Origin of the sequence: Streptomyces sp. NPDC102274 (assembly GCF_044766385.1) — a bacterium.
Classification (GTDB): domain Bacteria; phylum Actinomycetota; class Actinomycetes; order Streptomycetales; family Streptomycetaceae; genus Streptomyces.
Window position 1 is genome coordinate 57136 of sequence record NZ_JBIWLW010000023.1, and the last position, 56170, is coordinate 113305.

Consider the following 56170-nt stretch of genomic DNA (forward strand, 5'->3'; position numbering starts at 1 on the left):
GCGACACGTTCGTCGACACGGCCACCTCGATGGAACATCCCCTCGCCGACGCGATCGCCGACCGCCTCGGCGATACCGACCCGTACACCGCCCGCGTGCTCGCGGCGAGCGTGGCCGCCGCGGTTCGTGTCGCGCTCGAACGATGGGTGCGGCCGGCCGCCGCGTCCCCCGGGACCGGGGTGCTCATCGTCCCGGCCGGCTCACTGCCCGACCTGCTCCGCACCGCGCTCGCACCACTCGCACCCGCCCTCGACGGGGCCGAAGCACGATCACAACGCGGTGAGCGGGGGTGACTTCGCTCCATCAGGGCCGGGGCCGCCGTCGCCCCGGCCCCGGCGGGCGACCGGGCGGTGTCGTCCCCGCGCGTGGCCAAGCGCGCCTCGCACAGCAGACCGGAACAGCTGCCGGTGACCGGCGCGTACCGCGCCGGCCGCCGTGGGCTCCCGCCCACTTCACGCCCCCCATCCCGGCGGATAACTTGAGCCCATGGGCGTCTCGATGGACCAGGCGGAGTTCTCAGGCACCACCCTGTACGCCGGGCGGCTGCATCACGCGGCGCACGGGCTGATTCATGTCCTCGGGTACCAGAGCACCACGGCCGCTCCCGCCGCCGGGCCCGGCGCCGTGCTGCTGCATCTGCCCGCGCGGCAGATGTCCCGGGAGAACTTCCTCTCGGCGGCGCGCGGTCCTGACGTGCTCAGCCGGATGGTCGACGCCGTACGGCCGGTACCCGCCGCGGGGCGGGGCGGGAGGGCGTGGCTGGGGTGGGACTCCGGCCAGCGGGTCGAGGTGTTCGACCACGACATCTATACGGTGCTGCTCGCCACCGATCCGACACTCCTCGAATCCGCCCTGATACAGGTGCCGTTACGCAGACGGCCGCGCCTCAATCCGCTCCTGCTGGAGTTCTACGCGGCCCACTACCCCGGCCATTCCATCGTCGTGTGCTGCTTCGACAACGCGGAGGCGGAGCGGGCGAAGCCGCTGCTGATGTGGTACCGGCCGACGGCCCCCGACCGGCTGACGCTGCCCGCGCTGGACTGTCACACCGGCGAGCCGCCCGACCTCAACGCCGATGTTCCCGTGGACCATTGGGTGCTGCTCGGCACCGACGAGGCGCCGGAGGGCTGGGGGGAGGCCGTCGACTATCCGCCCGGGATACGCCACCAGCTGCGGCAGTATCTGCCGGACACCGTCATGGGGTCCTACTTCGGCGGCTGTTCCCTCCCCAACGGCGACTTCGCCATCACGCACGACGATCTGCTCGCGGGCGACCTGGACCGCATACACCGGCTCCGGCCCCGTTCCTGAGCACCCCGCGTTCCGCGGGTAGTGCCGGGTGACAGCCCCGCCGGAATGTGACGCAGGGCACACCGGATGGAAAACCTCACGCCGACCCCGTACGTCTAGCCGGTGTGGGATTCAGCGGGAAGACACCGGCGGAGCTTGACGAGGAAAGACTCGTCAGGCTCGTCGCCAAGGGCGACCGCGCCGCGTTCGAGGAGCTCTACCGGCGTACGGCGCCGTGGCTGGCGGTGCGGTTGCGCCGGCGGTGCGCCGACGAGCAGATCGTCGCCGAGGTCATGCAGGAGACGTATCTGGCGGTATGGCGCGCCGCGAGCGCGTTCGCGGGGGCCGCGGTCGGCGGCAGCGCCGTCGGGTGGCTGTGGACGATCGCGGCGCGCCGGCTCGTCGACGCCTTCCGCAGGCGCGCGCACCAGGCCCGGCTTCCCGCCGCCGTGACCGCCGACGCCACCAGGCCGGCCGTCGCGCCCGCCGCCGAGGACGAGGCGCTGGCGGCGGCGGTCGGCGGGGAGGTCGGCGACGCGCTGCGGCGGCTCGCCCCCGAACTGCGCGACGTGCTGCGGGCCATGGTGCTCGACGGGATGACCGTACGGGAGACCTCCGTACTGCTCGGGGTGCCGGAAGGAACCGTCAAGACCCGTGCCCGGCGGGCGCGGAGAGCGATGCGGGAGGCGCTGTCATGAGCGCGGAGTACCAGGTGGAACACCCGTCGGAGCGGCTCATCGGCCGGTACGCGCGAGGCGATACGGAAGATACGGACGGTACGGAAGCCGCACAGGGGGGCGGGGCGAGCGGCGCCGGCATCGCGCACGACGAGGTCTGGGCGCTCGAAGCCCATCTGGAGTCCTGTGCGCGCTGCCGCGCACGCCTCGCCGCGGCCACCCGCGACGCCACCCCGGCCGTGACCGCGCTGGTCGACGGAGTCTGGGCCGGGCTGACACCACAGCTCCCGGCGATCGCGCCGATGCCACGACTCCGCCGGTGGGCCCCGCCGCTCTCCATCTGGGCCTCACCGGTGATGGTGCCGTGGATGTGCATGACCGTCCTCGTCACCCTGATCGCCGTGATCCTCGACAGCCTGAACAGCCATGGCGTCTCCTTCGTGCTGCTGCTGGCCCCCGTACTGCCCGTGTTCGGTGTCGCCGCCTCGTGGGCGCGCGGCCTCGATCCGGCGTACGAACTCATCGCGGGCACTCCGCGCGCCGGGCTCCAACTGGTGCTCCGGCGCACGACATCCGTACTCGTCGTGGTGATCTCCGCGCTGCTGGTGGCCGGTTGGGTGACCGGCGCCGGCGTCGCGCAGTGGCTGCTGCCCTGTCTGGCGTTCACCACCGGCGCGCTCGCGCTCGGCGGGCTGATCGGGGTGACACGGGCCGCGATCGGGCTGGTGGCGGTCTGGGCCGCGGTGATCGTGACGCCGACGGTGGCCATGAGCCGTACGCCCGTGGCCCTCCACACGGACTCCCTGCCCGTATGGGGCGCCGTCTTCGCCCTCGGTGTGGTGGTCGTGATCGCCCGCCGAGGCGCGTACACCCTCCTCGGCGTCCACCGCTGAGACGGCCGCACAGAGCACCACAAGCAGCCGCACACAGCCACAAACAGTCGCACACCGCCCCACACACTCCCTCATATCCACGTACGCATACCCGAAAGGGCTTTCCCCATGACCGAAGTGGTGACGACATGACGCGCGGTGTGACCGCCGCCGAAGTGGCGCCGAAGACCTACGCCTGGGAGATCCGGGCCGAAGGACTGCGGGTACGGACCGGCGGCCGCAAGATGGCCGTCAACGGTCTCGATCTGGACCTCGGCACCGGAGTCCACGGTCTGCTCGGGCCCAACGGCGCCGGCAAGACCACCCTCATCCGCGCGCTCGCCACCGTCCTCCGGCCCGCCGAGGGCGCCCTCGAACTGCTGGGCACGCCCGCCGACGCGCAGACCGGCCGGCGCGAGCTGCGCCGCCGTATCGGTTATCTGCCGCAGGAGTTCGGGTACTACCGGCGCTTCACCGTCCGCGAGTTCGTCGAGTACATGGCGTGGCTGAAGGAGATGCCCCGCGAGGAGATCCCCGGGGCGGTCCAGCGTGCCATCGAGCGCGTGGGCCTCGCGGATCGCGCCGACGACCGTATGAAGACCCTCTCCGGCGGCATGGTGCGGCGCGCCGGGATCGCGCAGGCGATCGTCAACGATCCACGGATCCTGCTGCTCGACGAGCCGACGGCCGGGCTCGACCCGGCGCAGCGGCTGCGCTTCCGCGAGCTGCTGCACCAACTCGGCTCGGACAGCTGCGTGGTCGTCTCCACGCATCTGGTCGAGGACGTCGCGGCTGCCTGCACGGACGTGGTGCTCATCGCGGACGGCGCGCTGGTGTTCCGGGGCACCCCGGAACAGCTCGCCGACGCGGGCGGCGCCGAGCACCCGGGCGACAGCCCCATCGAGCGTGGTTACGCGGCGCTGCTCATGCGCTCCGAGCCGGGAAGAGGTACGTGGTGAACCCGGAGGCTTCCGTGAGTCCCAAGCCGCCCGCGCGGCCCGAGCCCCCTTCGCGGCCCGAGGCTCCCGCACGATCCGTGCGCGTACCTCGGAAGGGCCGGATCCTGCGCATCGAACTCCGGCGCTCCGCCGCCCCGTTGGCTGGCGTCCTGCTCCTGGTCGTCGCGCTCGCCCTCCTCCAACTGGTCGGCGGACCGTGGTGGAAGGGCGCCGAGAGCTGGACACAGCAGTGGACCTCCACCGCCTGGTGGGCACGGTTCGCGATCGTGCTCCTGTGGCCCCTGGCGGTCACCGCCGGGGCGGTGCACGGGATACGGGACCGCCGCTCCGGTACGTCCGAACTCATCGCGACCACACCGCGCCCCGCGTGGCACCGCGCCACCACCACCGCGGGCGCGTTCGCGCTCACGCTGACCGCCGCCTACGCGCTGGTGTTCCTCTACGGCGGGGTACGGGTGCTCGGCAACGACGGTTACGTCCATCTCGGCTGGCTGCCGATCCTGGCGGTCGGGGCGCTGGCGCTGGTCGCGGGTGCTCTGCTGGGCATGGGGGTCGCCAGGACCGTACCGTCCGCGCTGACTCCGCCGGTGCTCGCGCTGGGATCCCTGACGGCGGTGCTGGCCGTGCACGAGACGGTCACCGGCGGCATCATGCCGAACCGGATCGTGCTCCTCTCCCCCGCGCTCTCCCAGGTGTACAGCACGTTCCTGACCGTCACGTGGCGCGTCCACGCGGGACAGACGATCTGGCTGCTCGGACTGGCGGCCACCGGGTTCCTCCTGCTCGTGGCCGGGAAGCGGCGCGCCCGGCTGCTCGCGCTGCTGCCCGTGGTGGTGGGCGCGGCCGTCGCGGTGCCGCTCCTGCCCGCCGACTCCGCGCGCGACTACACCATCGACAAGGCGGCGACGGCGCTGGTGTGCGAGGGCCGTGTCTGCGTGACGAAGCTGCACGAACCCCGGCTGGCCGCGCTCAAGGGACCCGGCGAGGAGGCCCTGCGGCTGCTGGGGCGGCTGCCCGACCCGCCGTCGGCGGTGCGCGAGAGCGTCGATCCGTGGCCCAGGGACAAGGAGCCGTCCCGGCCTGCCGACGCCCTACCCGTCGACTTCGACGTCCAGGCTCTCGACGGCGCGACGAAGGACGAGTACACCCGCGCCCTGCTGGCGGGCGCCGGCACGGCGCCCTGTCTCGACGCGGACATGAGCGACGCGACCAAGGAGCAACTGCGGGCCTACGACGAGACCAAGGTCGTACGCGAACTGGCCGCGCGGACGGTGGCCGCCGCCTGGTTCACCGGTGATCTGAAGCCCCTGCGCGGCACCGCCGGGCTGCGCGCGGACGCCGACGCACTGGCAGGGCCCGCCTGGGACGCGCTGCGCGCCCTGCCGCCCGACGTACAGCGCGAGCGGATCACGGCGCTGCGGACCGCCGCGCTCTCCTGCGACGGTGACCTGCTGGACGTACTGAAGGACGGCGGTCCTCGGTGACACGGCAGCGGACGGAACGACGGGCGGCGGACCCCACCACGGCCCCCACCCGTCGACCGTCCACCCATCGACCGTCCGGCCGATGGCCGTCCACCCATCGACCGTCCACCCGCTGGCTGACGCTGTACGCGCGCTCCCGCCAGGTCCCCGCGTCGCTCGCCGCCGCTCTGATCGCCACCGTCGCCACCTGGTCACTCACCTGGGGCACCGGGTCCGGTGATCCGAGGACCCAGATTCTGCTGCTGACCTCCGTGGTGGCGGCGGCCGCGGTCGGCCTGAGCGGGCAGGACCGCGCGCTCGACCGTACGGCGGCGATCCGCTGGGCACCCCGGCGCGCGGCACACGTACTGCTCGTCGGGGTGCTCGCCGGGGCGTTGCTGCTCGCCCTCCTGACCGCCGCTGACGAGCCGGTGCGGGCCGGGGCTCTCGTACGGAACAGCGCCGGGTCGGCGGGGCTCGCCGCGATCGGGGCGGCGCTGTGGGGCGGCCGGTACGCCTGGACCCTGCCCTTCGGCTGGTGCGCGGTGGCGCTGTTCGTACCGCCCACGGGCGGGGTGGCGTCCCAGGTCGCGACATGGCTGCTCCAGCCGTCCGGTACGACCGCCGCCGGCTGGACGGCGTTCACTCTCGCGGCGGGCGGCGGGCTGCTCTACGCGCTGGCGGGGCCCAGGCGCTGAACCGGCGCGTGGACCGGCGCGTGGACGGCGCCACACCGGAGCGGCGCCATACCGGAGCGGCGCCGCAACACCCCACCCCGGCACCACCGTTCACCCGCCCGACACCTGCCCGTCGGCCGAAAGTCGCCGGACAGTACTGGGAGAAGTGAGTGGATATGCGCGACCCCCCACGCCTCCGCAGGAAGCGCGGTCCCGCGAGCACACCGACTGGAGACCGTATGACCGGCTCAGCCCGTAGGCAGCACCAGCCAGACAGCCACCGCCCCGCACGGGCCGGCGGGCGCCCCGGCGGCGCGGCGCGCGGCCTGGCCGCCGGACTGGCCGCGGGTGCGTTCGCGTTGGGCGGTGTCGTCGCGAGCGGCTCCCCCGTCAGCGCCACCCCGACGGCCACGACCGGCACTGCCGGAGCGGGAGCGGCGACAGGTGCGGGCGCGGGAGCCAAGAGCGCCGCCCTCAAGGCCGAGGCCGGTGACCTCCTCGACGTCACCCTGGACCAACTGCGCCCCACCCAGCCCTCCCTGGGCTTCGACCAGATCTACTACAAGCTCGGCCGCTACAGCAGCCCCAAGGACGAGCAGAACGGCGACTTCAACAAGCGCTTCGACGACTGGTGCGAGACCAACGGCCAGGAGGAGGCGGCGACGGTGTCGCCGGGCGCCACGCTCTCCGACCCCACCAGCTTCACCTGCACCGTCCCGGTCGGCCAGGAGACGGACGAGACGCGCGCCGCGATGAAGACGGTCGTCATCGGCCCCGGCGGCGAGCTGTATCTCACCGACGGACACCACAGCCTGACGTCCTTCCTCGAAACGCCCGACGGCGGTCCGGAGACGCACATCCGGCTGCGCGTCGCCGGCAACCTCAGCGACCTGTCGCCCGCCGCCTTCTGGCAGACCATGCGGGAGAAGAAGTGGGTCTGGCTGCGCGACGAGAACAACAATCCCATCACCACGGACCAGCTCCCGCGGCGCCTCGGCCTGGCCAACTTCCATGACGACCGCTACCGCAGCCTCGTCTACCTCACGCGCGACATCGGTTACGAGGCTCCCGAGTCCGCGGCGGAGTACCTGGAGTTCCAGTGGGGCACCTGGCTGCGGGACCGCGTGAACCTCGACTCGTACGACCTCGACTCCCCCGCCTCCTATCTGACCGCGGTCCGCACCGCCTCCGAGGCCATCTCGGGCACGGCCGGTGACACCGTCATCGCCGACGGCCGCACCGCCGACGAGCTGGGCCGGATGGCGGAGTGGAACGACGGGAAGAAGCCGACCGGCGGTGAGTTCGGCAAGCTGAGCGCCCCGATCTCGGACGCGAAGCCCGGCAAGCTCGCGTACGCGCTGGACTTCCGTAGCCGGATTTCGGCCGCGCCCGCCTGCACGAAGACACTGACCGACAAGCACACGGGCCCGCTGGTCGTCTCCTCGGGCGTCCTCTGTCTGAACGGCACGCGGCAGACCGGCCCCGTCGTGGTCGGCGCGGGCGCGAGCCTGGTGGCGACGGGCGCGGACATCACCGGGCCCGTCCAAGCGGTCGGTGCCCACACCGTCCAGCTGTGCGGGACCTCGCTGACCGGTCCGCTCTCCGTGGTCGACACCAAGCGGGCGCTGACCCTGTCGGGACCGGGCTGCACCCCGAACACCCTGAACGGACCGGTCCAGCTGGTGGGCAACCCGTGACGGTCGGCAGCCCGTGACCGTCCGCAACCGCTGACCGTCCGCAACCGCTCCGCAACCGCTGACCGGCCGCAACCGCTGACCGTCGGCAACCGCTGACGGTCGGCAGCCCGTGACGGCACAGGCGCCCCGTCGGTACGCGTAAATCCCCTGGGCCGCGCCGAAAGGCGCGGCTACAGTGGACGGCATGTTCACGCACTACTTCTTCCTCTGATTCCGGACCCGCTCCCCAGGTCCGACACTGCTCAGCCCTGCACCAGGGCGTGACAATCCAGGAAGAAGCATGCGCGCACGCGCCCAATTGGCGATGAAAGACGTGTCCAAGGCGTACGGCGACCGGTCGGTTCTCGACCAGGTGTCGCTGACCGTACGTCCCGGCGAGAAGGCCGGAGTCATCGGGGAGAACGGCTCCGGCAAGTCGACGCTGCTGCGGCTGCTCGCCGGGGCCGAACGGCCCGACGACGGTGAGATCACCGTCCGCTTCCCCGGCGGCGTCGGCCATCTCGCCCAGACCCTCGCTCTCGATCCCGGCCACACCGTCCAGGACGCCGTGGACGCGGCTCTGGCCGAGCTGCGCGAGCTGGAGCGCCGGATCGCGGCGGCCGAAGCTGCCCTCGGCGAGGCCGGTCCCGACGAACTGGCCGCGTACGGTCAGCTGTTGGCGGCGTACGAGGAGCGCGACGGCTACCGCGCGGAGGCCCGCGTCGACGCCGCGCTCGATGGCCTCGGGCTCGCCCGGGTGGCCCGGGACCGAACCCTCGGCTCGCTCTCCGGCGGCGAGCAGTCCCGGCTGGCGCTGGCCTGCGTCCTGGCATCGGCGCCGGAACTGCTGCTGCTCGACGAGCCCACCAACCATCTCGACCTCCGCGCGAGCACCTGGCTGGAGGACCAGCTCAGGGCGCATCGCGGGACGGTGCTCGCCGTCACCCATGACCGGGCGTTCCTGGAGCGGATCGCGACGACGATCCTGGAGGTCGACCGGGACACCCGTACGGTGACCCGGTACGGCGACGGCTGGGGCGGCTACCGGACGGCGAAGGCCGCGGCCCGGCGCCGCTGGGAGCAGGACCATCTGGAGTATCTGGCCGAGCTGGCCGATACGGACGAGCTGGTAGCGGCGGCCGGCCGGCGGCTCGCGACCACCGGCAAGGACCCGCGCCAGGGCTTCGGCAAGCACCGCCGCTCGCACGAGGCGAAGCTGTCCGGGCAGGTCAGGGCCGCGCGGCAGCGGTTGTGGCGACTCCAGGAGAGCCCGGTGCCCGCGCCTCCCGAGCCGCTGCGGTTCACGGCCACCCTCGCGTCCGTCGGCGCGGATGTGGCGGAACGGGCGGACGGCGCGGACGGCGCGGAAGCGGTGGTTCCCGGGGAAGTGGTGGTCGCCGGGGAAATGGTCGCCGAGCTGGAGGACGTGGTGGTCGGCGACCGGCTGGCGGTGCCCGGTCTCCGGGTGAAGGCGGGCGAACGGGTGCTGGTGACCGGCCCCAACGGCGCGGGCAAGACCACGCTGCTCCGGGTCCTGGCCGGTGAACTGCGCCCGGACAGCGGCGCGGTGCGCCACACCGGCCGGATCGGCTATCTCGCCCAGGAGTTGCCCGCCGTACCGTCCCGGCTCCCGCTGCTGCGGGCCTTCGCGGCGGGCCGTCCCGGGCTCCCGGAGGAGTACGCGGACGAGTTGCTGGGCCTCGGGCTGTTCCGGCCGGACGACCTCGGCGTCCCGGTCGCGGCGCTCTCGGTCGGCCAGCGGCGCAGGCTGGAACTGGCCAGGCTGGTGACCCGTCCCGCCGATCTGCTCATCCTCGACGAACCGACGAACCATGTGGCGCTCAGCCTGGTGGAGGAGCTGGAGGAGGCGCTGACGGCGTACGAGGGAGCGGTGGTGGTGGTCTCGCACGACCGCGGCTTCCGCGCCCGGTTCACGGGCGGGCGGCTGGAACTGCGGGCGGGCCGCATCCTGGGCTGACCGGTCGGCGAGAGCACGGGCGGGCAGCGCGCCGCGCGGGCCCCGGGCGTCAGAGCTTCGTCTGGAAGATTCCCGCGGGCCGCTCCCGCCGGTAGCCGAGCGCCTCGTTCATCGCCAGCATCGACGTGTTGTCGTCGGCGACGGTGGTACGGATCTCCCGTACATCCGGGTGCAGTTCGGTCAGCCGCCCCAGCAGATGCCGTTTGACGGCGCGCCCCAGACCCCGGCCCCGGTGCGTGGGGACGACCACCGTGTCGTACTGGAGCGCGCGGGTGTCCGAGGGGGCGGTCAGTACGACCTCGGTGTACGCGACGACGGCGTCGTCCCGCTCGGTGTCGAGGACGGCCGAGGTGAGGACGACCCCGCCGCGCTGCTCGATCAGCCGGGCCGCGGTCCGTACCCGCTCCACGTCCCAGCTCGGCGTCCGTTCGTCCAGCTGTCTGCTCGGCCCCGATACGTCGCGTCTCGCGTCATGGGCGCGGGCGAACGCCTCCGCCGTCCCGTCGGGCACGACGCCCGACCAGCCCGCGAAGCGCAGCCCCGCCGGCAGAGCGGGCTGCGGCACCTCCTCCAGCGCCTGCCCGACGCGCTGCACGTACCAGCCGAGCCGCAGTACGTTCATGAAGCCGAGGCTGTCGACGAACGCCTCGCCCGCGCCGCCGAGTTCGAGGACGGTCGAGACCGAGGTGCGTCCCTGGGCGGCGAGTTCGGCGCGTATCGCCGTCCAGAGCGTCGCCCCGATGCCGCGCCGCCGGGCGTCGGGGCGTACCACCAGGGCGTCCAGGAAGGCGGAGTGCCGGTGGGGCTCGTCGGTGAACAGCAGCAGCGAGGCGACGCCCTCGTACGAGCCGTCCTGCCCCACCACCGCGAGATGAACGTTTCGCCCGCTCACCGGCGGAACCCGCAGCTTTCCGGCGGTCTCCGTCCGGCTCGGCTCCGGCGCGGAGGCCGGCAGATCGCGGACATGGGCCGCGCTGATCACCGCGTGCCAGGCGTCGATCTCGGCATCCGAGGGCGGGCTTCCCAGAGTGATCAGCATGGGTCGAACCTACGCGTGCGAGGAGGGTGACGCCCCCGACTTACGGAGACATCCGGGCGGAACCGGGCCGTACGTCAAAGCCCGTACGACCCGGCGCGTGCGCCACTGGCGGCATCAGGCCGCGGCGTTCTCGGTGATCGTGACCCGTCCCTTGCGGATCGTTGCGAGCCGTGGAGCGCGGCGGGCTATCGAGCTGTCGTGAGTGACCATGATGAAGGTCAGACCGTGCTCTTTCCAGAGGCCCTCCAGCAGTTCCATGATCTCGTCACGCATCGACTCGTCGAGATTTCCCGTGGGTTCATCGGCGAGCAGCACCTTCGGCCGCTTGACGAGCGCGCGTGCGATCGCGACACGCTGCTGCTGGCCGCCGGAGAGTTCGCCGGGCACATGGCCGAGCCGTTCACCGAGGCCGACGGAGCCCAGCGCCTCCGCCGCGCGTTCGCGCCGGGCCGCGCCCTTGAGGCCGAGCGGCACCAGCGCCGTCTCGACGTTCTCCTGCGCGGTCAGCGTGGGGATGAGGTTGAAGCTCTGGAAGACGAAACCGATGCTCTCCGCCCGTACCTTGGTCAGTCTGGCCTCGGGCAGCTTGGCCAGATCCACCCCGTCGAATTCGACGCTGCCCTGCGTCGGGCGGTCGAGGCCGCCGAGCATCTGGAGGAGCGTGGACTTTCCCCCTCCGGTCGGGCCCTGGATGACGAGCCGGCCGCCGTCCTCGATGGTCAGATCGACGCCGGCGAGCGCGTCGACGGTCTTCTTGCCGCGCGAGTAGCGCTTGGTGACGCCTCTGAGCTGGTACACGGTTCAACTCCTGCTGTGCGAAATCCTGTGGAAAGGGGGAACGGGGCTACTCGACACGGCGCAGGGCGTCCGCGGGCCGCAGCCGGGAGGCCCGCCAGCCACCGAAGCCGCCGGCGATCAGGCCGCCGGCGACCGCCAGCCCCACGGCGATGCCGATCGTGGAGACGGAGACGGGCGCGGTCAGGGCGATGTCGAGCGCCTTGGACGCGGTCTGCCGTGCGGGGCCGCCCCCGCCCATGGCACCGCCGCCGAGGCCGCCGCCCCCGCCGCCGCCCGTGGAGCCGAGCTGCGCGGTGAGGGTCGGGCTGATGGCGGTGACGAGATAGGCGCCGCCGAGACCGAGGGCGATGCCGAGTACACCACCGAGCAGTCCGTTGACGAGCGCCTCGCCGACCACCTGGCGGGTGACCCGGCCGCTCTTCCAGCCGAGCGCCTTGAGCGTGCCGAACTCGCGTACCCGCCGGCTGACGGCCGAGGAGGTGAGCAGCCCCGCCACCAGGAAGGCCGCGATCAGCACGGCGACGGAGAGCCATGTGCCGACCGTCGTGGCCAGGTCGGAGGCGGTGGACAGGGAGCCGGACACGGTGCCGGCGAGATCGGCGGAGGTGGTGACCGTCGTGTCCGGGACGTTCTTCTGGATGGCGGACTTGACGCTGTCGATCTGCTGCGAGTCGGCGGCCTTGACGTAGACCGTGGTGACCTTGTCCTTGGAGTCGGCCAGGGTCTGGGCCTTCTTCAGCGGGATGTAGAGGTTGGCGGCGGAGTCTCCGCTGTCGGCGGTGGCGACGCCGACGATGGAGAACTTCGTGCCGGAGATGGTGACGGTCTTGCCGACCGCGAGGCTCTTCTCCTTGGCGTACGCGCTGTCGACGACCGCGACCGCCGCGTCCGTCTCGGTGTCCTTGAACGTACGGCCCGTGGTGATCTTGGACGAGGTCAGCGGGCCGAGCGCGGGCGCCGCGACATCCGTGCCGAACACGGTGTACGAGTCGACGTCGAACGCGGCGCCGCCGCCCCGGACCTCGCCGTCGCCGGAGCCGCCCGCACCACCCTGGCCGGCCCGGCCACCGCCCTGCGGCGGGGTGATCTCGCCGGGCTTGAACTCCCCGTTGACCTTGAGCACGGTCAGGCTGAGCCCGCCGACAGCCTCGTCCACCCCCTCCTGGCCGCCGACCTCGGTGACGGTCGAGGAGGCCAGGGTCTGGAGCCCCTGCACCATCACCCGGTCACTGCTCTGTTCGGCGTCACTGTCGCCCTTGGCGTCGAACTCGAAGCGCCGGCGGTTGGTGTCGCCCTCGCCGGGCGGGGCCGCGGCCTTGGTGACGGTCATGTCGGTGCCGAGGCCGTAGAGCGACTGCAGGACCTTGTCCTGGGCCTGGCTCATGCCCGAGGAGACGGAACTGACGACGATCACCAGCGCGATACCCAGGGCGAGCCCCGAGGCGACGACGAGCGCCGCCTTTCTGCGACGGCGCAGCTCGCGCCTGAGGTAGGTGAAGAACATGTGCGCGAAGCTAGGCACCCGGTGTGATGAAGAGTTAAGGACCAAGTGAGAGCGGGATGAGAACGCGAACGGCGGCGACACCTCAAGGAGGTGCCGCCGCCGTTCATGTACGGACTCGGCCGGGCGAGTCGGGTAAGGACCTGACGACCCGTGTGGATCAGGCGGCCGAACCGGCCTGCCAGTCGGACCAGTTCATGTTCCAGCCGTTGAGGCCGTTGTCCGGGGCGATGGTCTTGTCGGCGGAGTTCTTGACGACGACCACGTCACCGATGAGCGAGTTGTTGTAGAACCAGGCGGCCGGCTGGTTGGGGTCACCGGCACCCTTCACGTCCTTCAGGCCCACACAGCCGTGGCTCGTGTTGACGTTGCCGAACGCGTCGCCGCCCCAGTAGCTGCCGTGGATGAAGGTCCCGGACGTGGACAGCCGCATGGCGTGCGGGACGTCCTTGATGTCGTACTCACCCTTGCCGTCGTCGTCCGTGAAGCCGACCGTGGCACCGTTCATCCGGGTCTCCTTGAACTTCTCGGAGATCACCATCTGGCCGTTGTAGGTCGTGTTATCGGGCGAGCCGGCCGAGATCGGGATGGTCTTGAGGGTCTGGCCGTCGCGTACGACGGTCATCGTCTTGCTGTTGACGTCGACCGTGCTGACCTGGCTGCGGCCGATCTGGAAGGTGACCGTCTTCTGCTGGACGCCGAAGACGCCGTCGGCGCCCTCGACCCCGTCCAGGTTCAGCTTGAGGGTGACCGTGGAGCCGCCCGTCCAGTACTGCTCGGGGCGGAAGTCGAGGCGCTGCTGGTTGAACCAGTGGCCCACGACCTGCTGGCCGCTGCTCGACGTGACGGTGATGCCGTCCTGGACGGCCTTCTTGTCGGTGATCGCCTTGTCGAAGTTGATCGAGACCGGCATACCGACGCCGACCGTGGAGCCGTCCTCGGGGGTGAAGTTCCCGATGAAGCTGTTGCTCGGCGAGACGGTGGTGAAGGAGGAGTTCTCGTGGGCCTCGCGGCCGTTGGCGTCCTTCGCCGTAGCGGTGATCTTGTACGTGGTGGAGCGGTCCAGCTGCCCGTCCGGCTTCCAGCTCTTGGCATCGGCGGCCAGGGTGCCCTTGACGTCGGTGCCGTCCGCGGTGGCCATGGCCACGCTGGTGAGGGTGCCCTTGGTGACGGTGACCTTGGCGTCGTTGTTGATACCCACATTCGTCGCGCCGTTCTTGGGCGCGATGGTTATCTGGGCCTGCGAGGTCTCCTTGGCGGCCACCTCGTCCGCCTTGGCCTGGGCCGACGCGTTGGCCGAGCCCTCCGAAGAGCCCTTGTCCGCCCCCTGGCTACAGGCCGAAAGCACCAGTAGGCCGCCGAGCACTGCGGACGCGGCCACGAGGCCCTTGCGCCGCTTGCTGTCCCTCATCACACGCTTCTCCATCATCGCCGCTTACCCTGTCGATAATCCTTAAGAACACCTGTACCGGTTCGTCCGGTTCCACATCAGCCGGAGATGTGGTGAACACCACTCGCCCTGGGGAATGCGCGAGCCCCGGCCCGTCGGCTGCGGCGGACCGGGGCTCAGAGGCCGCGGCCTCTGAACAGAGTGACACGCCTACGGTCTACACCCGACCAGCCCCGACCTCGCCCTCGACCCCGGCCTCTTCGTCGTCGTCGTCCTCGTCGTCCTCGTCGAGGCCCCACTCCGCCGCGTCGGGGTCGTAGTCGATCAGCTCGCTGGTCCACGACGCCTGGGCCAGCTCGATCCCCGGGACCTCCTTGACGAGGTCGAAGGGTTCCACCAGATACGCGAGGGCCTCTGCCTCATCTTCCCGGACAGCGGACCGGGCATGCGCCCGCTCGTCGTCCGGCATGGATTCGTCCGCGCCGATGCGGTCGAGGGCCGCGGCGCTCAGTTGCTCGAGGTCATCGACCTCCAGCACCAATTCCACCTGTACACGAACATACCGTGATGTCTCAGAATCGCTCATACGACGGAGGGTAAGCTCCCGACCCCACGACTTTCCCGCGACCCGCTGCTGTCATTACCATCACGGCACCCAGCCAATTCGGCGTTGCCACAAGGGGGATCGATCACGTGTCCATCGCGCGCCGACCGCTCCTGACAGCTACCGCCGCCGGCACCCTGCTCTGCGCCCTGTGGTTCGTACCCTCGGCGAAGGCCACCGAGGAGCAGAACGGTCCGCGCGAGCAGTCAGCCGCGTCCGCTCACAGCCTCACCGCCGGCGAATCCGGCCAACCGACCCTCGCCGATACGGGCGGCGTGGACACCACGCCGTATCTGGTCGGCGGGAGCCTCTGTCTCGGGATCGGCGCGGGGTTCGTCGCGTACTCCGCACGCAGAGGTGCCCGCGCGTCGCTCTGAGACGCCTACACGTGAAGGGGCCGCCCGGCAGAACCCGGCGGCCCCTCAGTACCTCAGGCCAGCGGCCCGGTCACCGGTTCGACCGCGGCGACGAGCCCGCCCCCGCGCACGAACGCGTCGGCCCCGGCGAGATCGGGCGCGAGGAAGCGGTCGGGTCCCGGCCCCTGGACACCCGCGGCGCGCAGACCGTCGATGGCCGCCTGGGAGGCGGGCGCGGGCGTAAGCCCCGTACGCAGTTCGATCGCGCGCGTCGCGGCGTACAGCTCGACGGCGATCACACGGGTCAGGTTGTCGACGGCGGTACGGAGCTTGCGCGCGGCCGACCAGCCCATGGAGACATGGTCCTCCTGCATCGCGGAGGACGGGATCGAGTCGACCGAGGCCGGCACCGCGAGCCGCTTCATCTCGCTGACCAGGGCGGCCTGGGTGTACTGGGCGATCATCAGCCCCGAGTCGACGCCCGCGTCATCGGCGAGGAAGGGCGGCAGGCCGTGCGAGCGGTTCTTGTCCAGCAGCCGGTCCGTACGGCGCTCCGCGATGGAGCCGAGGTCGGCGGCGGCGATCGCCAGGAAGTCCAGCACATACGCCACCGGGGCGCCGTGGAAGTTGCCGTTCGACTCCACCCGGCCGTCCGGGAGGACCACGGGGTTGTCCACCGCCGAGGCCAGCTCCCGGTCGGCCACGACGCTCGCGTACGCCAGCGTGTCCCGGCCCGCGCCGGCGACCTGCGGGGCACACCGCACGGAGTAGGCGTCCTGGACCCGGGGGGCGTCGTCCTGCTGGAAGTGCCCGGTCAGCCCGGACCCCGCGAGCACCCGCAGCATATTGGCGGCGCTGGCGCCCTGGCCCGGGTGCGGGCGGATGGCGTGCAGCTCGGGGGCGAGGACCTTGGCGGTACCGAGCAGAGCCTCCAGGCTCAGCGCGGCGGTGATGTCGGCGGAGGTGTAGAGCCGCCGCAGATCGGCGATCGCCATGACCAGCATGCCGAGCATGCCGTCGGTCCCGTTGAGCAGCGCGAGCCCTTCCTTCTCCCGCAGCTCCACCGGCTCGATCCCGTGCGCCGCGAGCAGCTCACCCGCGGGCCGTACGACGCCGTCGGAGCCTTCCGCGTCGCCCTCGCCCATCAAGGTCAACGCGCAGTGGGAGAGCGGCGCGAGGTCCCCGGAGCAGCCGAGCGAGCCGAACTCGTGCACCACGGGCGTGATCCCCGCGTTCAGCACCGCGGCCATGGTCAGGGCCACGCTCGGGCGCACGCCGGTACGCCCGGAGGCCACGGTCTTGAGCCGCAGGAACATCAGCGCCCGCACGACCTCCCGCTCGACTAGGGGCCCCATCCCGGCGGCGTGCGATCGCACGATATTGCGCTGGAGCTGAGCCCGGAGATCCTGACCGATCCACCGGGTGGCAAGCGCCCCGAACCCGGTGGACACCCCGTACACCGGCTCGGGCTTGGCGGCCAGCGCGTCCACGACCTCCCGGGCGGCGGCGAGCGCGTCGAGGGCCTCGGCGGAGAGCTCAACCCGGGCGTGGCCCCGGGCTACGGCGACGACATCCTCGGCGGTAGTCCCGGACGTCCCCACCACGACAGTGTGCATATCCATATTCAGGAGCGTACGGACTGAATCGCAGGGTGTCACCTCCCGGGGTGCGGGTGCGGTGCGCCTCCGGCGGGGGGCGGGTGCGAGTGCGGGTGCGCCTCCGGCGGAGGTGCGGGTGCGTGGTCATGTGCCGGGGCCCGGGGCCTCCGGAGGTCCGTGTCCGGACTGCGCTGCGATCGATATGCGACTCCGTCGCGTGGTCACCGCGCTCCGCGCGAGCTGCGACGCTTTACGTCCGGACACGCACCTCCTCCGACCCCGACCCCCTCCCCCCGGCGGTCGCCTGCCCCCACCGCCCGGCTGAGGGATCGGGGGTGGGTGCGGCCCGGTGGCCCCGGCCACTCACCGCCTCAGCACGGGTGCGTGGGCCGGTGCGGGAGGATGCCGCCGCCTCCCCCGCCCGCCCCGCGCACGGACGGCTCGCTTGTGCGGGCGGTGAAGGGGGGCGCGCAGGGGTCGTGTCCGGGACACTGAAGCGTGATGTGTGGCGCGCGACCGCCCGTATCCAAACGCTGGGCAGCTGCGCGCCGTAAATCATGCCGTCCAGGGCGCGAGCCCCGGAGCGGCACCCGGCGACAACCCGCACCCGGAAACCGGCCCCAGCCGAAACGAACCCCGCACCGCGCCCCCGCCGGACGGCGCACCGCGGCACCCGGCGACAACCGGCACGCAACCACCGGCCCCAGCCGAAACGAACCCGAACAACGCCCCCCGCCGGAAAGCGCACCGCGCCCCTAACCACGACCCCCCGCCGGAGGCGTTGGCCGGTCACGGAAGCGCCTCCTGTCTCGTTCCCCCCGCGCCGGCGTCGGCGCGTCCGCCAGCCGCAGTACCGCCCCGTCCCGCCCCGCTACCACCGGCCCTCCCGCCCGCGCCGCCTTCGCCCGGTACTGCGCCGCGTCCGCCAGCCGGAACAGCCGTCGTGCCGACCGCACCTCCCCGATCGGATCCCCCGTCGACGCGATCCCGCACGCCACGCCCTCCCCCAGATCCAGCCCGGCCGCCCGCTCGCACAGCTCGGCCGCCACCGCCAGTACCTCGTCCGACGTCGGCCCCACCGTCAGCAGACAGAACTCGTCCCCGCCCAGCCGCGCCGCCAGCGCGCCGGGAAGCCGCGCGCCGCATACGGACAGCAGCGTGGCGAACCGTTCCAGCAGGCGGTCACCGACCGCATGGCCCTGGGTGTCGTTCACCTTCTTGAGGCCGTTGAGATCGCAGACGACCAGGCTGACGACGGCCCCCTCCTCCCGGTACCGCCCGATCGCCTCGTCGAGCCGTACGTCGACCGCGCGCCGGTTCGCGAGGCCTGTCAGCGGGTCGGTGAAGGCGAGCCTGCGGACCTCTTCGAGCCGTTCCGTCTGGGCGATCCCCGCCGCCACCACCGACGCGATGACGGTCGCGAAATCCGCGTCGGCCGCGTCGAACACCGGCGCCTCCGCGGGCCTCGCCACATACAGCTCGCCCCATGCCCGCCCGTGGAGCACGATCGGCGCGACGACGCAGCAGCCGCGGCCACGCCTGCGCAGCGCGGCCACGCGCTGGTGGTTGTAGCCGGGCCCGCCCGAGACCCCCGGTGCCGGTCCCGCCACGGTCTCGACCCATGCCTGGGGCCCGCCGCCCCCCGCCCACCTCTCGTGCAGGAACTCCGCGATCTCGGGGAACTGATGGACGGGGTACGTCTCGTCCTCGGGGAACTCCTCCTCCCCGTCCGCCCGCGCCCCCGCGTTCACCAGCACCTTGAGCCGGCCGCGTTCCCGCTCCCACACCGACAGCGCCCCGAAGCTTCCCCCGAGCGCCTCCAGCGCGCCCTGCGCCGCGGCCCGCCAGGACTCGATCGCCGTGGGGGCCGCCCCCATCGCCTGAGACAGTTCCACGATGGCGCGCAGTCGCCCATCCACTCCCATCGCCCCACCTTAAAACGGTTTGACGGGATTTGATCATCCGGGCCGGTGGGTGATCCGAACGCGTTCACCCACAGAGCGCGTTCACTCTCCCGGCCACTGCGGCTTCCGCTTCTCGTTGAACGCGGCGACGCCTTCCGCCCGGTCTCCGGAGAACGCGACGGACCGCCACGCGGCGTCCTCGACCTCAAGCCCCGCCCGCAGGTCGAGTCCGTGCCCGAGCCGCAGCGCGCGCTTGGCGGCGCGCAGGCCGACGGGCGAGTTGGCGGCGATACGGCCGGCCAGGGCCAGGGCCTCGTCCCGGTCGGAGCCCTCGTCCACGAGCTGGTCGACCAGCCCCAGCGCCGTCGCCTCGGCCGCGGCCACCCGCCGTGCCGTGAAGACCAGTTCCGCCGCGCGCGCGGCGCCGACGCGGCGCGGGAGCAGCTGCGTACCACCGCCGCCGGGAATCACCCCGACCGACACCTCGGGCAGCCCCACGACCGCGGTGGTGTCGGCGACGATCAGATCGCAGGCGAGCGCCAGCTCGAAGCCGCCGCCCAGCGCGAAGCCGTGCACCGCCGCGATCGTCGGCATCGGCAGTTCCAGTACGCCGGTGTACGCGGCGCGCGCGGTCGGCCGCTGGCGCACGAGTTCGGCGTCGCTGAGGGAGTTGCGCTCCTTGAGGTCCGCGCCGACGCAGAAGGCACGCGCGTGGGTGGAGGTCAGCACCGTGACCCGTACACCCCGGTCGGCGCCGAGCGCGGCGCACGCGGCACCGAGGGACCGGGCCAGCTCGGTGGAGACGGCGTTCATGGCCTTGGGCCGGTCAAGGATCAGTTCGGCGACATGCCCGTGCCGCCGTACGACGACGAACTCCCCGAACCTCTGCTCAGCCTCGGTCATGACCGCACCCTCCCGGTTAACGACAGTTCACTTCGTCGGGGCCGATCCTGACACACGGTGAGGGCGCTACCGGCGCCGGTAGTGCCCTCACACCGCGAGGCCGTGATGGAGCTCACGCCGTGCGGAGGCTCACACGGCCGTGTCGAAGCGCGGCCGTTCCCCGAGCAGCGCGCTCAGATCGTGCCCCGGCCGGATCTCCGCCGGCTCCGCGTCCCTGCGGAAGACGACGGCGCCCGCCTCGATGCCGCCGAGGGTCAACCGGTCGGTCTCACGCCGCAGCCAGGTGCCCTCCCGCAGGCCCACCACCGGCACGTCGTTTTCCTCCAGGAACTGCTCCAGCCGCTGCCCCCGGGTCTCCCCCATGTGTGCCGTGTCCGGCCTGGCGTCCAGGTAGTGCGGGTTGATCTGGAACGGCAGCAGCCCCAGCGCCTCGAACGACGGCGGCTGGACGATGGGCATGTCGTTGGTGGTCCGCAGGGTGGGGCAGGCCATGTTCGTGCCCGCGCTCGACCCCATGTAGAGGGCGCCCGCGCCGACCCGCTCTCGTATCGTCGACACGAGGTCGTGCTCGTACAGGGCCTTCAGCAGCCGGAAGCTGTTGCCGCCCCCGACGAAGACCGCCTGGGCGTCCCGTACCAGCGCGGCCGGGTCCCCGGCCGTGTGCGCGCCGGTCACCTCGACCCCCAGCGGGGCCAGCGCCTCGGCGACCTGAGCCGTGTAGCCGTCCCGGTCGGCCAGCGCGTACGGCACGAAGACCAGCCGGCGGACGCCGCCGAGCGCCTCGTCGATCTCCGCACGGGCGTGTTCGAGGTAGCCGCGGCCGGGCGCGGTGGAGTTGGAGAGCAGCAGCAGACGCATGGTGGCCTTTCGTCAGGAGGAGTGGGCGACCGCCGGGCCGCGGAGGACGGCGCGGTCGGGCTTGTCGAGGGACCCGGCACGGTCGGGCTTTCGGTGCGGTCAGCGTCGGCCCGGCGCACCGGATCCGCGCGGACGCAGCGGGGTCAGCAGCTTGCCCAGATCCGCCGCCGCCTGGAGCAGCGGGGCGACCAGGTCCGCCTTACGGGACCTGAGCGCATCGAGGGGGCCCGCCACGGACAGCGTGCCGACCGCGCGTCTGCCGACCGTCACGGGAGCGGCCAGCGCCGCGGTCTCGGGGTCGTACTCACCCTCGGAGTACGCGTAGCCGTCGCGCCGCACCTCGGCGAAGCGTTCCTCCAGCAGGGCGGGATCGGTCAGCGTACGGTCGCTGAACCGCGCGATGGGCCGACCGTACAGCAGTGCCGCCCGGTCGCCCGGCGGGAGCATACCGAAGTAGGCCCGGGAGGTGGCCCCGGCATGGGCCGGGTACAGCTCGCCCGCGAGGCCGTAGATCCGCAGTGGTCCGGTCGCCCCGTCCACCGCCGCCACACAGCGCATGTGCACCCCGTCCGGCACGGCGAACAGCGCGCCCACCCCCACCGCCTCGGCCATGGCCCGCAGCGTGGGCCGCACCAGGCTCGCCATGCCGCCGTCCCGCTCCCAGACCCGGGCCAGGTGCCAGACGGCGGGTCCGAGCCGGTAGCGCCGGGTGAGCGGGTCGGAGACCAGGAACCCCCGGTACGCGAGGGCGGCCAACAGCCGCTGGGCCACGGACTTGTCCAGGCCGAACTCCGCCGCGACGTCGGAGACCCCCCACTCGGGGTGCTCGCGGTCGAAGGAGAGCAGCAGGCTCAGGACCCGGTCCGCGGTCTGGAGCGGGGGAGGAGCGCCGTGCGCGGGCGTTACGGAAGTGCTGTCGGACATTCCGCCAGCGTAAACAATCTCGTATATAGAGAAAACATTGCGCTCAGTGCGGCGTGAGGAAGATTCTGTGCCCCGTTGGCGTGACACCACCGCGAACGGGCCCCTTCCCGGGCGAGCCGGCGCCTCCACGGGCCTCCCGCGCTCCTCCGGTGTTCCCGTACCGGTCTGCCTGGTCAGCCGGTCCGCCGGTCCCGCCTGGTTCGTCGGTCGCCGTACGGGACACCCCCGTACGGGACCCGGGACCAGGCGCCGGCCCGGGGGCGATCGTGGTGACGCCGGCCGACAGTCGCGCGGAACCACCTCGACGAGGCGAAGACGCCCCGGACCGGCTCCCGCGCGGCCCTACCCGCTGCCCGTCCGGTCGGGCAGCCGCACCGGCCCGACCTCACCGAGAGGCACTCTCTTGCTCAAGTACGTCCTCGACGTCATCGAACTCCTCGACCGCCCCCAGACGAGCGGCGAACTGCTGGCCGAGCACCTGCGCTCCGTACAGGCCGCGGCCAGCGCCGACCCGGCGACGGCACCGTCCGTCGAGGTTCGTACAGTCAGCGGCGACAAAGGCAGCACGGATTTCGTCTCCGTGACCGTGCCCGGTCGGCGGGGACGCACCAACGGCGGGGACGCGCCGACCCTCGGCATCCTCGGCCGGCTTGGCGGGGTGGGCGCCCGCCCCGAGCGCGTCGGGCTGGTCTCGGACGCCGACGGCGCGGTGGCGGCGCTGTCCGCCGCCGCGAAGCTGCTCGACATGCACGCGCGCGGCGATGTGCTGGACGGCGATGTGACGCTCTCCACCCATGTGTGCGGCTGGGCTCCGACGCGTCCGCACGACCCGGTGCCCTTCATGGATTCCCCGGTGGACACGCTGGTGTGCAACCGTGAGGAAGTCTCCGCCGAGATGGACGCGGTGATCTCCATCGACACCACCAAGGGCAACCGGCTGCTCAGCCATCGGGGAATCGCCCTGTCACCGACCATCTGCCAGGGCTGGATCCTGCGGGTCAGCGAGGACCTGCTGTCCGTGCTGGAGACGGTGACGGGCGAGCCCGCGCGTGTCCTGCCCGTCACGACGCAGGACATCACCCCGTACGGCAACGGCGTGCACCACATCAACTCCATCCTGCAGCCCGCCGTAGCCACCGACGCCCCGGTCGTCGGCCTCGCGATCACGGCCGGTACGGCGGTGGCCGGCTGCGCCACCGGCGCCAGCCACGAGACCGACATCGAGGCGGCGGCGCGGTTCGCGATCGAGACGGCGAAGGAGTTCGGGCGCGGGGGCGCCCAGTTCCTGGACCCGGAGGAGTTCGACCGCCTGGTGGAGCTGTACGGGCCGATGACCCGGCTCCAGGCCCTGGAGCCCTGAACCGGCCGACCGCTCCGGCCGTCCGATCGCCGGACTGCCGGAGCCGCTGGGCCGCCGGAGGCGCCGGACCGGGCCCGACGTGCCCTACCGCCTCCTGACTCCCCCCGAGCCCGTCCTGACCGCTTCGTTCCACACCGTGTTCGTTCCACACCGTGTTCGTTCCACACCGTGATCGCACCCTGATCGCGCCCTGATCGCACCGTAAACCCCGTGGCTCCTGGCCACTTCTGCCGCCCCGTGGCCGTCGCACCGCGCCGTCCCCCTGGCCAACTGGAGTCCCTTTGAACCCGAGAGCCTCGACCAGCCCGCCGCCGAACACACCGACCTCGTCCTCCGCGCCGGAGGCGACACCGGCCAGGCATCCCCGGGCCTTCGAACCGATCACTCTGATCATCACAGTCGTGATGTCGGTCCTCGGCGCACTGATCGGCATCGTGCTGATCACCACGCTCGGTGTGTCCCCCAACACGGCGGTGATCGGTGCGCTGATCGCGATGCTGATCGGTCGGATCCCGCTGGGCATGCTGTCGCGGATGCGCTCCCAGCACCGGCAGAACCTGGTGCAGTCCGCTATCTCGGGCTCCACCTTCGCGGCGGCCAACTCGCTGCTGACGCCCATCGCGGTGCCGTTCGCGCTGGGACGTACGGACCTGGTCTGGCCCATGCTGGCCGGCGCCGCCATCGGGCTGGCCGTGGACAGCTGGGTGCTGTTCCGGGTGTTCGACTCCAGCCTGCTGCCCGCCACCAACTCCTGGCCGGCGGGCGTCGCCGCCGCCGAGACCATCAAAGCGGGCGACACCGGTGGGAAGAAGGCGGTGGTGCTCGGCGTCGGTGCGCTCGTCGGCCTGGTTGGTGCGCTGTTCAAGTTGCCCACCAGCGCGGCGGGCGTCGGGTTCCTGGGGAACATCTGGGCGCTGCTGATGTTCGGCATCGGTCTGACCGTCGCCGAGTACGCGCCCGACGTGCTGCACACCGACCTCTCCGCCGCGCATGTACCGCACGGCCTGATGATCGGCGCGGGACTCGTGGCGCTGGTGCAGGCGCTGCTGCTGATGCGGAACCGCGGGGGCGGCGGCAAGGACGCGGGAAGCGAGGCCCCCGGGAGCGTGGCCGGGGACGCGCGGAGCGAGGTGCGGGGGGACGAGCCCGGTCGTACCGTCGGCACCGCGCGACTGCGCCTCGGCCTGCTGGAAGGCATGGCGCTGTTCCTGGGCGGCGCGGTCGTGGTCGCCGTCACGGGCGGTGTGGCCGGCGGACTGTCCGTACCCGGGCTGATCGGCTGGGTGCTGCTGGCCGCCGTCGCCGCGATCGTGCACCAGCTGATCGTGGGGCTGGCGGCGATGCACTCCGGGTGGTTCCCGGCCTTCGCCGTCACCCTGATCGTGCTGATCGTCGGGCTGGTGCTGCACATCCCGACCGTGCCGCTCGCCCTGCTGGTCGGCTACACCGCCTCCACCGGCCCCGCCTTCGCCGACATCGGCTACGACTTCAAGGCGGGCTGGCTGCTGCGCCGCGACGCCACACCGTGGCACGTCTTCGAACTGGACGGGCGGCGCCAGCAGTACCTGGCGCAGCTGGTCGGTTTCGCCGTGGCACTCGTCGTGGTCGCCCTGGCCTGGAAGTCGTTCTTCTCCGACGGACGTGTGCCGCCGGTCGCCGAGGTGTACGTCACGACGATCAAGACGGGGCTGGACCCCGGCACCATGCAGACCATGCTGCTCTGGGCGATCCCCGGAGCGCTGGTCCAGTTCCTGGGCGGCCCCTCCCGCCAGATGGGTGTGCTGCTGGCCACCGGTCTACTCGTCGCCACGCCGAACGCCGGCTGGATGGTGCTCGGCGCGCTGGTGATCCGCCAGGGCTACACGATGTGGCGCCGACGCGGGCTGACCGACCGGACGGCCCGCAAGGAGTCCGACGAGAAGGCCGAGAACGACCTGTCGCTCGTCGGCGCGGGCTTGGTGGCGGGCAGCTCGCTGAACGACGTGGGGCAGCTGACGAAGGCGCTGTGACGAAAGTGCTGTGACCCGGGCGCGCTCATTCGCCCGGCCTCTTACGGTGCCCCGAAGGCGCGAAGACTCGAAGGAGAACGCTGTGCACGCACCCGACACACTCGCGCTCGGTCTGGTCACCATCGGCCAGGCGCCCCGTACCGACCTGCGTTCCGACGCCGAGCCGCTGCTGCCGGGCGTGCGGTTGGTCGAGCACGGGGCGCTGGACGATGAACGGTTCGACGGTGAGGCCGGGAGCGGGACCCGGCGGCGGCTGGCGCCCGAACCGGGAGAGGCCCCGCTGGTCTCCCGGCTGCGCGACGGCGATTCCGTGCTGCTCGGGCACGCGGCGATCGTCCCGCGGATGGCGGAGGCCGTTGCCCGTGCCGAGCGCGACGGCGCCGCCGCGACCCTGCTCCTGTGCACCGGCAACTTCCCCGCCGTCGAAGCCGCCCGGCCGCTGCTGTTCGCCGAACCGCTGGTGCAGCGGGCCGTCGCGGCCATCGTCGGCGACGATCCGGTGGGTGTCCTCTGCCCCCACCCCGACCAGGCCGAGGACGTGGCCCGCCGTTGGTCCAAGGTACTGCCCGGGAAGGTCGGGGCCGTCGGCGCCGACCCGTACGCACCCCGGGAACGCGCCTTGGCGGAGGTGGCCGAGGCGGCCCGTGCGCTGACCGGCGCGGGAAGTTCCTGGCTGGTGCTCGACTGCATCGGCTACACGGAGGAGATGCGGCGCACGGCCGCCCGTACCGCGGGCCGGCCCGTCCTGCTGGCGCGTGCCCTGGCGGTGCGCATGGCGGCCGAGGTAGTGGCGGCCTTCGGCTGATACGCCGTCGATTCATCCTGGCCGGCACCGGGTTGACCGGGACGGCCCGTCGGCGTACCGATGATCGGCGCGGGCTCCGCCGCCGCGAGGGCGGAGCCCGTCCGGCCGATCTTCGTGGGCCGGACGGGACCTAGGTGGTCCGGCGCCCCATGAGCCAGGGCTCCACCACACCCAGCCCGCGCACCGGCCGCTGCCACATCGGCTGGAGCCCGAAGCGGTACGTGGGCAGCGATGTGCCCTCCTTCTCGGCCTTCGCCGCGGCCTCCGCAGCCTGCGCCTCGGAGGCCGGGGCGTCGCCCGTGCGGATCAGCTCCTCCGCGAACGCGCCGTCGACCAGCACCGTGTCCTTCGGCGCTATCGACGTCAGCCGGCTCGCGAGGTTCACGGTCGTCCCGAACACGTCGCCCATCCGCGTCGTGACCGTCCCGAACGCGATCCCCACGCGCAGCGCCGGCATCGATGCGTCATGGGTCATGGTCTCTATCAGCCGCAGCGCTATCTCCGCGGCCGTTCCCGCGTCGTCCGCCGCGAACAGGACCTCGTCACCGAGGGTCTTGATCAGCCGGCCGCCGTGCGCGGCGACGAGGTCGGCGGCGGTCGTCTCGAACGCCTCGACCAGCTCGCCGAGCTCCTCCTCCTCCAGCCGCCGGGTCAGCCGGGTGAAGCCGACGAGGTCGGCGAAGCCGACGGCGAGCCGACGGTCGACCATCTCGTCGTCGTCCGCGGCCTGGACGACGCGGCCCGTGGCGGCGGCGAGCTGGCGCCGCCACACGTATACGAGGAACTCCTCCAGCTCGGGCAGGAGCAGCTCCACCAGGGGGTACGTGACTTCCGTACGGGTCATGCCGGGCTCGGGCGGCTCGGTCAGGCCCTCCAGGAAAGAATCGATCTGCCACTCCGCCAGCCGAGCGGTGGTCTGCCCGGTCGAGCGGGCGACCTGGATCGCCATCGGCTCGCTGAGCAGCCCCGCCTCCACCAGACCGGCGAGCCGCCGCAGGGCCAGTACGTCCGCTTCCGTGAGCGCCTTGGCCTGGCCGATGTCGGCGAAGCCCATGGCGCGCCAGAAGCGGGAGGCGAGGTCCATGGAGACCCCGGCGGTACGGGCCGCCTGGAAGGCCGTGTAGCGGCGGTCCGCGCCGAGGATCAGCTGTTCGAGGCGGATGGCCAGCGGGTCGTCGGACGGCTCGGCCGTGTGGTCGACGACATGGTGGGGAGTGGGGTGTACCGAAGACTCCGACGGCGGCTGCGCGTCCTCGCCGGAAGTCGAATCGTCGACGGTCACCAGCCGCCTCCTGCCCGTTCCCTGCGCACTGCCCTGCCGATCTGTCGTGGACCGCCTCAACGATACGGCAGATGTGCGCTGGCTCACGTATCGCGGGGGCGCCTGAATCCGGGCGCGATCGTCCGGTCACGGGCCGTCGCCGGTGGCCGCCGGTGGCCGGCCCGGCGACGGCTCCATATGCGTCCCGCATATGCCTATGTCAGAGGACGTCTTCGAACGGACAACGCGCACCTCAGGCGACCGGCCGCAGATGCACGATGTCGCCCGCGCCGACCGGATGTCTGGCGCCGTCCTCGGTCGCGACCACCAGCCGTCCGTCGCCGTCCACGGCCACCGCCTCGCCCACCAGCTCGCGGTCGCCCGGCAGGACCGCCCGTACCGTGCGGCCCAGCGTCGCGCACCCCGCCGCGTATGCCTCCTGGAGTTGGGAGAGCCCCGGGTCGCCGCCCGCCTCGCGCCACTCGCCGTACCACCGCTCCAGGGACCGCAGGACCCCGCGCAGCAGAGTGTCGCGGTCGAGGGACACCGCGTTCGCCAGGGCCAGCGAACCGGCCGCCGGTACGGGCAGTTCCGCCGCGTGCAGCGAGACATTCACGCCGATGCCCACCACGACCGCGTCGTCCCCCGCGCGCTCCGCGAGGATCCCGCCGGCCTTCCGCTCCTCGCCGTCCACGGTCACCAGCAGGTCATTGGGCCATTTGAGTGCCGTGTCGACGCCCGCGGCCCGCGCCAGCCCGGTCGCCACGGCCACTCCGGTCAGCAGCGGCAGCCAGCCGTAGCGGTGGACCGGTACGCCGGGGCCCGGTCTGAGCAGCACGGAGAAGAAGAGTCCGGAGCGCGCGGGCGCGGACCACCGCCGGTCCAGCCGGCCGCGGCCCGCCGTCTGCTCCTCGGCGATCAGTACGGTGCCCTCCGCGGCTCCCGGTGTGCCGTCGGCGCCCGCCATGGCCCGCGCGGCCAGATCGGAGTTGGTGGATCCGGTGGCGGCGACCACGTCGAGCGAGCTCCACAGGCTGCCGGGCCGGATCAGCCCGCGGCGCAGCGCGCGCTCGTTCAGCGGGGGTCGTTCGAGGTCGGACCAGCGGCTCTCTGGTGCATGGGGATCCGTCATGCAAGCCACCCTAGGTGTGGCAAACACCGCACTGCCGAACGGTATCCGCGCCGATACCCTACGGATCAGTAGCACCCGGAAGACCCGCATCCGTGACCCCGCAGGGAGCCGCATCCCGATGTCCGAGCCGGAAAACGCCCGAGGAATCCCCCACGGAACCGCCGCCCACACCACCGCGGGCAAGATCGCGGACCTCCAGCGGCGTATCGAGGAAGCCACGCACGCGGGTTCCGCGCGCGCCGTGGAGAAGCAGCACGCCAAGGGCAAGCTGACGGCCCGCGAGCGGGTCGATCTGCTGATGGACGAGGGATCCTTCGTCGAGCTGGACGAGTTCGCCCGGCACCGCTCCACCAATTTCGGCATCGAGAAGAACCGCCCGTACGGGGACGGGGTCGTCACCGGCTACGGCACGGTCGACGGCCGTCCGGTCTGTGTCTACTCGCAGGACTTCACGATCTTCGGCGGCTCGCTCGGCGAGGTCTACGGCGAGAAGATCGTGAAGGTCATGGACTTCGCGCTGAAGACCGGCTGTCCGGTCATCGGCATCAACGACGGTGGCGGCGCCCGGATCCAGGAGGGCGTGGTCGCCCTCGGTCTCTTCGCCGAGATCTTCCGCCGCAATGTGCACGCCTCGGGCGTCGTGCCGCAGATCAGCCTTATCGTCGGCCCGTGCGCGGGTGGCGCGGTCTACTCCCCCGCGATCACCGACTTCACGGTGATGGTCGACCAGACCTCGCACATGTTCATCACGGGCCCCGATGTCATCAAGACGGTGACCGGCGAGGACGTGGGCTTCGAGGAGCTGGGCGGCGCCCGTACGCACAACACCACCTCCGGCGTCGCGCACCATATGGCGGGCGACGAGAAGGACGCCATCGAGTACGTCAAGTCCCTGCTGTCGTACCTCCCCTCGAACAATCTGTCCGAGCCGCCCGCCTTCCCCGAGGAAGCCTCGCTGGAGCCGACGGACGAGGACCGCGAGCTGGACACACTGATCCCGGACTCCGCGAACCAGCCGTACGACATGCACGCGGCCGTCGAGCACGTACTGGACGACGCCGAGTTCCTGGAGACCCAGGCGCTGTTCGCACCGAACATCATCACGGGCTTCGGCCGGGTCGAGGGTTTCCCGGTCGGGATCGTCGCGAACCAGCCGATGCAGTACGCGGGCTGTCTGGACATCAACGCCTCCGAGAAGGCCGCGCGTTTCGTCCGTACGTGCGACGCCTTCAATGTGCCGGTGCTGACGTTCGTGGACGTCCCGGGGTTCCTGCCGGGGGTCGACCAGGAGTACGGCGGCATCATCCGGCGCGGCGCCAAGCTGATCTACGCGTACGCCGAGGCAACGGTCCCGCTGATCACGGTGATCACCCGCAAGGCCTTCGGCGGCGCCTACGACGTCATGGGTTCCAAGCATCTGGGCGCCGACCTCAATGTGGCCTGGCCGACCGCGCAGATCGCCGTGATGGGCGCGCAGGGCGCGGTGAACATCCTGCACCGCCGCACCATCGCCGCGGCCGGTGATGTGACGGCGCAGGAGGAGACACGCGCCGAGCTGATCCAGGAGTACGAGGACGCGCTGCTCAATCCGTACGAGGCGGCCGAGCGCGGCTATGTCGACGCGGTCATCATGCCCTCGGAGACCCGGGCGCACATCGTCAGGGGCCTGCGTCAACTGCGGACGAAGCGGGAAAGCCTGCCTCCGAAGAAGCACGGCAACATCCCCCTCTAGGGCTCCGGGAAGGGCGCTGACAGTGATCAAGGTCGTACGAGGAAATCCGACCCGGGAGGAGCTGGCCGCCGCACTCGCGGTGGTTCGGGCCCGCGCGGCGGCGATGGCGGACTCGCCGTCGGACGCGGCCGAGCCCCCGGCCGAGTGGTCCGCCCCGACGCGGATCGCCCGCCACCGGCTCCCCGAACCGGGGCCGCGGGCGTGGGCGCGTACGTACTGGCCCGGATAGGCACCGGTGTCCTCGGCCCGCACGGGGCCGAGGACAGGGCGCGGGCCGGCGTTCCACGCGCCCGCGAGCCCGCGAGGATAGGCCGCCGGCACCGGAGCGCCTGAGTACACATACTCAGGCGCTCCGGACCCGGCGGCCGGAGTATCGGTCCCATGCTGTGGTCCGACCCGGAGAACGAGCCCCCCAGGGAGATGCGCGACGCGCAGCTCATGCTGCGCCGCGCCGGTGTGGTGCTCGCGCTGGCGGTGGTGCTGGCGATGGTCGTGCTCGGCCTCCGCTGATCACCTCGCGCCGATCACCTCCCGCCGATCACCTCCCGCGGACCTCCCCCGTACCGGCCGGACGCCGCGACCTACGATGGCCCGCATGACCGATCAGCGCCGCCGGCTCGTTCTCGCCTCCGCCTCACCCGCACGTCTCGGACTGCTCAGGCAGGCCGGGCTCGCCCCCGAGGTGATCGTCAGCGGCGTCGACGAGGACGCCCTCTCCGCCCCGACCCCCGCCGAACTGGCGCTCGTTCTGGCCGAGGCCAAGGCCACCGCCGTGGCCGCGCTCCCCGCGACGGCCGGCGCGCTGGTCGTCGGCTGCGACTCCGTCCTCGAACTCGACGGCGAGGCGTTCGGCAAGCCCGCCGACGCCGAGGAGGCCACCGCCCGCTGGAAGTCGATGCGCGGACGGGCCGGAATCCTGCGGACCGGTCACTGCGTGATCGATACGACGACCGGCCGCCGTGCCGCCGAGACCGCCTCGACGACCGTCCGCTTCGGGAATCCGACGGACGCCGAGATCGCCGCGTACGTCGCCTCCGGCGAACCCCTCCATGTCGCGGGCGCCTTCACCCTGGACGGCCGTTCCGCGCCCTTCGTCGACGCGATCGACGGCAACCACGGCAATGTCATCGGTCTGTCGCTGCCCCTGCTGCGCCGGCTGCTCGGCGAGCACGGCGTCACGATCACCGACCTGTGGGCCTGAGCCGACCCGCGAGCGCCTCCCCCCGTCAGTCGATGACCGCGGTGGCTTCGATCTCCACCAGATGGTCGGGTACGTCCAGTGCCGCGACACCCACCAGCGTGCCCGGCGCTACCGGGGTGACCCCCAGCTTCGCGGCCGCCCGAGCCACCCCCTCCATGAACAGGGGCATCTTGTCGGGGGTCCAGTCGACGACGTAGACGGTCAGTTTCGCGACGTCCTCGAAGGAACCACCGACCTCGGCCAGCGCGGTGCCGACGTTGAGGTAGCACCGCTCGACCTGAGCGGCGAGGTCGCCTTCGCCGACCGTGACCCCGTCGGCATCCCAGGCGACCTGCCCGGCGATGAAGACCAGCTTCGATCCGGTCGCGATCGACACCTGCCGGTAGGCACCTATTTCCGGCAGTCCGCTGGGGTTCACCAGAGTGATGGCCATGCTCTCCGTCTCCTTGTGGTCTCTTGTGGTTACTGGAGAACCGTAGGAGAGTGGGCGCTGACGTGGAAGAACGCACTTTTCAGTGACTGGGGAACCTCGTGGTGACCAAGCAGTTCGAGGGCTCGCCCAACGATGCCGACCTGACGCGCGCGGACTCTCTGGCACGGGAGATCTTCTCGGACGTCGCCAATAAGTGGGGGCCCCTGATCATCGGGTTGCTCGGTGAGAGCACCCTGCGCTTCGGCGAGTTGCGCGATGGAATCGAGGGCATCAGCCACAAGATGCTCGCCCAGAACCTGCGCACGCTGGAGCGCAACGGCCTGGTCGACCGGACCGTGTACGCCACCGTGCCGCCGCGGGTCGAGTACACCCTCACCGAGCCGGGCCGAGCGCTGCTGGAGACGGTCCACGGAATGTGCGGCTGGACCCAGCAGTACCTCGGTCACATCGAGGACTCCCGCCGCCGCTTCGGCGCCTGACGGAGGAGCGCTCGGCAGAGGCCGGAATCAGGCGGGGGCCGGCTTGTCGTCCGCCGTCGCCCGCTCCGGTTCGTACCCCACCAGCACCAGCACGATCAGCCCGAGCACGACCATCATGAACGCGAAGGCGCTCCACCCCACCGGCCCCACGGCCACCGCGCCGAGCACCCCGTGCACGACCGCGCAGGTGATGAGCGCGATCCTGCCGAAGCGGCCCGGAACGCGGTCCTTGAGGGCCGTACGTAGCAGAATCGCCGCGACGAGCACGAGATAGCCGCCGAAGACTCCCCCCATCACCCACGTGCCGAGAGACATGGCGGACGGATCGAGTCCGGCCAGGGACATCCGCTGATTGTCGACAATCGTCGCCAGCACGCCATTGACGAATACGATGCCCCCCGCCTCGAGCAGCAGGACGATCGCGGCCACCCAGGCCACCGGTCTGCGCGCCACGGCGCCCACCCTCTTCCCCTGTTACCGGTAGTACGTTCGACATCACGCACGCTACTAACCGGTAAACCTGCGGACAAGGGCCCAGGCAGGTGCAGAGATTCATTCGGCCATTCGTAGGGACTCCACAAAGAATCGCGATCCGCCGAGGGGTAGTCGGACAGAGAGGTGGACCACATCCGAGCGCTACTGTGCGACGGGGGATCCCGGCGTACCGTGGTGCCACAAGGGATTTCGCCCCCTGAGTGAGCCTCGAACCACGCTCCGTGTGGGCAAGCTCTCCATTGGGGACGGATCCATGGGGCGTGTCGGCAGTCCCTAAACTCAGCTTGTTTTCAAGGAGGGAGCCATCGTGCGCAAGGTGTTGATCGCCAACCGTGGCGAGATCGCTGTCCGCGTTGCCCGTGCCTGCCGGGATGCCGGGATCCAGAGCGTGGCCGTGTACGCGGACCCGGACCGGGACGCCCTGCACGTCCGCGCGGCCGACGAGGCGTTCGCCCTGGGCGGTGACACCCCGGCAGCCAGCTATCTGGACATGGCCAAGGTGCTCCAGGCGGCCAAGGACTCCGACGCCGACGCGATCCACCCCGGCTACGGATTCCTGTCCGAGAACGCCGAATTCGCGCAGGCCGTGCTGGACGCCGGGCTGACCTGGATCGGCCCGCCGCCGCAGGCCATCCGTGACCTCGGCGACAAGGTCGCCGCCCGCCACATCGCCCAGCGCGCCGGTGCCCCGCTGGTCGCAGGCACCCCCGACCCGGTCTCCGGCGCGGACGAGGTCGTCGCGTTCGCCGAGGCGCACGGCCTGCCGATCGCCATCAAGGCGGCCTTCGGCGGCGGCGGACGTGGCCTCAAGGTCGCCCGTACGCTCGAAGAGGTCCCGGAACTGTACGAGTCGGCCGTCCGCGAGGCCGTCGCCGCCTTCGGCCGCGGCGAGTGCTTCGTCGAGCGCTACCTCGACAAGCCCCGCCACGTCGAGACCCAGTGCCTGGCCGACTCCCACGGCAACGTCGTCGTCGTCTCGACCCGCGACTGCTCCCTCCAGCGCCGCCACCAGAAACTGGTCGAGGAAGCCCCCGCCCCCTTCCTCTCCGACGCCCAGAACGCCCAGCTGTACACCGCGTCCAAGGCGATCCTCAAGGAGGCCGGCTACGTCGGCGCGGGCACCGTCGAGTTCCTCGTCGGCACCGACGGCACGATCTCCTTCCTGGAGGTCAACACCCGCCTCCAGGTGGAACACCCGGTCACCGAAGAGGTCACCGGCATCGACCTCGTCCGCGAGATGTTCCGCATCGCCGACGGCGAAGCCCTCGGCTACGACGACCCGGCCGTGCGCGGGCACTCCTTCGAGTTCCGCATCAACGGCGAGGACCCGGGCCGCGGCTTCCTGCCCGCCCCCGGCACCGTCACCACCTTCGCCCCGCCCGCCGGCCCGGGAGTCCGCCTGGACGCGGGCGTCGAGTCCGGCAGTGTGATCGGCCCGGCCTGGGACTCCCTGCTCGCCAAGCTGATCGTCACCGGCGCCAGCCGCGAACAGGCCCTCCAGCGCGCCTCCCGCGCCCTGAACGAGTTCACGGTCGAGGGCATGGCCACGGCGATCCCCTTCCACCGCAAGGTCGTCACCGACCCCGCCTTCACCTCCGACCCGTTCACCGTCCACACCCGCTGGATGGAAACGGAGTTCACCAACGACATCCCGCCCTTCGCGGCCCCCGCCGACGCCGAGACCGAGGACGAGCCCGGCCGCGAGACGGTCGTCGTCGAGGTCGGCGGCAAGCGCCTCGAAGTCTCCCTGCCCACCAGCCTGGGCATGACCCTGGCCCGCACCGGCCTCGCCGCCGGCGCCAAGCCCAAGCGCCGCGCCGCCAAGAAGTCCGCCTCCGCCGCCTCCGGCGACACCCTGGCCTCCCCGATGCAGGGCACCATCGTCAAGGTCGCCGTCGAAGAGGGCCAGGAGGTCAAGGAAGGCGACCTTGTCGTCGTCCTTGAGGCCATGAAAATGGAGCAGCCCCTCAACGCGCACCGCTCCGGCACCATCAAGGGCCTCGCCGCCACGGTCGGCGCGGCCCTCACCTCCGGCGCCACCATCTGCGAAATCAAGGACTGACCCACGTCGAGGCCCCGCCCGCATCCGGCGGGGCCTCGGCGTGTGCGGTGGCATCCTTGACGCCACGGGTGGAGACAGAGAGGACCCCCAATGGCGAGCAGTACGGCACCAGCGCTGCCCAGACCCATGCGCGCCGACGCGCGCCGCAACTACGAGCGCCTGCTCACGGAAGCCCGCCGCACCTTCGCGGAACACGGCACGGACTCCTCCCTGGAGGACATCGCGCGCCGCGCGGGCGTCGGCATCGGCACGCTCTACCGGCACTTCCCGAACCGCCACGCGCTGATGAACGCGGTCTTCCAGGAAGCGCTCGCCTCCCTCATCGAGCGCTCCCGCGAACTCGCCGAAGCGGAACAGCCGTGCGGTGCGCTGGTCGAATGGCTGGGTGCGCTCATCACTCATGCGGGTGAGTACCGCGGGCTCTCGCAGGCGCTCATGTCGGCCTCCCACGACAAGAGTTCGGCGCTGTCGCAGTGCAGCGTGCCGATGCGCGAGGCGGGCGGGCGCCTCCTGGTACGGGCGCAACGGGCCGGCCATGTACGGCAGGAGGTCTCGATCGAGGACCTGCTGCAACTCACCAACGCGATCGCCTTGGCGGCGGAACAGACCCCGTCCGACCCGCACTTGGCGGAACGCCTGCTCCGACTGACACTCACGGGCCTGCGCCCCTGAGGGCGGTGCGCCTTCCGGCGGGGGGTCGCGGTACGGGTTGCGTTCGTTTTCGCCTCGGGCCGGTTTCCGTGTGCGGGCTGTCGCCGGGTGGCGCTCCGGTCCTCGCGCCCGGGACGGCATGATTTACGGCGCGTGACGGGCCACAGTCAGGGCACGGGCGGTCGCGCGCCACACATCACGCTTTAGTGTCCCGGACACGACCCCCGCGCGCCCCCCCTTCACCGCCCGCACAAGCCACGGGGTCGTGCGCGGGGCGGGCGGAGGCGGTGGCATCCTCCCGTACCGAGCCCGATCGCTCCGCCAGGACGGGCGAAGTAGCCAGGCTCTGGCCGCACCGGCCCCCTCACCCCCGCCGAGATGGCGAGTGGCCGGGGCCACCGGGCCGCACCCACCCCCAACCCCCCCCCCAGCCGTGCGGCGAGTGGGAGCCGACCGCCGGGGGGAGGGGGTCGGGGTCGCAGGAGGTGCGTGTCCGGACGTAAAGCGTCGCAGCTCGCGCGGAGCGCGGTGACCACGCGACGGAGTCGCATATCGATCGCAGCGCAGTCCGGACACGGACCTCCGGAGGCCCCGGCCCCCGGCACACGACCACGCACCCCGCACCGCACCCGCACCCCGCACCGCACCCGCCCCCCGCCGGAGGCGCACCGCACCCCGCCGGAGGCGCACCGCACCCGCACCCCCCGCCGGGAGGCTATCGGCGGCGCAAGTCCGCCACCCGCGCCCGCTCCCCCGGCTCCTGCGCCGCCAGCGACGCCGCCGCGCTCCGCAGTTGCGACCCCGGCCCACCGTTCCCCGGTCCCTGTCCAGGCCCCGGCCCCGCCGCATGCGTACGGCGCTGCCCCGGAAGCGGTACGTCACGACGTGACTGCCGCCCCGCCGGATGCGCCTCACCGCCCGAACCACCGGCCCCGGCAACGGAACCGGCCCCGGAACCCGCAGCCGTACCGGCCGCGCCCCCCGACATCCCGCCCGCGGAACCGCCCCCAGAACCGCCGGCTCCGCCGGCCACCGCGCTGGCCACCGCGATATGCACCCCCTGATCCGCGAGCGCCTGAAGCTCCGTCGCCGCGCGATCGTCATGCGCCGGCGGCTCGTCGGTCACCAGCCTGCTGATGAGATCCGTCGGCACGGTCTGGAACATCGTGTCGGTGCCCAGCTTCGTATGGTCGGCCAGCACCACGACCTCCGCCGCGGCCTGCACCAGCGCCCGGTCGACGCTCGCCGAGAGCATGTTGGACGTGGACAGTCCGCGCTCGGCGGTCAGCCCGCTCCCGGACAGGAACGCGCGGGTGACCCGGAGACCCTGGAGGGACTGCTCCGCCCCGCTGCCGACCAGCGCGTAGTTCGAGCCGCGTAACGTGCCGCCGGTCATGACGACTTCGACCCGGTTGGCATGGGCGAGCGCCTGCGCGACGAGCAGCGAGTTGGTGACGACGGTCAGGCCGGGGATCCGCGCGAGCCGGCGGGCCAGCTCCTGCGTGGTCGTACCGGCGCCGACGACCACGGCCTCGCCCTCTTCGACGAGACTCGCGGCGAGATCGGCGATGGCCGTCTTCTCGGCCGTTGCGAGATGGGACTTTTGCGGAAAGCCGGATTCTCGCGTGAATCCGCCCGGCAATACCGCACCGCCGTGCCGACGGTCGAGGAGTCCTTCGGCCTCCAGCGCCCGCACGTCCCGCCGTACGGTCACTTCGGAGGTCTGGACGACGCGGGCGAGCTCACGGAGCGACACGGCCCCGTTGGCGCGCACCATTTCGAGGATCAATTGGCGACGTTCTGCAGCGAACACGAAACTGACAGTAACCCCAACGACCGTCTGCTTTCAGCAGTTTGCGCCGAATAACAGAAGTTGTACACAGACGAGCGCGCACAGTGGTATAAAGCGATCCCGCTATTCGAACGCACCACCACGGAACGGGCTTACCCAGCCCTACGAGCGGTGAACGCCCGCCGGGGACGCCCACCGTGACCGGCGGATCCGGTCAGCCCTCCTCGCCGGTCTTCCGGGTGTGCAACTGCCGCGCCACCTCGGCGATCGAGCCCGACAGGGACGGGTAGACCGTGAACGCGTTCGCGATCTGCTCCACGGTCAGGTTGTTGTCGACGGCGAGCGCGATGGGATGGATCAGCTCGCTGGCGCGCGGCGAGACGACGACCCCGCCGACCACGATCCCGGTGCCGGGGCGGGCGAATATCTTGACGAAGCCGTCCCTGATGCCCTGCATCTTGGCGCGCGGGTTGCGCAGCAACGGCAGTTTGACGACGCGCGCGTCGATCTTGCCGGCGTCGACGTCGGCCTGGCTGTAACCGACGGTGGCGATCTCCGGGTCGGTGAAGACATTCGCCGAGACGGTCTTGAGGTTGAGCGGGGCGACCGTGTCGCCCAGGAAGTGGTACATGGCGATCCGGCCCTGCATGGCCGCGACCGAGGCGAGGGCGAAGATCCCGGTGACGTCACCGGCGGCGTAGACACCCGGCGCGGAGGTACGGGAGACCCGGTCGGTCTTGATGTGGCCCGACTCCTTGACCAGGACGCCGGCCTCCTCCAGGCCCATGCCCGCCGTGTTCGGGATGGCGCCCACGGCCATCAGGCAGTGCGTACCGGAGATGACCCGGCCGTCGGAGAGGGCCACCTCGACCCGGTCGCCCACCCGCTTGGCGGCCTCGGCGCGGGAGCGGGACATCACGTTCATGCCGCGGCGCCTGAAGACGTCCTCCAGCACGCCCGCGGCGTCCGAGTCCTCGCCGGGCAGCACGCGGTCACGGGAGGAGACGAGCGTGACCCGCGAGCCGAGCGCCTGGTAGGCACCGGCGAACTCGGCGCCGGTGACGCCGGAGCCGACCACGATCAGTTCCTCGGGCAACTCGTCGAGGTCGTACACCTGCGTCCAGTTGAGAATGCGTTCGCCATCGGGCTGCGCGTCCGGGATCTCGCGGGGGTGCCCGCCGGTCGCGATCAGCACGGCGTCGGCGGTGAGCGACTCCTCGGTGCCGTCCGCCGCGGTCACGATCACCTGGCGCGAGCCGTCCACGGCCTGCCGTCCGTCGAGCCGCCCGCGCCCTCGCATGACACGCGCGCCCGCCCGGGTGACGGAGGCGGTGATGTCGTGCGACTGCGCGAGCGCGAGCCGCTTCACACGCCGGTTGACCTTGCCGAGATCGACCCCGACGACGCGGGCCTTCTGCTTCAGAGCCGGAGTGTCGTCCTCGACGATGATGCCCAGTTCCTCGTACGAGGAGTCGAAGGTAGTCATCACCTCGGCCGTCGCGATGAGGGTCTTCGACGGTACGCAGTCGGTGAGCACCGACGCGCCGCCGAGCCCGTCGCAGTCGACGACGGTCACTTCCGCGCCGAGCTGGGCCCCTACCAGGGCCGCCTCGTAGCCGCCGGGGCCGCCACCGATGATCACGATCCGGGTCACGAAAAAGTCCGCCTCGCGTTGTCAACCCGGCCCGTCTGCCACCCCGGCCGGGGTTCCGGGGGAGCCCCGGGGGATGCAGTACGTACTCCATTGTCCCGCACCCTTCAAGTACCTTCCCCCCGGCCCCCCTCTTGGAGGTCGCGCACATAGGTGGGGCGGCGTCGCGTGCCGATGGGCGGCGCCCGGCGGCGTTGTCGTCGGTCCACGAAGCTCCGCTTCGCCTCCCTCCTCCGCCTTGCCACGCTTGCCCCTCACCCCGCTCCTTCCTCCACCCCACCTATGTGCGAGACCTCTTATTTTCCGGGGCTCGGTTCGCCTCCGTCTTTCCGGAGGCGAACCGAGCCCCGGAAAACAGGGCCACGTCCGTACCTCCCGTACCCTCGACCCCATGTCGCTCTACGCCGCGTACGCCGGCAACCTCGACGCGCGGCTGATGACGCGCCGCGCCCCGCACTCCCCGCTGCGCGGCACCGGCTGGCTCAACGGCTGGCGGCTCACCTTCGGCGGCGAGCAGATGGGCTGGGAGGGCGCGCTGGCCACGGTCGTGGAGGCGCCACGTTCCCAGGTCTTCGTCGCGCTGTACGACATCGCCCCGATGGACGAGGACTCCATGGACCGCTGGGAGGGCGTGGGGCTCGACATCTACCGCCGTATGCGGGTACGGGTGCACACCCTGGACGGCGAGGAGCCGACCTGGATGTATGTCCTGAACGGCTACGAGGGCGGTCTTCCCTCGGCGCGCTATCTGGGCGAGCTGGCCGACGCGGCGGAGTCGGCGGGCGCTCCGCACGACTATGTGATGGAGCTGCGCAAGCGCCCCTGCTGACGGGGACGAGCCGACGGGCGACCGACGGGCGACGGGCCGGCGAGCGAGCGGTCGAACCGGCGGGTCGGCAGCGGGCGAACCAGCGAGCGGGCGAGCAGACGAACCGGGGGGACGAACCTCGCAAAAAGCGGACTCGAACCAGGAAAGCGGTGCACGGCCGCTGACATCGTTGGAAACGACAGTACAACGATGTCATGACCGCACCACCCTCATCTACGCGCGTAGGGCATGACCGGCTACCCTCATCCGCGTGAACGCATCTGTTATCCCGGCCAACGCCGACGGATCCGACCCCCTGGCTGCCGCCGACGCCGCCGCCACCCGCCTGCGCGAGCTGACCGGCGCCGAGACCCATGACGTCGCCCTGGTGATGGGCTCCGGCTGGGCACCGGCCGTCGACGCGCTCGGCACGCCCGAGGCGGAGTTCCCCGTGACCGAGCTCCCCGGCTTCCCCCCGCCGGCCGTGGCCGGACACGGCGGCAGAATCCGCTCGTACCGGATCGCCGAGAAGCGCGCGCTGGTCTTCCTGGGCCGTACGCATTACTACGAGGGCCGCGGAGTCGCCGCCGTCGCGCACGGCGTACGTACCGCGGTCGCCGCGGGCTGCAAGACCATCGTCCTGACCAACGGCTGCGGCGGACTGCGCGAGGGCATGCGTCCCGGTCAGCCCGTGCTGATCAGCGACCACATCAATCTGACGGCCGTCTCCCCCATCGTCGGCGCCAACTTCGTGGACCTCACCGACCTGTACTCGCCCCGGCTGCGCGCGCTGTGCAAGGAGATCGACCCGGCCCTCGAAGAGGGGGTGTACGTGCAGTTCCCCGGCCCGCACTACGAGACGCCGGCCGAGATCAACATGGTCCGTGTCATGGGCGGCGACCTCGTCGGCATGTCCACCGTCCTGGAGGCCATCGCGGCCCGCGAGGCGGGCGCCGAGGTGCTCGGCATCTCGCTGGTCACGAACCTGGCCGCGGGCATCTCCGGCGAACCCCTCAACCACGAGGAGGTCCTCCAGGCGGGCCGCGACTCGGCCACCCAGATGGGCGCCCTGCTCGCCCAGGTGCTTGAGCGCGTCTAGGGTCTTCCGTTTGGATCAGGCCGGATCGGGGAGCGGGGGCTGGTGCCGTGGATCGCGAGGCGGAGGAGGGAGCCGACGCGGAGCGTCGGCGACTGACGACAACGTGGCGAGGCAGGGTGGCAGGGCTCGCGAGCCCGGCCTGATCACGAGAGACCCTAGGTCCTGTCCGGGAATGACATCCCGAACAGGATCCCCCGGCGGGAATGACATCCCCGCCGGGACCACGCCGTCGGCCCCGGCGGCACAGCTACCAGGAGGTGCCCCCCACCGTGCAGGACGCCACGCATCAGGACCTCATCGCACGGGCCAAGGCCTGGCAGGCCGAGGACCCCGACAGCGACACCCGCGAAGAGCTCGGCGAGATCATCGACGCCGGGGACACCGGCACCCTGGCGGAACGGTTCGCCGGCACGCTCCAGTTCGGCACCGCCGGGCTGCGCGGCGAACTGGGAGCCGGGCCCATGCGGATGAACCGCGCGGTGGTCATCCGCGCCGCGGCCGGTCTCGCCACGTACCTCAAGGCCCAAGGCCATGGTGACGGGCTGGTCGTCATCGGATACGACGCCCGCTACAAGTCCGCCGACTTCGCCCGGGACACCGCGGCCGTGATGACCGGCGCCGGGCTGCGCGCCGCCGTACTGCCCCGGCCGCTGCCGACGCCCGTACTGGCCTTCGCCGTACAGCATCTAGGCGCCGTCGCCGGCGTGGAGGTCACCGCCAGCCACAACCCGCCCCGGGACAACGGCTACAAGGTCTATCTCGGCGGCGGCTCCCAGATCGTGCCGCCCGACGACGGCGAGATCGCGGCCCGGATCGCCGCGGTCGGCCCGCTGGCGGGCGTGGCCCGGCCCGACGACGGCTGGGAGATCCTCGGCGACGACGTCCTGGCCGCGTATCTGGAACGTACGGACGCGGTCCTGACCCCCGGCACCCCCCGCACCGCGCGCGTCGTCCACACGGCGCTGCACGGCGTCGGTACGGAAACCCTCCTGGCGGCCTTCGCCCGCGCCGGCTTCCCCGAGCCCACGCTCGTGGCGGAGCAGGCCGAGCCCGATCCGGCCTTCCCCACCGTCGCGTTCCCGAACCCGGAGGAGCCGGGCGCGATGGACCTGGCCTTCGCCACCGCCCGGCGCGTACGGCCCGATCTGATCATCGCGAACGACCCGGACGCGGACCGCTGCGCCGTCGCCGTCCCCGACGACACGGCCGTCAGCGGCTGGCGGATGCTGACCGGCGACGAGGTCGGCGCGCTCCTGGCCGCCCATCTCGTCCACAAGGGCGCGACCGGCACCTTCGCCGAGTCGATCGTCTCGTCCTCGCTGCTCGGCCGGATCGCCGGGGCGGCGGAGCTCGGTTACGAGGAGACGCTGACCGGCTTCAAGTGGATCGCCCGCGTCGAGGGCCTGCGGTACGGATACGAGGAGGCCCTCGGCTACTGCGTCGACCCGGACGGCGTCCGCGACAAGGACGGCATCACGGCCGCGCTGCTGGTGGCCGAACTGGTCTCGGAACTCAAGGCCAAGGACCGTACGCTCACCGACCTTCTGGACGATCTGGCCGTCACCCACGGCCTGCACGCCACGGACCAGTTGTCGGTTCGCGTCCAGGATCTGTCCCTGATCGCCGCCGCGATGCGCCGCCTGCGCGAGAATCCGCCGACGGAGCTGGCCGGCCTGAACATCGCCTCCGCCGAGGACCTCACGCGAGGTACGGACACGCTCCCCCCGACGGACGGCCTCCGCTACCACCTGGAGGGCGCGTACCGTGCCCGCGTCATCGTCAGGCCGAGCGGCACCGAGCCCAAGCTCAAGTGCTACTTGGAGGTCGTGATCCCGGTCGAGGACGCGACGGCCCTGACGACGGCACGGGCCACGGCCACGGCCACGCTGGCCGCGATGAAGCGGGACCTGGCGGCGACGGCCGGTATCTGACACCCCCCGCCATGTGTACGGGCGTACCCCCAGTAGGGTGACGGACTCTCAGGGATCCGACAGACAGGCCGTAGGTTCGGCGGGGGTACGTGGTGGAGGCGTTGAAGGCGTTGCGTGCCGGGGACCCCGAGCAGGTGGGGCCTTACCGCCTCGTGGGCCTGATCGGCTCCGGCGGCATGGGCAGCGTATTCCTGGGGCGTTCGCGGGGCGGGCGCACGGCCGCCGTCAAGGTGGTACGGCCCGACCTGGCCGAGGACCCGCAGTTCCGCCGCCGGTTCGTCCGGGAGGTCACCGCGATCCGGCGCGTGAACAGCGCCTTCACCGCCGGTGTGGTCGACGCCGACCCCGACGCCACACCGCCGTGGCTGGCGACGGTCTACGTACCGGGAATGGCGCTGAGCGAGGCCGTCGCCACACACGGCCCCTGGCCGCCGGGGCCGGTCCTGACACTCGGTTCGGGGCTGGCCGAGGCGCTGGGGGCGATTCACGCGGCGGGGGTGGTCCACCGTGATCTGAAGCCCTCGAACATCCTGCTCGCCCACGACGGCCCGCGCGTGATCGACTTCGGCATCTCGGTCGTCAGCGACGCCAGCGCGCTGACCCAGACCGGAGCGATGGTGGGCACCCCCGGCTTCATGTCCCCCGAGCAGCTGACGGGCGACCGGAGCAGCCCGGCCAGCGATGTGTTCTCCCTCGGAGCGGTCCTCGCGTACGCCGCGACGGGGGCCGGACCGTTCGGCACGGGCTCGGCGCACGGGCTCCACTACCGAACGGTGCACGAGAGCCCCAACCTGGAGCGTCTTCCCTCCGAGCTGCGGCCCTTGGTGGACCACTGTCTGGCCAAGGACCCCGCCCAACGCCCCACCGTGGCCGCCCTGATGCACCAGCTGTCCGGGGCCGGCGCGTACGCCGCGCCGCCTCCGGCCCACGGCTGGCTGCCCGAACCGGTGGCCGTGACCGTACAACTCCACGCCCCCACCATCCAGTCCATGGACGAGCCCCCGCAGGCGGCGCCCCCACCGTCCGGCATCACCCGCCGCCGGGCGCTGTTCGGCCTCGCGGGGGTCTCCGCCGCGGCGGGAATCGGTTACGGCGTCTGGCGGTTCACCGGCACCGACAACGACACGAAGAACGCCGGCCCCGCCCCCCGGCAGAGCCCGACTGTCCCCCGGCGGCCCGGCACCCCGCACTGGAAGTCCACGGTCGCCGTCGGGGACGGCCGCGACGACGCCGACGGTGCGCTGGCCGTGGCCAATGGCACGGTCTACTTCCCCGGCCGGAAGGGCCTGTACGCGGTATCGGCCGACCAGGGCACCGAACGGTGGACCCACACGACCGGCGCCACGGACGGCGCGCTGGTGCCCACCCCGGCCGTGACCGCCGACACCGTCTGCGTCGTCGTCGGCGACATCCTGCGCGCACTGGACGCGGACACCGGCAAGCAGAAGTGGGCGTCCGGCGAACTGGACGTTGCCGACGCGGCCCCGTCGGCGGCCGATGACACCGTCTGCTTCCTCGGCGGCAGCGGCACCTCCACCGTGTTGTACGCGGTGTCCACGTCAACCGGGAAGATCCAGCTGGAGGCGATCTCCACCGACCTCGAAAACGCCGATTCCGCGCGCGTTGCCGACGGCACGGTCTACACCAGCAGCCAGGGCGCCCTGTACGCGTACGACCCGGCCGCCGGAAAGCGGAAATGGAGGCATCTGGCCGCGGCCATCGAGATCTCGGCCGTGGCCGTGGCCGGTGACACCGTCTACTTCACCATTTTCGGGGAGAACGGCACCCACGTGTCGGCACTGTCCACGGGCGGGACGGAACGGTGGTCCGCCGCCGCCGAGGACGGAGGCTCGTTCCAGGGCCCCCCGATCGTGTCCGGCGACACGGTCTACGTCTGCGGCGAGACCACCCTGTACGCCTTCCACGCGAAGACCGGCGCCCCGAAGTGGAGAACCCCCTTCACCACCGCGATCCACCCCACCCCGAGCGCCGCCGACGGCACGGTCTGCGTCGCGGCCGACACCACCCTGCACGCGCTCCACGCGGACACCGGCAAGAAGAAATGGGACTACACCGCGGACGAGGCACTCCGCACGGGCCCACTGTTGTCCGGCCCGGCGGCCTACGTCACCGGCGCCTCGGGCACCCTGTACGCGATAACGGTGTAGGCCCCCCGGGCGCCCGGGGCCCGGGGCCCGGGCGCCCGGGGCCCGCTCAGAGCTCGGTGCCGTCGGGGACGAGATGGTCGTACTGCCCGGCCTTGACGGCCAGGATGTGCGCCAGCATCTCCTTGTCGGTGAAACGCAACGCCCCGTCGAGGTCACGGCGCTTGGAGTCGCCGAAGGCGACGCCGCCGTCGATCGGCATTATCTGTACGCAGTCGTTCCCCGAGCCGGCGCTGAACGACGACTTCTCCCACTCGCCGTCGAGTGGTGCAGCGTAGAGGTCATCCTTCGGGCTGTTCATTGGAGTCCCTTCTCGATCTCTTCAATGCACCGGACAGTTGCTTTCTCATCCAGTGCTTGATCTGCCAAGTCGGCGAACTTCCGGCGGCTGCGCCGCACCTCCGCAGGATCATCCTGAAGAGTTTCACCTCGCACTCGCTCCTGCGAAACGACGCTGCGGTGGTCAGCCCCCGGGAAGTCGAGGATGGTGAACGTTGCACCTGAGGCGCTCGCGGCTCCTGCCGCGAAAGGGATCACCCGCAGAGTGACGTTCTGCTGTTGAGCGCACACCACCAGGTGGCGGAGTTGCGCACGCATCACCTCCGGTCCACCGACAACAGCCCGAAGCGCGGACTCCAGACACAGCGCGTCCACCGTAAGAGGGTTTCTGCGGGTGAGGACTTCCTGCCGTCTCAGCCTCGCCTCGACAAAGGTCTCACGACGCTCGGTGCTCTCGTGCTTCTGACCGAAAGCAACGATCGCTTCGACGTACTCACGAGTTTGGAAGAGCCCCGGCACGTACGTTCCCGAGTGCAGCGAGATGCGTTCCGCGGCGTCTTCAAGGGAGAGGTATCGATACGAGTCACCGCCGAACAGGGCCTGGATCTCCGACCGTTCGTACCACGTGCGGCCGTACGACCTGCCCTGCTCGATCGTCGCGACGATCCCCGCGCGTTCCTCGGGGGTCGCCTTCAAAAGCTTGAGCAGCTTGGGGAGTTGTTCGTCCGTGGGGAATGCTCTCCCGCGCTCGATCTTGCCCACGGTGTACCGCGAGACGCCGAGCGCCTGCCCCACCGCCTCCTGCTGGAGTCCAACCTCCACGCGCAGGCGCTGAAGTTCCTCGCCCACGCGGCGCATGGCGAAGATCGCGTTCGCATTGACGCTTACAGCCACGAGTCCCCTTCCAGTGGCGTGCTCTCCCGACGCCGTCAGAGTATCGGTCAGTTGACCACCATATGACTCTCCGAGTGGAGATCCACACGCTGGGTTGCGCAGGGCAAGTCACGTGACTCAGACTGGGCAAGCACGCTGCGAACGCACGTAATCGCAGCGGGTATCCCTACATCCGCGCGCCTGAAAGGTGTGGGTCATGGATCAGCGTGGTGACGTCCTGGCCGTGGAGCGCCACGCCCCGTTCGACGGCTCGGTCCAGATCGAGTTACGGGACCTCCTCGCGCCCGGGTGGTCCGTCGTCGGAACGATGACCGGGAAGGGCCTCACCTTCACCGTGAAGGCGGCCCCGTACCCCGTGACGCTCAACGAGAGGTGAGGACATGTACTTCGAACTCGGCCGGCCCGAACCGCCCCGCCGCCGAACCGGGGTCGCCGGTTTCTTCACCCGGCGCATCAGCGACGAACTGAACGTCCTCCTCATGCCCACCGGCACCGGGACATCCTGGCAACTGCCCGGCGGTGACGCGGAGACCGACGAGTTCATGCACGAGGCGTACGTACGCGAGATCGCGGAGAAGACCGGCCTCTCCCCCACCCCGCCCGAGGAAATCCTCGTCGTGGACCACGTACCCAGAGGCGTCACCGAGGCCGAAGGGCTCGACGTCGTCTTCAAGGGCGCGGACCTCATCCCGTACAGCGCAGATCCCGAAACGACCGCGTACCGCTGGGCGACGCTCGGAGAGACGGACAGCCTCTGCCTCGGTCCGGAGCGCGACCGCATCCACTCCGCCCACGAGGCCTGGCTCACCGGCCGCACCGCCTACCTGATCTGGGGCGAACGCGTCACCGCCCACCGTCCCTGATCACCCGCCGCCACGGCTCGCGGTGGTGCGCGTCGTTCGTGTTCGTCACTGCGCTGCTGGCCACTCAATCGCCGCCACCCAGGGCTCGTGGAGCCGGTAACAGCCGGCGGCGTTGCCTGGTCGCGGAGGTTCCGCACCCTGAGCACGTTCGAAGGTCCACATGCGAACCGGCGGGTGGGGGCCGCCCCTGAGGTTTCAGTTTCGCGGCTCCGGGACGGGCGGCCCTGGGGAGGGGTCCCCGGAGGGGATCCCTCCATGTCCTGGGGGCCGTTGCCGACCGCCGGTCCGGTGGGTGGGGGCGCGGCAGTGGTGTGGGGCAGCCGGGCTCCGGGTCAGCGAGCAGGCCTGGGTGGGGGGTCGGGACTCATGCCCCGCTGGTGAAGGTCCGCTGTCGGCTGCACCTGCCGGCTGGGGCGGACGAGCCCGCCACCCGACCCCTATGTCCTAGTTTGGAGGGGGCTTTGGAGGGTCCTGCGGCAGGTGATGCGTCCTGGGTTCGGTTAAGTCGTTCCCACAACACATCACCGCCCCTGACCGGCCCACTCGGCGCCTCGCGTGTGGCGACGCCGGATGACCACGCCCCACGCCGGAGGCGCACCACGGCCCCCTACCGGGAGGCGGCCCGCCGTCAGCCGATCAGCAGCAGCACAATCAGCACGATCAGGCCCGCCGCCGCCGGCCCCAGCACCTCGTACGCCCACCGCACCGTCGGCTCCCCCTGCGCCGACGGCCGCGACTCCGACCCCTCCGACAACTCGCGCAGATCCGCGACCGTACGGTCCGCCTGCGCCATCCGGTCCTCGGCCGCACCGGCGCCCGCGCCCGCGGACGCGCGCCCGGACGCCCCGCCGAGGACACCCCGCCCCTGAACCCGGTTCGCGCGCTTGCGCTGGCGCAGCGAGACCGGGACCGCCCACAGCTGGTACTTCTTGCCGTCTTCCGTCAGCGCCTCACAGGAAAACTGGGCCCGTACGGTCGAGACCGCCGCCCACGGCAGCGTGATCGTCCGGAACGGGTTCCTGATCCGCAGCCGGTCGGCGTTCGCGTAGACCGCCGGGCGCAGGCTGAACGCGATGACGAGCGGTACGAGGAACAGCATCCCGGCGAGCGCCAGCCACGGGGTGTCGTCCGTCCCGCGGAAGAGCGCGTCACCGCCGATCCAGAGGATGATCGCGAGCAGCAGGACGCCGCCGACGATCCCGCCGGCCGACCGGAAGACACGGTCGGCGTGGGTCGGCTCGGTGGGCTGCTCGGGGCTCGTCATACGTCCGATTCTGCCGCATGGCCCGAACACACCTCCACGCCCCCGGCGGAGGACGGCGGGGAAAGGCGAACGGCGGGGACGGTCACATCTCGGGAACGGCTCCCCCTCGCACCCCCCACCCCCTGTACAGGCCGCTACGCGCGTAGATATGCTCATCTGGTGACCATGCCCACCATTACCCCCGCATTCGCTGACGTGACCGCGTCCGACAGCACACTGCGCCGCTTCCTCCACGGGCTCCCCGGCGTCGACGCCGTCGGCCTGGAGGCACGCGCCGCGTCGCTCGGTACGCGCTCGATCAAGACCACGGCCAAGGCGTACGCCATCGATCTGGCCATCTCCATGATCGACCTGACGACGCTCGAAGGCGCGGACACCCCGGGCAAGGTCCGGGCGCTCGCCGCCAAGGCCCTCCGGCCCGATCCGACCGACCGTACGACGCCCGCCACCGCCGCGGTCTGCGTCTATTCGGACATGGCGGAGACGGCGGTCGCCGCGCTGGCCGGCTCGGACGTCAAGGTCGCCTCCGTCGCCACCGCCTTCCCGGCCGGCCGCGCCTCGCTGGCCGTCAAGCTCGCGGACACCCGCGACGCCGTGGCCGCGGGCGCCGACGAGATCGACATGGTCATCGACCGCGGCGCGTTCCTCGCGGGCCACTACCTCAAGGTGTACGAGGAGATCCGCGCCGTGAAGGAGGCCGCGGGGGCCGCCCGGCTCAAGGTGATCTTCGAGACCGGCGAGTTGTCCACGTACGACAACATCCGCCGCGCCTCCTGGCTCGGCATGATCGCGGGCGCGGACTTCATCAAGACGTCGACGGGCAAGGTCGGGGTCAACGCCACCCCGGCCAACACCCTGCTGATGCTGGAGGCCGTACGCGACTTCCGCGCGCAGACCGGGGTGCAGATCGGCGTGAAGCCGGCGGGCGGCATCCGTACCAGCAAGGACGCGGTCAAGTTCCTGGTGCTGGTGAATGAGACCGTGGGCGCGGACTGGCTGGACAACCACTGGTTCCGGTTCGGCGCCTCCAGCCTGTTGAACGATCTGCTGATGCAGCGTCAGAAGCTCAGCACCGGCCGCTACTCCGGCCCCGACTACGTGACGGTGGACTGATCACCATGACATCCGCATCCGGTTCCGCATCCGCGTTCGAGTACGCTCCGGCGCCCGAGTCCCGTGCGATCGTCGACATCGCGCCCTCCTACGGGCTCTTCATCGACGGCGAGTTCGGCGAGGCGTCCGGCGGCAAGGTCTTCAAGACCGTCAGCCCCTCCACCGAGGAGGTCCTCTCCGAGGTCGCCCAGGCCGGCGCCGACGACATCGACCGCGCGGTCGGGGCCGCCCGCAAGGCCTTCGAGAAGTGGTCCGCGCTGCCCGGCGCCGAGCGGGCGAAGTATCTGTTCCGTATCGCGCGGATCATCCAGGAGCGCTCACGCGAACTGGCCGTCCTGGAGACGCTCGACAACGGCAAGCCGATCAGGGAGACCCGCGACACGGACCTCCCGCTGGTCGCCGCGCACTTCTTCTACTACGCGGGCTGGGCCGACAAGCTCGACCACGCCGGGTTCGGCCGGAGGACGACAGAAGGAGGAGGCGGGGCCGGCCCGCGCCCGCTCGGTGTCGCCGGCCAGATCATCCCGTGGAACTTCCCGCTGCTCATGCTCGCGTGGAAGATCGCCCCGGCGCTGGCGACCGGCAATACGGTCGTCCTGAAGCCCGCCGAGACGACCCCGCTCTCCGCGCTCTTCTTCGCGGACATCTGCCGTCAGGCCGGGCTGCCCAAGGGCGTGGTGAACATCGTGACCGGTGACGGCGAGACGGGCGCCGCGCTCGTCTCGCACCCGGGCATCGACAAGGTCGCCTTCACCGGCTCGACCGCCGTCGGCAAGGCCATCGCGCGCGAGATCGCCGGTACGGGGAAGCGGGCCACGCTCGAACTGGGCGGCAAGGGCGCCAACATCGTCTTCGACGACGCCCCCATCGACCAGGCCGTCGAGGGCATCGTCACCGGCATCTTCTTCAACCAGGGCCAGGTCTGCTGCGCGGGCTCGCGGCTGCTCGTGCAGGAGTCCGTCCAGGACGAGCTGCTGGACTCGCTCAAGCGCCGGCTGGCCACGCTGCGCGTCGGCGATCCGCTGGACAAGAACACCGACCTCGGCGCGATCAACTCCGCCGAGCAGCTGGCCCGCATCACGGCGCTGGCCGACGCGGGCGAGGCGGAGGGCGCCGAGCGCTGGTCGCCCGCGTGCGAACTGCCCTCCTCCGGCTACTGGTTCGCCCCCACCCTCTTCACGAACGTCACGCAGGCGCACACCATCGCCCGCGACGAGATCTTCGGCCCGGTGCTGTCCGTGCTGACGTTCCGTACGCCCGAGGAGGCCGTGGCGAAGGCCAACAACACCCAGTACGGGCTGTCGGCCGGCATCTGGACGGAGAAGGGCTCCCGCATCCTCGCGGTCGCCGGCAAGCTCCGGGCGGGTGTCGTCTGGGCCAATACCTTCAACAAGTTCGACCCGACCTCGCCGTTCGGCGGCTACAAGGAATCGGGGTACGGCCGCGAGGGCGGCCGCCACGGCCTGGAGGCGTATCTCGATGTCTGAGCACGTATCGACTAGCGGCTCCGCCGCGGGGCGTCTGAGCGTCCTCAAGACCTACAAGCTGTACGTCGGGGGCAAGTTCCCCCGCAGCGAGAGCGGCCGGGTGTACGAAGTGACGAGGGCGACATCAGCCGCCGACGCGGCGGGCGAGGGCAGCTGGCTGGCCAACGCCCCGATGGCCTCCCGCAAGGACGCGCGTGACGCGGTCGTCGCGGCGCGCAAGGCGTTCGGCGGCTGGTCGGGCGCGACCGCCTACAACCGGGGCCAGGTCCTCTACCGCGTCGCCGAGATGCTGGAGGGCCGCAGGGACCAGTTCGTACGGGAAGTAGCGGACGCCGAGGGCCTGTCCACGCCGAAGGCGGCCGCGGCCGTCGACGCGGCGATCGACCGGTGGGTCTGGTACGCGGGCTGGACCGACAAGATCGGCCAGGTGGTGGGCGGGGCGAACCCGGTGGCGGGGCCGTTCTTCAACCTCTCCACCCCCGAGCCGACCGGGGTCGTGACCGTACTGGCGCCGCGGGAGTCGTCGTTCCTCGGCCTGGTCTCGGTCATCGCGCCGGTGATCGCCACGGGCAACACCGCGGTCGTCGTCGCGAGCGACAAGTCCCCGCTCCCGGCACTCTCCCTCGGTGAGGTGCTGGCCACCTCCGACCTCCCGGGCGGCGTGGTCAACATCCTCTCCGGCAGGACCGCCGAGATCGCGGCCCCGCTCGCCGCGCACCAGGACGTCAACGGGATCGATCTGACCGGCGCGGACGAGGTCCTCGCCAAGGAGCTGGAGATCGCGGCGGCGGACAATCTGAAGCGCGTGCTGCGCCCGGAGAGCGCGGAGCGTACGGACTGGTCGGCGGATCCCGGCACCCGCCGGCTGACGGCCTTCCTGGAGACGAAGACGGTCTGGCACCCGACGGGCAGCCTGGGCGCGTCGGGCTCGGCGTACTAACCCTCACACGGAGCCCCGTTTTCCCTGGTTCGGGGGAAAACGGGGCTTTTTCAGTGCACAGTACTTGGAGAACCGTACGCTTCTGTACATGACTGACACCTACGGCATGACTGAGGCCCGAGCCAACTTCGGCACTCTGGTCCGCCGGACAGCCCATTCGCGTGAACGGATCGCCATTACGGACCACGGGCATGTCGCGGCCATCCTGATCAACCCGCAGGAGCTGGCGGATCTGGAGGACGCACTCGCGGTCGCCCAGTACCGGGCCGAAAAGGCCAACGGAACGCTGAGCACCGTCCCCCACGGAGAAGTCAAGCGCATGCTCGGCCTGGAGTCCGGGGCATGACATACGAGATCCACTGGTGGGATTCGGCGCTGAAGGCAGCCGACCGCTTCATGGCGGACGATCCGGTCGGCCTCTTACAGGTCTTCGCCTCCTTGGACCTGCTGGCCCAAGAGCCTCGTCCCGACGGGTCCTTCGCCTACGGTTCTCCGGACATCCGCCGCGTTCAAATCGGCATGTATCGCATGATCTACGAGATCGACGATGCCGTGATCACCATCACGGTCATGCACGTGGGCCGCGCCGCCTGACATGGACACCGATCACCCCGTCAACAGGCCCACCGCCGAGCCCAACGCCGTACCGAGCACCGGCAGATCCTTGAGCGCCGCGCCCTCTGTGAGCGGGGCGGTCAGGGATGCCGTGGACACCGGTTTGAAGTCGGCGACCTGCGTGCCCACCGCGTTGTCCAGGGGATCGACGCCCGTCTTGGCCAGCGGGTTGAGCTTCAGGTCCGTGAGGGGGCCCAGCGCGTACCCGACAGAGCCGACCAGGGCCTGGCCCGCCACGTGACCGGAGCCTACGACCGAACTGTCGGCGCCCGTCGCGGGCGTGGGGGCGGCGGGCCCCGCCGCCTGGGCCGCCGTACCGCCGAGACCGAGGGCCACAGTCGCCGCGGTGACGGTCAGACCGGCGCGGAGCAGAGTGCGCCGGGGAGAGGAGGAAGCTGCGTGACATGCCATGGGTTTTCCTGCCTGGCCGGATGGATGAGTAATCGGACTGACACGCAGAGTAGTTGAGGCAGGAGCGTCGACAGCAACAAACCCGCCAAACCTGCCGAACCGGCCGGCCGAACCCGCCCGATCGGTCCCCGAGGGGTCACTGAGCAGGTACATGCCTCACACTGGTGACCCGTGAACTCCGCAACCCTTCCGACCCGAGTCGTGCTGCTCACGGGGCCCTCCGGCTCCGGAAAGTCATCCCTCGCCGCCCGGACCGGCCTGCCCGTGCTGCGCCTGGACGACTTCTACAAAGAGGGCCACGACCCCACGCTGCCGCTGGTCGACGGCAGTTCGGACATCGACTGGGACTCGGTGCGGTCCTGGGACGCGGACGCCGCCGTCGCGGCGGTCGAGGAGCTGTGCCGTACAGGACGTACGACCGTTCCCGTCTACTCGATCGCGACCAGCTCGCGCGTCGACACCGAGCCCCTCGACGTCCGGCGCACGCCACTGTTCCTCGCGGAGGGCATCTTCGCCGCCGATATCGTCGCGCGCTGTCAGGAGCTGGGCGTGCTGGCGGACGCGCTCTGTCTGCGTGGCCGTCCGTCGACCACGTTCCGGCGCCGGCTGGTGCGGGATCTGCGCGAAGGGCGGAAGTCGGTGGCGTTCCTGCTGCGGCGCGGCTGGCGGCTGATGCGGGCGGAGCGCGCGATCGTGGGGCGGCAGACGGCCCTGGGCGCGTACCCGTGCGCGAAGGCGGAGGCGCTGGGCCGGATCGCGGCAGCGGCGGCCGGGCGATGTGTCAGGCCGCGGACCGGGAAAGCGGCCCGGCCGACCACCCGAACGAAGGGCACCGCGCGCACGACGGGCTCCGCGCGCACCACGAGCGCCACCAGCACCACGAGCGCCGAATCGTCCCCGACGTCGACCAGCCACACGTAAGACGCCGCGCACGCGCGGAAGCGGGACCGCACGAGCCCCCCAGGCTCGTGCGATCCCGCTTCCTGCTCTGTACTCCCCCGTGATCCTTCTGGTCCCCCGAGGACCCCCGGTCCCCGGTTCCCCCGTTTTCACGTGCTCCCGTCGCCTCCCCCGAGACGACGGGTCCTGCTTCCCCCGTGCTTCCCCCCACAGCCTTCAGGCGACGAGTTCGCCGAAGGACTCCTCCTCGTCACGGCCGAAGCTGAGGACCTCGTCCTCGCGCAGCCGGCGCAGCGACCGCCAGATGCTCGACTTCACCGTGCCGACACTGATGTCGAGTATGTCCGCGATCTCCGGGTCGGTGCGGCCCTCGTAGTAGCGCAGTACGAGCATCGTGCGCTGGAGTTCCGGCAGGCGGGAGAGCGCCTGCCAGAGCACCGCGCGCAGTTCCGTACCGCGCATCGCGTCGGAGTCGCCCGCCGTCTCCGGCAGTTCCTCCGTCGGGTACTCATTGAGCTTGCGCCTGCGCCAGGCGCTGATGTGCAGATTGGTCATGGTGCGGCGCAGATAGCCGCCGACCGCGGCCTTGTCGCTGATCCTGTCCCACGCCCGGTAGGTCGAGAAGAGGGCGCTCTGCAGCAGATCCTCGGCCTCGAACCGGTCGCCGGTCAGGTGGTAGGCCGTCGCGTACAGGGAGGCGCGGCGCTCCTGGACGTACGCGGTGAACGCCGCTTCGGCGTCCGCCCGCTCCGTCAGGACCGTCCGTTCCCCCGTGCCCTCCCCGTACGCGGCCGCCTTGTTTCCCCCGTTGCCCGCCCGGTCCGTGCGCTCCGCGTCAACCACCGTCATGTACGACGGCTTGTGCTGACGCCCGGCGCCGCGAACGCACCCCCGCCCGTTCACGCCGCCGGACTTCTCGCTGCTCCGCGTGACGTCATGAAGACGCGTGACCACTGCGCTTGAGGTCGTGCCGTGCAGTGCGTTCATCCCGCGCCCCCCGTCGGTGGAGTCTGCTTCGTTCCGTGTGCCAATGAGCCTGCCGGGGCAGTTTCATGGCGCTGTCCGCCGTCTGTCACAGCCCTGTCACAGGGGACTTCGTGGCTTGTGAAACCTGTGGGGATGAGGTGGGAGCGCTCCAACGGTCGAACTCCGGTCCCCCCATGGGACAGAATGACCTCCGTGCCTTTCCTGTTGCTGATCGAGGACGACGACGCCATCCGCACGGCCCTCGAACTCTCGCTGTCACGCCAGGGCCACCGTGTGGCCACCGCGGCGACAGGCGAGGACGGCCTGAAACTGCTGCGCGAGCAGCGGCCGGATCTGATCGTGCTGGACGTGATGCTGCCCGGGATCGACGGTTTCGAGGTGTGCCGGCGCATCAGGCGCACCGACCAGCTGCCGATCATCCTGCTGACCGCGCGCAGCGATGACATCGATGTGGTGGTCGGTCTGGAGTCCGGGGCCGACGACTATGTGGTGAAGCCTGTCCAGGGACGGGTGCTCGACGCCCGGATCCGTGCGGTGCTGCGGCGCGGCGAGCGTGAGTCCACGGACTCCGCGACGTTCGGCAGCCTGGTGATCGACCGTTCCGCGATGACGGTCACCAAGAACGGGGAGGACCTCCAGCTCACGCCGACCGAGCTGCGGCTGCTGCTCGAGCTGAGCCGCAGGCCCGGCCAGGCGCTGTCCCGGCAGCAGCTGCTGCGGCTGGTGTGGGAGCACGACTACCTCGGTGACTCACGGCTGGTGGACGCGTGTGTGCAGCGGCTGCGCGCGAAGGTGGAGGACGTGCCGTCCTCGCCGACCCTGATCCGTACGGTGCGCGGCGTGGGATACCGGCTGGACGCGCCTTCGTGAGTGACGTACCCAGGGAGAACGGCGCGCACGACGCGTACGGCGCGTACGGCGCGCATCTCGATGAGGGCATCGACCCGTACCGGAACCCGCGCCGCGGCGCGGGCGGCGGGGCGCGGGCGGGCGCGGCGAAGAGGGCGGTTCTCGCGGGGCTCCGCTGGACCAGTCTGCGGCTGCGGCTCGTGGTCGTCTTCGCGGCCGTCGCGCTGACCGCCGCCGTCTCCGCCTCGGGCATCGCGTACTGGCTCAACCGTGAGGCCGTGCTCACCCGGACCCAGGACTCGGCCCTGGAGGACTTCCAGCGGGAGATGCAGAACCGCGCCGCGGAGCTGCCCCTGCGGCCGAGCCAGGCGGAGTTGCAGAGCACGGCCGACCTGATGGCGGGCGAAAGCCCCGGTTACAGCGTGCTGCTGATAGGCACGCGCGACGGGGGAAAGCCGATCGTGGGGGTCTCCGATCCGGACACCTTCACCATGGGCGACGTACCGAAGTCCCTCCAGGACGCGGTGAACGACAAGCAGAAGGTCACGTCCGGGAACAAGTACCCGTACCACGTCTTCTGGCAGCGCGTGGAGCGCGGCGGCACCCCCTATCTGGTCGGCGGTACGCGCATCATCGGAGGCGGGCCGACCGGGTATCTGTTCAAGTCGCTCGACCAGGAACGCACCGATCTCAACTCGCTCGCCTGGTCGCTGGGGATCGCCACGGCGCTCGCGCTCGTCGGCTCGGCCCTGCTGGCGCACGCCGCGGCGACGACCGTGCTCAAGCCCGTGCAGCGGCTGGGCGAGGCGGCGCGGCAGCTCGGCGAGGGCAGGTTCGGCACCCGGCTGCGGGTGTCGGGCGGGGATGAACTGGCCGATCTCTCCCGTACGTTCAACAAGGCGGCGGAGTCGCTCCAGAAGAAGGTCGCGGACATGAGCGCGCGGGAGGAGTCCAGCCGCCGTTTCGTCGCCGACATGTCACATGAGCTGCGCACCCCGCTGACCGCGCTGACCGCGGTGACAGAGGTCCTGGAGG

Annotated in this window: 54 protein-coding genes and 1 pseudogene (2 of these 55 running past the window's edge); 34 read left to right on the forward strand and 21 right to left on the reverse strand. The window is 71.3% G+C overall.

The features are described from left to right. The 9 genes from ACIRQP_RS27385 to ACIRQP_RS27425 form a co-directional block, all read left to right on the forward strand. A protein-coding gene (locus tag ACIRQP_RS27385; protein WP_403893909.1) for a TetR/AcrR family transcriptional regulator crosses the window boundary here: on the forward strand, window positions 1-293 show its final stretch. 361 nt of this gene lie to the left of the window's left edge; only the last 293 of its 654 coding nucleotides appear in the window; the start codon falls outside the window, past its left edge; it ends in the stop codon at window positions 291-293. A 193-nt stretch (window positions 294-486) separates the two neighbouring features. Beyond that, window positions 487-1311, forward strand: coding sequence for a hypothetical protein (locus tag ACIRQP_RS27390; RefSeq protein WP_403893911.1), 825 nt, complete (start codon window positions 487-489; stop codon window positions 1309-1311). Between the two features lie 104 nt (window positions 1312-1415). Continuing rightward, the gene (locus ACIRQP_RS27395) at window positions 1416-1988 is read left to right on the forward strand and encodes an RNA polymerase sigma factor (RefSeq protein ID WP_403893913.1); all 573 of its coding nucleotides are present in this window, start codon (window positions 1416-1418) and stop codon (window positions 1986-1988) included. After that, window positions 1985-2860 carry a zf-HC2 domain-containing protein gene (locus ACIRQP_RS27400; protein WP_403893915.1) on the forward strand — a complete coding sequence of 292 codons (876 nt, stop codon included), beginning with the start codon at window positions 1985-1987 and terminating at the stop codon, window positions 2858-2860. Before ACIRQP_RS27395 ends, ACIRQP_RS27400 begins: the two co-directional genes overlap by 4 nt. A gap of 128 nt (window positions 2861-2988) precedes the next feature. Further along, entirely contained in the window at window positions 2989-3798 is an 810-nt protein-coding gene (locus tag ACIRQP_RS27405) for an ABC transporter ATP-binding protein (RefSeq protein WP_403893917.1), read from the forward strand. Window positions 3799-3875: 77 nt separating this feature from the next. Then, complete coding sequence (locus tag ACIRQP_RS27410) at window positions 3876-5282, forward strand: hypothetical protein (RefSeq protein ID WP_403893919.1); 1407 nt, start codon at window positions 3876-3878, stop codon at window positions 5280-5282. Window positions 5283-5398: 116 nt separating this feature from the next. Beyond that, the gene (locus ACIRQP_RS27415; protein ID WP_403894113.1) at window positions 5399-5959 is read left to right on the forward strand and encodes a hypothetical protein; all 561 of its coding nucleotides are present in this window, start codon (window positions 5399-5401) and stop codon (window positions 5957-5959) included. 218 nt (window positions 5960-6177) lie between these two features. Next, window positions 6178-7635 carry a ParB/Srx family N-terminal domain-containing protein gene (locus ACIRQP_RS27420; protein ID WP_403893921.1) on the forward strand — a complete coding sequence of 486 codons (1458 nt, stop codon included), beginning with the start codon at window positions 6178-6180 and terminating at the stop codon, window positions 7633-7635. A gap of 280 nt (window positions 7636-7915) precedes the next feature. Further along, window positions 7916-9592 (forward strand): ABC-F family ATP-binding cassette domain-containing protein, encoded by a 1677-nt coding sequence (locus tag ACIRQP_RS27425; RefSeq protein ID WP_403893923.1) that lies wholly within the window; start codon window positions 7916-7918, stop codon window positions 9590-9592. A gap of 49 nt (window positions 9593-9641) precedes the next feature. Here ACIRQP_RS27425 and ACIRQP_RS27430 read toward each other — a convergent pair whose 3' ends face one another. From ACIRQP_RS27430 to ACIRQP_RS27450, 5 genes are all read right to left on the reverse strand, one after another. Then, window positions 9642-10631: a GNAT family N-acetyltransferase gene (locus ACIRQP_RS27430; RefSeq protein WP_403893925.1), complete on the reverse strand. Its 990-nt coding sequence runs from the start codon at window positions 10629-10631 to the stop codon at window positions 9642-9644. 114 nt (window positions 10632-10745) lie between these two features. Then, the gene (locus ACIRQP_RS27435) at window positions 10746-11429 is read right to left on the reverse strand and encodes an ABC transporter ATP-binding protein (RefSeq protein ID WP_351394618.1); all 684 of its coding nucleotides are present in this window, start codon (window positions 11427-11429) and stop codon (window positions 10746-10748) included. A gap of 46 nt (window positions 11430-11475) precedes the next feature. Next, a complete protein-coding gene (locus ACIRQP_RS27440; protein ID WP_403893928.1) occupies window positions 11476-12933 on the reverse strand; it encodes an ABC transporter permease in 1458 nt (485 codons plus the stop codon). 157 nt (window positions 12934-13090) lie between these two features. Continuing rightward, on the reverse strand, window positions 13091-14356 hold the full coding sequence (locus ACIRQP_RS27445) for an Ig-like domain-containing protein (protein WP_403894116.1): 1266 nt from the start codon (window positions 14354-14356) through the stop codon (window positions 13091-13093). Window positions 14357-14537: 181 nt separating this feature from the next. Continuing rightward, window positions 14538-14906, reverse strand: coding sequence for a hypothetical protein (locus ACIRQP_RS27450; RefSeq protein WP_403893930.1), 369 nt, complete (start codon window positions 14904-14906; stop codon window positions 14538-14540). Between the two features lie 107 nt (window positions 14907-15013). On the opposite strand from ACIRQP_RS27450, the gene ACIRQP_RS27455 reads away from it, so the two are divergent. Then, window positions 15014-15301, forward strand: coding sequence for a hypothetical protein (locus tag ACIRQP_RS27455; protein WP_403893932.1), 288 nt, complete (start codon window positions 15014-15016; stop codon window positions 15299-15301). Window positions 15302-15354: 53 nt separating this feature from the next. On the opposite strand, the gene hutH is transcribed toward ACIRQP_RS27455, so the two are convergent. The 5 genes from hutH to ACIRQP_RS27480 all read right to left on the reverse strand — a co-directional run bounded on the left by hutH (window position 15355) and on the right by ACIRQP_RS27480 (window position 21467). Then, the gene (gene hutH / locus ACIRQP_RS27460; protein ID WP_403893935.1) at window positions 15355-16902 is read right to left on the reverse strand and encodes a histidine ammonia-lyase; all 1548 of its coding nucleotides are present in this window, start codon (window positions 16900-16902) and stop codon (window positions 15355-15357) included. A 731-nt stretch (window positions 16903-17633) separates the two neighbouring features. Then, on the reverse strand, window positions 17634-18803 hold the full coding sequence (locus tag ACIRQP_RS27465; protein ID WP_403893938.1) for a diguanylate cyclase domain-containing protein: 1170 nt from the start codon (window positions 18801-18803) through the stop codon (window positions 17634-17636). An 81-nt stretch (window positions 18804-18884) separates the two neighbouring features. After that, the gene (locus tag ACIRQP_RS27470; RefSeq protein WP_403893941.1) at window positions 18885-19685 is read right to left on the reverse strand and encodes an enoyl-CoA hydratase/isomerase family protein; all 801 of its coding nucleotides are present in this window, start codon (window positions 19683-19685) and stop codon (window positions 18885-18887) included. A gap of 129 nt (window positions 19686-19814) precedes the next feature. Next, complete coding sequence (gene pepE / locus ACIRQP_RS27475; protein WP_403893944.1) at window positions 19815-20543, reverse strand: dipeptidase PepE; 729 nt, start codon at window positions 20541-20543, stop codon at window positions 19815-19817. A 99-nt stretch (window positions 20544-20642) separates the two neighbouring features. Continuing rightward, a complete protein-coding gene (locus ACIRQP_RS27480) occupies window positions 20643-21467 on the reverse strand; it encodes an IclR family transcriptional regulator (RefSeq protein ID WP_403893946.1) in 825 nt (274 codons plus the stop codon). A 403-nt stretch (window positions 21468-21870) separates the two neighbouring features. On the opposite strand from ACIRQP_RS27480, the gene ACIRQP_RS27485 reads away from it, so the two are divergent. The 3 genes from ACIRQP_RS27485 to ACIRQP_RS27495 all read left to right on the forward strand — a co-directional run bounded on the left by ACIRQP_RS27485 (window position 21871) and on the right by ACIRQP_RS27495 (window position 25641). Next, entirely contained in the window at window positions 21871-22827 is a 957-nt protein-coding gene (locus ACIRQP_RS27485; protein ID WP_403893949.1) for a DUF1177 domain-containing protein, read from the forward strand. A gap of 404 nt (window positions 22828-23231) precedes the next feature. Next, window positions 23232-24836, forward strand: coding sequence for an OPT family oligopeptide transporter (locus ACIRQP_RS27490; protein WP_403894119.1), 1605 nt, complete (start codon window positions 23232-23234; stop codon window positions 24834-24836). An 82-nt stretch (window positions 24837-24918) separates the two neighbouring features. After that, entirely contained in the window at window positions 24919-25641 is a 723-nt protein-coding gene (locus ACIRQP_RS27495; protein ID WP_403893952.1) for an AroM family protein, read from the forward strand. Between the two features lie 130 nt (window positions 25642-25771). Here ACIRQP_RS27495 and ACIRQP_RS27500 read toward each other — a convergent pair whose 3' ends face one another. Then, window positions 25772-26923, reverse strand: coding sequence for an adenylate/guanylate cyclase domain-containing protein (locus ACIRQP_RS27500; protein ID WP_403893955.1), 1152 nt, complete (start codon window positions 26921-26923; stop codon window positions 25772-25774). Between the two features lie 232 nt (window positions 26924-27155). After that, the gene (locus ACIRQP_RS27505) at window positions 27156-28034 is read right to left on the reverse strand and encodes a biotin--[acetyl-CoA-carboxylase] ligase (protein WP_403893957.1); all 879 of its coding nucleotides are present in this window, start codon (window positions 28032-28034) and stop codon (window positions 27156-27158) included. A gap of 118 nt (window positions 28035-28152) precedes the next feature. Between ACIRQP_RS27505 and ACIRQP_RS27510 the strand changes: the two genes are divergently transcribed. From ACIRQP_RS27510 to ACIRQP_RS27525, 4 genes are all read left to right on the forward strand, one after another. Beyond that, entirely contained in the window at window positions 28153-29766 is a 1614-nt protein-coding gene (locus ACIRQP_RS27510; RefSeq protein ID WP_403893961.1) for an acyl-CoA carboxylase subunit beta, read from the forward strand. A gap of 22 nt (window positions 29767-29788) precedes the next feature. Beyond that, window positions 29789-29995, forward strand: a complete 207-nt coding sequence (locus ACIRQP_RS27515) for an acyl-CoA carboxylase epsilon subunit (protein ID WP_403893964.1) — start codon at window positions 29789-29791, stop codon at window positions 29993-29995. A gap of 152 nt (window positions 29996-30147) precedes the next feature. Next, complete coding sequence (gene mmpB, locus ACIRQP_RS27520; RefSeq protein WP_403893967.1) at window positions 30148-30276, forward strand: morphogenic membrane protein MmpB; 129 nt, start codon at window positions 30148-30150, stop codon at window positions 30274-30276. 76 nt (window positions 30277-30352) lie between these two features. Beyond that, window positions 30353-30967 carry a nucleoside triphosphate pyrophosphatase gene (locus tag ACIRQP_RS27525; protein WP_403893970.1) on the forward strand — a complete coding sequence of 205 codons (615 nt, stop codon included), beginning with the start codon at window positions 30353-30355 and terminating at the stop codon, window positions 30965-30967. Window positions 30968-30992: 25 nt separating this feature from the next. Here the strand turns inward: ACIRQP_RS27525 and ACIRQP_RS27530 are convergent, their stop codons facing one another. After that, window positions 30993-31400, reverse strand: a complete 408-nt coding sequence (locus ACIRQP_RS27530) for a RidA family protein (protein WP_403893973.1) — start codon at window positions 31398-31400, stop codon at window positions 30993-30995. Between the two features lie 98 nt (window positions 31401-31498). On the opposite strand from ACIRQP_RS27530, the gene ACIRQP_RS27535 reads away from it, so the two are divergent. After that, entirely contained in the window at window positions 31499-31879 is a 381-nt protein-coding gene (locus ACIRQP_RS27535; protein ID WP_403893975.1) for a winged helix-turn-helix transcriptional regulator, read from the forward strand. A gap of 27 nt (window positions 31880-31906) precedes the next feature. Here ACIRQP_RS27535 and ACIRQP_RS27540 read toward each other — a convergent pair whose 3' ends face one another. Beyond that, window positions 31907-32332 carry a hypothetical protein gene (locus ACIRQP_RS27540; RefSeq protein ID WP_403893977.1) on the reverse strand — a complete coding sequence of 142 codons (426 nt, stop codon included), beginning with the start codon at window positions 32330-32332 and terminating at the stop codon, window positions 31907-31909. A 349-nt stretch (window positions 32333-32681) separates the two neighbouring features. On the opposite strand from ACIRQP_RS27540, the gene ACIRQP_RS27545 reads away from it, so the two are divergent. Both ACIRQP_RS27545 and ACIRQP_RS27550 read left to right on the forward strand, forming a co-directional pair. Further along, entirely contained in the window at window positions 32682-34436 is a 1755-nt protein-coding gene (locus tag ACIRQP_RS27545; protein WP_403893980.1) for an acetyl/propionyl/methylcrotonyl-CoA carboxylase subunit alpha, read from the forward strand. Window positions 34437-34526: 90 nt separating this feature from the next. After that, window positions 34527-35108 carry a TetR/AcrR family transcriptional regulator gene (locus tag ACIRQP_RS27550; protein ID WP_403893983.1) on the forward strand — a complete coding sequence of 194 codons (582 nt, stop codon included), beginning with the start codon at window positions 34527-34529 and terminating at the stop codon, window positions 35106-35108. Between the two features lie 694 nt (window positions 35109-35802). Here ACIRQP_RS27550 and ACIRQP_RS27555 read toward each other — a convergent pair. Both ACIRQP_RS27555 and ACIRQP_RS27560 read right to left on the reverse strand, forming a co-directional pair. Continuing rightward, window positions 35803-36864 (reverse strand): DeoR/GlpR family DNA-binding transcription regulator, encoded by a 1062-nt coding sequence (locus ACIRQP_RS27555; protein WP_403894122.1) that lies wholly within the window; start codon window positions 36862-36864, stop codon window positions 35803-35805. 229 nt (window positions 36865-37093) lie between these two features. Continuing rightward, window positions 37094-38533 carry an NAD(P)H-quinone dehydrogenase gene (locus ACIRQP_RS27560; protein ID WP_403893986.1) on the reverse strand — a complete coding sequence of 480 codons (1440 nt, stop codon included), beginning with the start codon at window positions 38531-38533 and terminating at the stop codon, window positions 37094-37096. 388 nt (window positions 38534-38921) lie between these two features. On the opposite strand from ACIRQP_RS27560, the gene ACIRQP_RS27565 reads away from it, so the two are divergent. The 4 genes from ACIRQP_RS27565 to ACIRQP_RS27580 all read left to right on the forward strand — a co-directional run bounded on the left by ACIRQP_RS27565 (window position 38922) and on the right by ACIRQP_RS27580 (window position 44536). Continuing rightward, window positions 38922-39359: a gamma-glutamylcyclotransferase gene (locus ACIRQP_RS27565; RefSeq protein ID WP_030355792.1), complete on the forward strand. Its 438-nt coding sequence runs from the start codon at window positions 38922-38924 to the stop codon at window positions 39357-39359. Between the two features lie 250 nt (window positions 39360-39609). Further along, complete coding sequence (locus tag ACIRQP_RS27570) at window positions 39610-40437, forward strand: purine-nucleoside phosphorylase (protein ID WP_403893989.1); 828 nt, start codon at window positions 39610-39612, stop codon at window positions 40435-40437. 269 nt (window positions 40438-40706) lie between these two features. Beyond that, window positions 40707-42368, forward strand: a complete 1662-nt coding sequence (locus tag ACIRQP_RS27575; RefSeq protein ID WP_403893991.1) for a phospho-sugar mutase — start codon at window positions 40707-40709, stop codon at window positions 42366-42368. Between the two features lie 101 nt (window positions 42369-42469). Next, on the forward strand, window positions 42470-44536 hold the full coding sequence (locus ACIRQP_RS27580; RefSeq protein ID WP_403893994.1) for a PQQ-binding-like beta-propeller repeat protein: 2067 nt from the start codon (window positions 42470-42472) through the stop codon (window positions 44534-44536). A 46-nt stretch (window positions 44537-44582) separates the two neighbouring features. Here ACIRQP_RS27580 and ACIRQP_RS27585 read toward each other — a convergent pair whose 3' ends face one another. Both ACIRQP_RS27585 and ACIRQP_RS27590 read right to left on the reverse strand, forming a co-directional pair. Continuing rightward, a complete protein-coding gene (locus tag ACIRQP_RS27585; protein WP_403893998.1) occupies window positions 44583-44834 on the reverse strand; it encodes a DUF397 domain-containing protein in 252 nt (83 codons plus the stop codon). After that, on the reverse strand, window positions 44831-45706 hold the full coding sequence (locus ACIRQP_RS27590; protein ID WP_403894001.1) for a Scr1 family TA system antitoxin-like transcriptional regulator: 876 nt from the start codon (window positions 45704-45706) through the stop codon (window positions 44831-44833). The genes ACIRQP_RS27585 and ACIRQP_RS27590 overlap by 4 nt, the downstream gene beginning before the upstream one ends. A gap of 196 nt (window positions 45707-45902) precedes the next feature. Between ACIRQP_RS27590 and ACIRQP_RS27595 the strand changes: the two genes are divergently transcribed. Both ACIRQP_RS27595 and ACIRQP_RS27600 read left to right on the forward strand, forming a co-directional pair. After that, window positions 45903-46082, forward strand: coding sequence for a hypothetical protein (locus ACIRQP_RS27595; RefSeq protein ID WP_403894003.1), 180 nt, complete (start codon window positions 45903-45905; stop codon window positions 46080-46082). A 4-nt stretch (window positions 46083-46086) separates the two neighbouring features. Continuing rightward, entirely contained in the window at window positions 46087-46569 is a 483-nt protein-coding gene (locus tag ACIRQP_RS27600) for an NUDIX domain-containing protein (RefSeq protein WP_403894006.1), read from the forward strand. Window positions 46570-47197: 628 nt separating this feature from the next. On the opposite strand, the gene ACIRQP_RS27605 is transcribed toward ACIRQP_RS27600, so the two are convergent. Further along, a complete protein-coding gene (locus ACIRQP_RS27605) occupies window positions 47198-47833 on the reverse strand; it encodes a PH domain-containing protein (RefSeq protein ID WP_403894009.1) in 636 nt (211 codons plus the stop codon). 165 nt (window positions 47834-47998) lie between these two features. On the opposite strand from ACIRQP_RS27605, the gene deoC reads away from it, so the two are divergent. The 5 genes from deoC (at window position 47999) to ACIRQP_RS27630 (ending at window position 51967) form a co-directional block, all read left to right on the forward strand. Continuing rightward, window positions 47999-48946 carry a deoxyribose-phosphate aldolase gene (gene deoC, locus ACIRQP_RS27610; protein WP_403894125.1) on the forward strand — a complete coding sequence of 316 codons (948 nt, stop codon included), beginning with the start codon at window positions 47999-48001 and terminating at the stop codon, window positions 48944-48946. A gap of 5 nt (window positions 48947-48951) precedes the next feature. Further along, on the forward strand, window positions 48952-50433 hold the full coding sequence (locus ACIRQP_RS27615; RefSeq protein WP_403894012.1) for an aldehyde dehydrogenase family protein: 1482 nt from the start codon (window positions 48952-48954) through the stop codon (window positions 50431-50433). Then, the gene (locus ACIRQP_RS27620; RefSeq protein ID WP_403894015.1) at window positions 50426-51373 is read left to right on the forward strand and encodes an aldehyde dehydrogenase family protein; all 948 of its coding nucleotides are present in this window, start codon (window positions 50426-50428) and stop codon (window positions 51371-51373) included. Before ACIRQP_RS27615 ends, ACIRQP_RS27620 begins: the two co-directional genes overlap by 8 nt. 88 nt (window positions 51374-51461) lie before the next feature. Continuing rightward, on the forward strand, window positions 51462-51719 hold the full coding sequence (locus tag ACIRQP_RS27625; RefSeq protein WP_403894017.1) for a type II toxin-antitoxin system Phd/YefM family antitoxin: 258 nt from the start codon (window positions 51462-51464) through the stop codon (window positions 51717-51719). Next, window positions 51716-51967: a type II toxin-antitoxin system RelE/ParE family toxin gene (locus ACIRQP_RS27630; protein ID WP_403894020.1), complete on the forward strand. Its 252-nt coding sequence runs from the start codon at window positions 51716-51718 to the stop codon at window positions 51965-51967. The genes ACIRQP_RS27625 and ACIRQP_RS27630 overlap by 4 nt, the downstream gene beginning before the upstream one ends. Before the next feature lie 12 nt (window positions 51968-51979). Here the strand turns inward: ACIRQP_RS27630 and ACIRQP_RS27635 are convergent, their stop codons facing one another. Then, complete coding sequence (locus ACIRQP_RS27635; protein WP_403894022.1) at window positions 51980-52399, reverse strand: hypothetical protein; 420 nt, start codon at window positions 52397-52399, stop codon at window positions 51980-51982. Between the two features lie 171 nt (window positions 52400-52570). On the opposite strand from ACIRQP_RS27635, the pseudogene ACIRQP_RS27640 reads away from it, so the two are divergent. Beyond that, a pseudogene (locus ACIRQP_RS27640) lies at window positions 52571-53194 on the forward strand (uridine kinase); the annotation flags it as partial. A 321-nt stretch (window positions 53195-53515) separates the two neighbouring features. Here ACIRQP_RS27640 and ACIRQP_RS27645 read toward each other — a convergent pair. After that, window positions 53516-54286: a SigE family RNA polymerase sigma factor gene (locus ACIRQP_RS27645; protein WP_403894025.1), complete on the reverse strand. Its 771-nt coding sequence runs from the start codon at window positions 54284-54286 to the stop codon at window positions 53516-53518. A gap of 192 nt (window positions 54287-54478) precedes the next feature. Here ACIRQP_RS27645 and afsQ1 point away from each other — a divergent pair, with 192 nt between their 5' ends. Both afsQ1 and ACIRQP_RS27655 read left to right on the forward strand, forming a co-directional pair. Continuing rightward, the gene (afsQ1, locus tag ACIRQP_RS27650) at window positions 54479-55156 is read left to right on the forward strand and encodes a two-component system response regulator AfsQ1 (protein WP_173476453.1); all 678 of its coding nucleotides are present in this window, start codon (window positions 54479-54481) and stop codon (window positions 55154-55156) included. Then, window positions 55054-56170 carry the 5' portion of an ATP-binding protein gene (locus ACIRQP_RS27655; protein WP_403894029.1) on the forward strand. It continues 626 nt past the right edge of the window, so the window shows 1117 of its 1743 coding nt (coding positions 1-1117); the start codon lies at window positions 55054-55056; its stop codon lies off the right edge, out of view. The genes afsQ1 and ACIRQP_RS27655 overlap by 103 nt, the downstream gene beginning before the upstream one ends.

What these genes read in the sequence shown, in the direction of transcription:
- ACIRQP_RS27390 (WP_403893911.1), top strand. Translation starts at nt 487, where the DNA reads ATGGGCGTCTCGATGGACCAGGCGGAGTTCTCAGGCACCACCCTGTAC.
- ACIRQP_RS27400 (WP_403893915.1), top strand. Translation starts at nt 1,985, where the DNA reads ATGAGCGCGGAGTACCAGGTGGAACACCCGTCGGAGCGGCTCATCGGC.
- ACIRQP_RS27405 (WP_403893917.1), top strand. Translation starts at nt 2,989, where the DNA reads ATGACGCGCGGTGTGACCGCCGCCGAAGTGGCGCCGAAGACCTACGCC.
- ACIRQP_RS27420 (WP_403893921.1), top strand. Translation starts at nt 6,178, where the DNA reads ATGACCGGCTCAGCCCGTAGGCAGCACCAGCCAGACAGCCACCGCCCC.
- ACIRQP_RS27425 (WP_403893923.1), top strand. Translation starts at nt 7,916, where the DNA reads ATGCGCGCACGCGCCCAATTGGCGATGAAAGACGTGTCCAAGGCGTAC.
- ACIRQP_RS27430 (WP_403893925.1), bottom strand. Translation starts at nt 10,631, where the DNA reads ATGCTGATCACTCTGGGAAGCCCGCCCTCGGATGCCGAGATCGACGCC.
- ACIRQP_RS27440 (WP_403893928.1), bottom strand. Translation starts at nt 12,933, where the DNA reads ATGTTCTTCACCTACCTCAGGCGCGAGCTGCGCCGTCGCAGAAAGGCG.
- ACIRQP_RS27445 (WP_403894116.1), bottom strand. Translation starts at nt 14,356, where the DNA reads ATGGAGAAGCGTGTGATGAGGGACAGCAAGCGGCGCAAGGGCCTCGTG.
- ACIRQP_RS27450 (WP_403893930.1), bottom strand. Translation starts at nt 14,906, where the DNA reads ATGAGCGATTCTGAGACATCACGGTATGTTCGTGTACAGGTGGAATTG.
- hutH (WP_403893935.1), bottom strand. Translation starts at nt 16,902, where the DNA reads ATGGATATGCACACTGTCGTGGTGGGGACGTCCGGGACTACCGCCGAG.
- ACIRQP_RS27465 (WP_403893938.1), bottom strand. Translation starts at nt 18,803, where the DNA reads ATGGGAGTGGATGGGCGACTGCGCGCCATCGTGGAACTGTCTCAGGCG.
- ACIRQP_RS27470 (WP_403893941.1), bottom strand. Translation starts at nt 19,685, where the DNA reads ATGACCGAGGCTGAGCAGAGGTTCGGGGAGTTCGTCGTCGTACGGCGG.
- pepE (WP_403893944.1), bottom strand. Translation starts at nt 20,543, where the DNA reads ATGCGTCTGCTGCTGCTCTCCAACTCCACCGCGCCCGGCCGCGGCTAC.
- ACIRQP_RS27480 (WP_403893946.1), bottom strand. Translation starts at nt 21,467, where the DNA reads ATGTCCGACAGCACTTCCGTAACGCCCGCGCACGGCGCTCCTCCCCCG.
- ACIRQP_RS27490 (WP_403894119.1), top strand. Translation starts at nt 23,232, where the DNA reads ATGTCGGTCCTCGGCGCACTGATCGGCATCGTGCTGATCACCACGCTC.
- ACIRQP_RS27505 (WP_403893957.1), bottom strand. Translation starts at nt 28,034, where the DNA reads ATGACGGATCCCCATGCACCAGAGAGCCGCTGGTCCGACCTCGAACGA.
- ACIRQP_RS27510 (WP_403893961.1), top strand. Translation starts at nt 28,153, where the DNA reads ATGTCCGAGCCGGAAAACGCCCGAGGAATCCCCCACGGAACCGCCGCC.
- mmpB (WP_403893967.1), top strand. Translation starts at nt 30,148, where the DNA reads ATGCTGTGGTCCGACCCGGAGAACGAGCCCCCCAGGGAGATGCGCGAC.
- ACIRQP_RS27525 (WP_403893970.1), top strand. Translation starts at nt 30,353, where the DNA reads ATGGCCCGCATGACCGATCAGCGCCGCCGGCTCGTTCTCGCCTCCGCC.
- ACIRQP_RS27530 (WP_403893973.1), bottom strand. Translation starts at nt 31,400, where the DNA reads ATGGCCATCACTCTGGTGAACCCCAGCGGACTGCCGGAAATAGGTGCC.
- ACIRQP_RS27550 (WP_403893983.1), top strand. Translation starts at nt 34,527, where the DNA reads ATGGCGAGCAGTACGGCACCAGCGCTGCCCAGACCCATGCGCGCCGAC.
- ACIRQP_RS27555 (WP_403894122.1), bottom strand. Translation starts at nt 36,864, where the DNA reads ATGGTGCGCGCCAACGGGGCCGTGTCGCTCCGTGAGCTCGCCCGCGTC.
- ACIRQP_RS27565 (WP_030355792.1), top strand. Translation starts at nt 38,922, where the DNA reads ATGTCGCTCTACGCCGCGTACGCCGGCAACCTCGACGCGCGGCTGATG.
- ACIRQP_RS27585 (WP_403893998.1), bottom strand. Translation starts at nt 44,834, where the DNA reads ATGAACAGCCCGAAGGATGACCTCTACGCTGCACCACTCGACGGCGAG.
- ACIRQP_RS27595 (WP_403894003.1), top strand. Translation starts at nt 45,903, where the DNA reads ATGGATCAGCGTGGTGACGTCCTGGCCGTGGAGCGCCACGCCCCGTTC.
- ACIRQP_RS27600 (WP_403894006.1), top strand. Translation starts at nt 46,087, where the DNA reads ATGTACTTCGAACTCGGCCGGCCCGAACCGCCCCGCCGCCGAACCGGG.
- ACIRQP_RS27605 (WP_403894009.1), bottom strand. Translation starts at nt 47,833, where the DNA reads ATGACGAGCCCCGAGCAGCCCACCGAGCCGACCCACGCCGACCGTGTC.
- deoC (WP_403894125.1), top strand. Translation starts at nt 47,999, where the DNA reads ATGCCCACCATTACCCCCGCATTCGCTGACGTGACCGCGTCCGACAGC.
- ACIRQP_RS27615 (WP_403894012.1), top strand. Translation starts at nt 48,952, where the DNA reads ATGACATCCGCATCCGGTTCCGCATCCGCGTTCGAGTACGCTCCGGCG.
- ACIRQP_RS27620 (WP_403894015.1), top strand. Translation starts at nt 50,426, where the DNA reads ATGTCTGAGCACGTATCGACTAGCGGCTCCGCCGCGGGGCGTCTGAGC.
- ACIRQP_RS27625 (WP_403894017.1), top strand. Translation starts at nt 51,462, where the DNA reads ATGACTGACACCTACGGCATGACTGAGGCCCGAGCCAACTTCGGCACT.
- ACIRQP_RS27630 (WP_403894020.1), top strand. Translation starts at nt 51,716, where the DNA reads ATGACATACGAGATCCACTGGTGGGATTCGGCGCTGAAGGCAGCCGAC.
- ACIRQP_RS27635 (WP_403894022.1), bottom strand. Translation starts at nt 52,399, where the DNA reads ATGGCATGTCACGCAGCTTCCTCCTCTCCCCGGCGCACTCTGCTCCGC.
- ACIRQP_RS27645 (WP_403894025.1), bottom strand. Translation starts at nt 54,286, where the DNA reads ATGAACGCACTGCACGGCACGACCTCAAGCGCAGTGGTCACGCGTCTT.